This is a genomic window from Thalassotalea mangrovi (assembly GCF_005116735.1).
GTDB lineage: Bacteria > Pseudomonadota > Gammaproteobacteria > Enterobacterales > Alteromonadaceae > Thalassotalea_A > Thalassotalea_A mangrovi.
The window spans coordinates 1-57671 of sequence record NZ_SWDB01000017.1 but is presented as its reverse complement, the minus strand read 5'-3'; the positions used below and the strand labels follow the sequence as shown (position 1 = coordinate 57671).

Annotated in this window: 44 protein-coding genes; 12 read left to right on the top strand and 32 right to left on the bottom strand. The window is 44.9% G+C overall.

From position 1 onward, the window contains the following. Positions 1 to 136 precede the first annotated feature (136 nt). The 5 genes from E8M12_RS07775 to E8M12_RS07760 all read right to left on the bottom strand — a co-directional run bounded on the left by E8M12_RS07775 (position 137) and on the right by E8M12_RS07760 (position 4194). Entirely contained in the window at positions 137 to 565 is a 429-nt protein-coding gene (locus tag E8M12_RS07775; RefSeq protein WP_246034057.1) for a DoxX family protein, read from the bottom strand. A gap of 136 nt (positions 566 to 701) precedes the next feature. Next, positions 702 to 1565 (bottom strand): glucosaminidase domain-containing protein, encoded by an 864-nt coding sequence (locus E8M12_RS07770; RefSeq protein WP_246034056.1) that lies wholly within the window; start codon positions 1563 to 1565, stop codon positions 702 to 704. Between the two features lie 209 nt (positions 1566 to 1774). Continuing rightward, positions 1775 to 1987, bottom strand: coding sequence for a hypothetical protein (locus tag E8M12_RS16305; RefSeq protein WP_169303071.1), 213 nt, complete (start codon positions 1985 to 1987; stop codon positions 1775 to 1777). 230 nt (positions 1988 to 2217) lie between these two features. After that, positions 2218 to 3444: a hypothetical protein gene (locus E8M12_RS07765; RefSeq protein ID WP_136735522.1), complete on the bottom strand. Its 1227-nt coding sequence runs from the start codon at positions 3442 to 3444 to the stop codon at positions 2218 to 2220. A 177-nt stretch (positions 3445 to 3621) separates the two neighbouring features. Next, the gene (locus E8M12_RS07760) at positions 3622 to 4194 is read right to left on the bottom strand and encodes a MiaE family protein (RefSeq protein WP_136735521.1); all 573 of its coding nucleotides are present in this window, start codon (positions 4192 to 4194) and stop codon (positions 3622 to 3624) included. Positions 4195 to 4510: 316 nt separating this feature from the next. On the opposite strand from E8M12_RS07760, the gene E8M12_RS07755 reads away from it, so the two are divergent. Beyond that, positions 4511 to 5233 (top strand): SIR2 family NAD-dependent protein deacylase, encoded by a 723-nt coding sequence (locus E8M12_RS07755; protein ID WP_136735520.1) that lies wholly within the window; start codon positions 4511 to 4513, stop codon positions 5231 to 5233. 115 nt (positions 5234 to 5348) lie between these two features. Here the strand turns inward: E8M12_RS07755 and ligA are convergent, their stop codons facing one another. From ligA to smc, 3 genes are read right to left on the bottom strand one after another with little or no spacing between them, the layout of a single operon-like run. Further along, positions 5349 to 7385 carry an NAD-dependent DNA ligase LigA gene (ligA, locus tag E8M12_RS07750; protein ID WP_136735519.1) on the bottom strand — a complete coding sequence of 679 codons (2037 nt, stop codon included), beginning with the start codon at positions 7383 to 7385 and terminating at the stop codon, positions 5349 to 5351. A gap of 46 nt (positions 7386 to 7431) precedes the next feature. Next, a complete protein-coding gene (gene zipA, locus E8M12_RS07745) occupies positions 7432 to 8514 on the bottom strand; it encodes a cell division protein ZipA (protein ID WP_136735518.1) in 1083 nt (360 codons plus the stop codon). 12 nt (positions 8515 to 8526) lie between these two features. Then, complete coding sequence (smc, locus tag E8M12_RS07740) at positions 8527 to 12012, bottom strand: chromosome segregation protein SMC (RefSeq protein ID WP_136735517.1); 3486 nt, start codon at positions 12010 to 12012, stop codon at positions 8527 to 8529. A gap of 150 nt (positions 12013 to 12162) precedes the next feature. On the opposite strand from smc, the gene cysZ reads away from it, so the two are divergent. Beyond that, a complete protein-coding gene (gene cysZ, locus E8M12_RS07735) occupies positions 12163 to 12912 on the top strand; it encodes a sulfate transporter CysZ (RefSeq protein WP_136735516.1) in 750 nt (249 codons plus the stop codon). A 118-nt stretch (positions 12913 to 13030) separates the two neighbouring features. Here cysZ and E8M12_RS07730 read toward each other — a convergent pair whose 3' ends face one another. Beyond that, positions 13031 to 15523 carry a S9 family peptidase gene (locus E8M12_RS07730; protein WP_136735515.1) on the bottom strand — a complete coding sequence of 831 codons (2493 nt, stop codon included), beginning with the start codon at positions 15521 to 15523 and terminating at the stop codon, positions 13031 to 13033. A 282-nt stretch (positions 15524 to 15805) separates the two neighbouring features. On the opposite strand from E8M12_RS07730, the gene E8M12_RS07725 reads away from it, so the two are divergent. Continuing rightward, positions 15806 to 18034, top strand: a complete 2229-nt coding sequence (locus E8M12_RS07725) for a YgiQ family radical SAM protein (RefSeq protein WP_136735514.1) — start codon at positions 15806 to 15808, stop codon at positions 18032 to 18034. A gap of 36 nt (positions 18035 to 18070) precedes the next feature. Here E8M12_RS07725 and E8M12_RS07720 read toward each other — a convergent pair whose 3' ends face one another. Further along, on the bottom strand, positions 18071 to 18922 hold the full coding sequence (locus E8M12_RS07720) for a glycosyltransferase family 2 protein (RefSeq protein ID WP_136735513.1): 852 nt from the start codon (positions 18920 to 18922) through the stop codon (positions 18071 to 18073). Between the two features lie 531 nt (positions 18923 to 19453). Here E8M12_RS07720 and E8M12_RS07715 point away from each other — a divergent pair. Further along, positions 19454 to 20698, top strand: a complete 1245-nt coding sequence (locus E8M12_RS07715; protein WP_136735512.1) for a retropepsin-like aspartic protease — start codon at positions 19454 to 19456, stop codon at positions 20696 to 20698. 53 nt (positions 20699 to 20751) lie between these two features. On the opposite strand, the gene E8M12_RS07710 is transcribed toward E8M12_RS07715, so the two are convergent. Both E8M12_RS07710 and E8M12_RS07705 read right to left on the bottom strand, forming a co-directional pair. After that, positions 20752 to 21033: a hypothetical protein gene (locus E8M12_RS07710; protein WP_136735511.1), complete on the bottom strand. Its 282-nt coding sequence runs from the start codon at positions 21031 to 21033 to the stop codon at positions 20752 to 20754. A gap of 121 nt (positions 21034 to 21154) precedes the next feature. Then, entirely contained in the window at positions 21155 to 22048 is an 894-nt protein-coding gene (locus tag E8M12_RS07705; RefSeq protein WP_136735510.1) for a LysR substrate-binding domain-containing protein, read from the bottom strand. Positions 22049 to 22816: 768 nt separating this feature from the next. On the opposite strand from E8M12_RS07705, the gene E8M12_RS07700 reads away from it, so the two are divergent. From E8M12_RS07700 to E8M12_RS07690, 3 genes are all read left to right on the top strand, one after another. Next, complete coding sequence (locus E8M12_RS07700; protein ID WP_246034055.1) at positions 22817 to 23470, top strand: NAD(P)H-binding protein; 654 nt, start codon at positions 22817 to 22819, stop codon at positions 23468 to 23470. A gap of 82 nt (positions 23471 to 23552) precedes the next feature. Then, positions 23553 to 25280, top strand: coding sequence for a CRTAC1 family protein (locus tag E8M12_RS07695; protein WP_136735508.1), 1728 nt, complete (start codon positions 23553 to 23555; stop codon positions 25278 to 25280). Positions 25281 to 25518: 238 nt separating this feature from the next. After that, positions 25519 to 27606, top strand: a complete 2088-nt coding sequence (locus E8M12_RS07690) for a M13 family metallopeptidase (RefSeq protein ID WP_136735507.1) — start codon at positions 25519 to 25521, stop codon at positions 27604 to 27606. Positions 27607 to 27690: 84 nt separating this feature from the next. On the opposite strand, the gene E8M12_RS07685 is transcribed toward E8M12_RS07690, so the two are convergent. The 18 genes from E8M12_RS07685 to seqA all read right to left on the bottom strand — a co-directional run bounded on the left by E8M12_RS07685 (position 27691) and on the right by seqA (position 52294). Then, entirely contained in the window at positions 27691 to 29622 is a 1932-nt protein-coding gene (locus E8M12_RS07685) for a S9 family peptidase (protein ID WP_136735537.1), read from the bottom strand. A 451-nt stretch (positions 29623 to 30073) separates the two neighbouring features. Beyond that, on the bottom strand, positions 30074 to 30568 hold the full coding sequence (locus E8M12_RS07680) for a hypothetical protein (RefSeq protein WP_136735506.1): 495 nt from the start codon (positions 30566 to 30568) through the stop codon (positions 30074 to 30076). A gap of 597 nt (positions 30569 to 31165) precedes the next feature. Then, complete coding sequence (locus E8M12_RS07675; protein WP_246034054.1) at positions 31166 to 31615, bottom strand: HNH endonuclease; 450 nt, start codon at positions 31613 to 31615, stop codon at positions 31166 to 31168. Beyond that, positions 31615 to 32835: a phosphoenolpyruvate carboxylase gene (locus tag E8M12_RS07670; RefSeq protein WP_136735505.1), complete on the bottom strand. Its 1221-nt coding sequence runs from the start codon at positions 32833 to 32835 to the stop codon at positions 31615 to 31617. Before E8M12_RS07670 ends, E8M12_RS07675 begins: the two co-directional genes overlap by 1 nt. After that, a complete protein-coding gene (locus tag E8M12_RS16300; protein WP_169303070.1) occupies positions 32832 to 33467 on the bottom strand; it encodes a condensin complex protein MksE in 636 nt (211 codons plus the stop codon). Before E8M12_RS16300 ends, E8M12_RS07670 begins: the two co-directional genes overlap by 4 nt. Beyond that, positions 33464 to 37147, bottom strand: a complete 3684-nt coding sequence (locus E8M12_RS07660) for an ATP-binding protein (protein WP_136735504.1) — start codon at positions 37145 to 37147, stop codon at positions 33464 to 33466. The genes E8M12_RS16300 and E8M12_RS07660 overlap by 4 nt, the downstream gene beginning before the upstream one ends. Before the next feature lie 221 nt (positions 37148 to 37368). Further along, positions 37369 to 38163 carry a penicillin-binding transpeptidase domain-containing protein gene (locus E8M12_RS07655; RefSeq protein ID WP_136735503.1) on the bottom strand — a complete coding sequence of 265 codons (795 nt, stop codon included), beginning with the start codon at positions 38161 to 38163 and terminating at the stop codon, positions 37369 to 37371. A gap of 834 nt (positions 38164 to 38997) precedes the next feature. Beyond that, positions 38998 to 40581, bottom strand: coding sequence for a dihydrolipoyllysine-residue acetyltransferase (locus tag E8M12_RS07650; protein WP_136735535.1), 1584 nt, complete (start codon positions 40579 to 40581; stop codon positions 38998 to 39000). 9 nt (positions 40582 to 40590) lie between these two features. After that, positions 40591 to 41568: an alpha-ketoacid dehydrogenase subunit beta gene (locus tag E8M12_RS07645; RefSeq protein WP_136735502.1), complete on the bottom strand. Its 978-nt coding sequence runs from the start codon at positions 41566 to 41568 to the stop codon at positions 40591 to 40593. 3 nt (positions 41569 to 41571) lie between these two features. Next, the gene (locus tag E8M12_RS07640; protein ID WP_136735501.1) at positions 41572 to 42753 is read right to left on the bottom strand and encodes a thiamine pyrophosphate-dependent dehydrogenase E1 component subunit alpha; all 1182 of its coding nucleotides are present in this window, start codon (positions 42751 to 42753) and stop codon (positions 41572 to 41574) included. A 546-nt stretch (positions 42754 to 43299) separates the two neighbouring features. Then, on the bottom strand, positions 43300 to 44355 hold the full coding sequence (gene astE / locus E8M12_RS07635; RefSeq protein WP_136735500.1) for a succinylglutamate desuccinylase: 1056 nt from the start codon (positions 44353 to 44355) through the stop codon (positions 43300 to 43302). Between the two features lie 172 nt (positions 44356 to 44527). Next, positions 44528 to 46678: a peptidase domain-containing ABC transporter gene (locus E8M12_RS07630; RefSeq protein WP_136735499.1), complete on the bottom strand. Its 2151-nt coding sequence runs from the start codon at positions 46676 to 46678 to the stop codon at positions 44528 to 44530. Between the two features lie 215 nt (positions 46679 to 46893). Beyond that, positions 46894 to 47223 (bottom strand): hypothetical protein, encoded by a 330-nt coding sequence (locus E8M12_RS07625; RefSeq protein WP_136735498.1) that lies wholly within the window; start codon positions 47221 to 47223, stop codon positions 46894 to 46896. Between the two features lie 63 nt (positions 47224 to 47286). Next, the gene (locus E8M12_RS16295) at positions 47287 to 47463 is read right to left on the bottom strand and encodes a hypothetical protein (protein WP_169303069.1); all 177 of its coding nucleotides are present in this window, start codon (positions 47461 to 47463) and stop codon (positions 47287 to 47289) included. A gap of 152 nt (positions 47464 to 47615) precedes the next feature. Continuing rightward, entirely contained in the window at positions 47616 to 48881 is a 1266-nt protein-coding gene (locus tag E8M12_RS07620; protein ID WP_136735497.1) for a beta-barrel domain-containing protein, read from the bottom strand. A 263-nt stretch (positions 48882 to 49144) separates the two neighbouring features. Next, on the bottom strand, positions 49145 to 49942 hold the full coding sequence (murI, locus tag E8M12_RS07615) for a glutamate racemase (protein ID WP_136735496.1): 798 nt from the start codon (positions 49940 to 49942) through the stop codon (positions 49145 to 49147). Between the two features lie 65 nt (positions 49943 to 50007). Then, positions 50008 to 51654 (bottom strand): phosphoglucomutase (alpha-D-glucose-1,6-bisphosphate-dependent), encoded by a 1647-nt coding sequence (pgm, locus tag E8M12_RS07610; protein ID WP_136735495.1) that lies wholly within the window; start codon positions 51652 to 51654, stop codon positions 50008 to 50010. A 37-nt stretch (positions 51655 to 51691) separates the two neighbouring features. Further along, the gene (seqA, locus tag E8M12_RS07605; protein WP_136735494.1) at positions 51692 to 52294 is read right to left on the bottom strand and encodes a replication initiation negative regulator SeqA; all 603 of its coding nucleotides are present in this window, start codon (positions 52292 to 52294) and stop codon (positions 51692 to 51694) included. Between the two features lie 457 nt (positions 52295 to 52751). On the opposite strand from seqA, the gene E8M12_RS07600 reads away from it, so the two are divergent. The 5 genes from E8M12_RS07600 to fur all read left to right on the top strand — a co-directional run bounded on the left by E8M12_RS07600 (position 52752) and on the right by fur (position 55303). Continuing rightward, positions 52752 to 53528 (top strand): alpha/beta fold hydrolase, encoded by a 777-nt coding sequence (locus E8M12_RS07600; RefSeq protein ID WP_136735493.1) that lies wholly within the window; start codon positions 52752 to 52754, stop codon positions 53526 to 53528. A gap of 86 nt (positions 53529 to 53614) precedes the next feature. Beyond that, positions 53615 to 53836: a DUF2788 domain-containing protein gene (locus E8M12_RS07595; RefSeq protein ID WP_136735492.1), complete on the top strand. Its 222-nt coding sequence runs from the start codon at positions 53615 to 53617 to the stop codon at positions 53834 to 53836. 6 nt (positions 53837 to 53842) lie between these two features. Continuing rightward, a complete protein-coding gene (gene ybfE, locus E8M12_RS07590; protein WP_136735491.1) occupies positions 53843 to 54121 on the top strand; it encodes a LexA regulated protein in 279 nt (92 codons plus the stop codon). 39 nt (positions 54122 to 54160) lie between these two features. Continuing rightward, entirely contained in the window at positions 54161 to 54688 is a 528-nt protein-coding gene (gene fldA / locus E8M12_RS07585) for a flavodoxin FldA (RefSeq protein ID WP_136735490.1), read from the top strand. A 171-nt stretch (positions 54689 to 54859) separates the two neighbouring features. After that, on the top strand, positions 54860 to 55303 hold the full coding sequence (fur, locus tag E8M12_RS07580) for a ferric iron uptake transcriptional regulator (protein ID WP_136735489.1): 444 nt from the start codon (positions 54860 to 54862) through the stop codon (positions 55301 to 55303). An 82-nt stretch (positions 55304 to 55385) separates the two neighbouring features. Here fur and E8M12_RS07575 read toward each other — a convergent pair whose 3' ends face one another. Together E8M12_RS07575 and E8M12_RS07570 are read right to left on the bottom strand one after the other, a co-directional pair. Then, positions 55386 to 55988, bottom strand: coding sequence for a PEP-CTERM sorting domain-containing protein (locus E8M12_RS07575; RefSeq protein ID WP_136735488.1), 603 nt, complete (start codon positions 55986 to 55988; stop codon positions 55386 to 55388). A 515-nt stretch (positions 55989 to 56503) separates the two neighbouring features. Beyond that, complete coding sequence (locus tag E8M12_RS07570; RefSeq protein WP_136735487.1) at positions 56504 to 57361, bottom strand: phytanoyl-CoA dioxygenase family protein; 858 nt, start codon at positions 57359 to 57361, stop codon at positions 56504 to 56506. Positions 57362 to 57671 lie beyond the last annotated feature (310 nt).

Sequence of the window (57671 nt, the reverse complement as noted above, 5' to 3'; positions counted from 1 at the left end):
TTTGTGCTGATACCCAGATGATTTTGCTATTCCGGTTATTTAGAAAATCTAACCTGGGGAATGGGTCAGGTCTGCAAAATGCAAGGGTTGCAAGAACCAACACCTGACCATAAGACTCGTTGATTACCTTGTAAATTTATTGGCGATTGTCCAAAGAATATGCGCCGGCCCCCAGGGCAAATACCATTAATAAGCCGCCCATGACCGAAGTGTTTTTCATAAACAATAACATTTGCATCTGATCGGCGAAGTTAGCATGAAATAACACATTGGCGATCAGCGTAAATGCAAACAATGCTATTGCCACCAGTCGGGTTTTAAAGCCAATAATTAGCAACAGGGCGCCAACAACCTCTAAGGCAATCACCAATGGTAACAACAACCCGGGAACACCAACGCTCTCCATAAATGCCTGGGTTCCCTGATATTGGCCAATTTTATTTAACCCTGCCACTAAAAACATTAACGCCAGTAAAAATCGTCCTAACGGTGCGGCGAACTGAAACAGTGTACTGTCAGTTGCGGCATGTGCTGAATCGGTTGAAATGCTTGTGGTAGTCATCATCTTTCTCCTATGTGATATGCGTTATGCAGCAATAGGAGATATAATAAATCAATTTATTCGAACTAATATTAGTTAATTTCGACATTAACACTCTAAATAATAGAACGATTAGATTTTCACAAGCCTGGATGAAAAATTAACGACCGACCTGGGCAATACTGAACGCTACTGGCATATCGGCAAGATAAGCGCGATCGAAGTATTGTAGATCGTTATAAGAAATCAGGCCGCGAATGCTGAGGGTATAAGCTTCTCCCCGTTCAGAATATTCGGTCAGCGTATCAACCAGATCTAAACCGGTGATCGCCTGGCCCGTCTCTCTTAATTGCTGACGCAGTGCCCGAAACTCCTGATAGGCACCGACCGTATTTAAATTCAGCATATAGCCACGAACCGATGCCAACGGGCTGGTGAAACGTGCCAGTCCATAATTGCCCAGTTCGCTACGTTGTTGTTTGGGGATCATGCCATTGCCGGAAAAGTCCCACTGACCAAAATATGCATGCCCTTCCAGCGTAAACCTTGAGGTTGCCCAACCACTTTCCTCCGCGGCCTGGGCCAATGCTAATGAAGGCGGGATAATATCTACCCGGGTTAATAGTCGGGCTCTTAATTCCTCATTAAATTGCACCTTGTTATTGGCAATAATCTGGTATTTAACCGCCAGTTCCAGCAGTTTAGGATCGGTAAGCGCCGCAGATTCAACCAGCATCCGTTCTTGTAAAATGGCTTCATTAGACATCAAAATCAGGGGCATCATTAACTTATAAAACAGGGATTTTTTTACCGAAACCGGAAGTCTGCGGGTATCATCGACCCATGAAGGTGACAGGCTTGAAAAGGTGATTCGCGGCACGGCAAGGTTATTGTGATGCCAGTTTAACGGGTGATAATCCAGTAATTCATATAGAGCGAATAGATCATCAATAGAAGCGGTTTCAATAACAACGGAGTTTCGAGCCAGTGCCTGCTCACTGAGCACATCGGCCCGCTGTTGCATTGGGGTAAGCTGGGAACTGGCCTTTACGCTCGTAGCAAACGTAACTGACAATAGTACCAAATAAATGACAAAAGATAGTAGGCGCCCAATCTGGGGAAAGAAATAGCGTGATCCTTGCATTTGTTATTATCTCAATCAAAACGTGTGTTTTTTATTGAGTATAGACGGTATTTTAAAATCTACTGTCGATAAGAAATTCTCAGGTTGGCTTAAATGAGATCAAAATATTGATACCCTTGTCGATACAGATGACAAGCCATTAACAGATCACCTTCGAATTCCAGTCTTTTAGCCCTTTTAAAAAGCTCTCCAATAAACAACAAGTTACCTGCCCTAACCTGCTGAATGACCTGATTGTCATCAAATTGTTGCAGCCATTGGCTGTGCGATTGTCGTGTTACGCAATCTTGACTGGATCCCACAAATAATCTCCTTGTCTGACTGCCTGAAGATAACCTATCTAACAGCACAGATCCTGACAAAGCGAAAATGAAAAACGATCAATCCGGACAATATGAAACAGTTAATTCCAGTTAGCATAAATCATTCAATAATGTGCCTTACGTGGGCTGAATATGAAGTGAGTTAAGTTGTTCTCGGGAGGCGCGCTGGTTCAATAGGCGCTGGGCCTGATTACCCGAGAGACGGGGTGTTACTTATCTTCTGGATGTATTGAGAAAAAAGGATTATTCAGTGCTTCTGACAATGGCATATCTGGCAAACCATTATCGCGAAGTGCATGAATAAACTTTAATGTCTTGAAAGCATCGAACCAGACCATCAATTGCTTACTCACCTGTTGCGCAGAGCTCGACTGTAACTGCGGATTATTAATAAAGGTGAAAAAGCCAATGTCCGTCAATGACTGACGAGTTAGATCGCTAAAACTTTCCAATGCCTGTATCAGTTCAGTTAAATTGCCCTTGCAATGGCTTACCGCATCAAGGAGGCGCTTGAGCTCAACAAATACCTGCGGTTGATAATAAAAATACTCTTTGTTGTCGGTTTGCAGGGCGATGATTTTTTGTACCATGGGTCCGGTTCCAAATGGCACTCTATCTGATACTCGGGCATCGATTTTTATTTGTACAGACGGTTGACTGGTTATGTTACCGAGTTTGGCAACTTTATTGAGTAAGTAAAAGTCTTCACCCGCAGCGCGTTTCGGAAATCCCCGGGCTTTGACGTAAGCCTCGGCTGAGAATGCCAGAATACTGCCTATGGTGTAAAAACTGTATGGGCTACCGGCAAAACGCAATCCCGCCACATAATAGCGCATCGATTGTTCGTAAATCCGATTGGCGGCATCTTCCTGCGCATTATCGCTCTGATGAAAGAAATCAAAAATAATGGCGCTGCTATCAACGCAACTTTGAGGAAGTGCAGCAAAGTAATTATCAGGTAAATGCGCATCGGCATCGGTTGAACGGATCCATGGAGACAAAATCTGCCCGGTTGCAATCAACTGACAAGCGAGATCAGCACCGATTTTGCGAGCCAGCCCGACACCTTGTTTATGCGGAATAGCTTGATTGAAACGATCCACCAAAAGGACATAGCCGCCATTAGTGAGCTGCAAAAGAGAGAGATTATTGTTTTGCCAGAGACAGGTCGCAGAGGCTTTAATATCATCAGCAAGTTGTTGTTGCGGTTGTTTTACGCTGTCAGTATCCGGTTGATTAATCACTGCAATAAGCAAAGCCGTTTGTTCACCTGGGTTGAGCAAATTGAATCGAGTGACAAAATCCAGGCTTTCCTTATACGAGGGGACAACCACCACATGGCTAAATTGCAGTGATTCAGGGAAACCTGCCAACGAGGCTATTTCTGGCTCCGAAAAATTGGCTAAGTATTTGGCGAATAACTTGGTGTCTCGCAAATGATTTCCTTCAATTTTATGCTCTGGGATCATGGGTTATGGAGCTAAGCGATGGGGTCGGGTCTTTACCAGGTTACGGGGGTCAGGTCTTGTTGTAAACGATGGGGTCAGGTCTTGAATTGTGCATTTACTGCAAAATTCAAGACCTGACCCCATCGCCCACCAATTTAGTTACTTTTAATGCAATGCCGCTCGAAATGGTAATTTGGCACAAATTGCGGCCTCAAAATCCAGTACTTCCTCAAGGCGGGCAAATACAGTCTCTTTGTCGAAGTACTCAAGCGCTAATTCCACAAACAAGTTTTTGTGTTTCTCTTCGGATTTAGCGATGGCCACATAGAAATCTTTTTCTTTGCCTGCCGGCAACGCCTCGGCAATCAATGAAAAACGTTCGTGTCCACGTGCTTCGATAACCCCGGCAACCAGCAGTCGGTCAAGAAAGAACACGTCAGAACCGCGACGGAACAGAGTGCGAATTTCATTGATGTAAGGATCTTTTTGATCGTTACCAAGAGTAACATCTCGCTTTTGTAACAGCTTCAATACCTGCTTAAAGTGGATCATCTCTTCGATGGCTAGGTCGGTCATTGCCCGAACCAGATTTTTGCGATCCGGATAGTGAGATAACATCGACATTGCCATACCGGACGCCTTTTTCTCAGCGGCGGCATGATCCTGTAAAAATGCATCAAAGTCTTGCAGAGCGACCTCAGCCCACTCATTCGGTGTCTGGTATTTTAATTCAAACATGGATAATTTTATTAATTAAGGTTTTAAAAATTGCGCATATTCTATAGTGTCCGCCAATCTTGTTCCATAGCCGTAACAGAAAAGACAGATAAGGAGAGTAAGGTTATGATCATGGATGATCGGTATGCCGAAAATGCATGGAGCAATTGCCGAGAGCTTATTTCGGTTGAAGGTGGGAGGTGGAAGAGTAACATGTCAGGGTTGCTAAATTACCTTCCGAAACCTGAAGCCTGAGACCTGCAACCTGATAGGGGATTTGCTAAAGCTTGAGTTTTTGGGTAGTTTCCACGTTATCAACCGTTAACTGAATTAACCTATGGATAATACCTTATACATTACCGGTGCCGGGGTAAGCAGCGAAAGTGGTATTCCAACCTTTCGCGGCGAAGATGGATTATGGACCATCGGCAGTGAAAATTACACGCCACAGGAAATGGCAACACGAGCCATGTACCAAACCAATCCTGTTGAATTTTTATCCTGGTATTATCACCGTTTTGCCACCTACCGCCATCACGGTCCCAACGACGTACACCACTGGCTAGCCGATAAAAACCTGATCACCCAGAATATCGATGGCCTCGATGGCAAGGCTGGAAATCAGAATTATATTGCGATCCATGGCAGGCTCGATCAAATGACGTTATTTCACGAACAAGGACCGGTGGTAGAAAAATTTATGACTCCCTGGGAAGCGGTCGATGAGAACAATATTCAGGAATCTCTGCTGGACGTATTCCGTATCAACCCTTTTTCGAAAACGCCGCTGCTGGACTATTCCTATAAGCCGTTTGTGTTGTTGTTTGATGAATATTACACGGACCTGTATCAAATCGGTGAGGCTCAGCAACGTATGTACGATGCTGAGAGAATGGTCTTTATGGGTACCTCGTTTAGCGTAAACATCACCCAGATGGCACTGCGGGCCGCCATTCACAATGGCATTGAAATTGACATTGTCGACCCCAACCCGGTATCCATCGCTTACGATAAGGTTCGCTATTATCCGATGAAAGCCAGTGAGTACATTCAGCGGTAAAGGCTTCGGTCTTGGGTTTAGGAGCGCCCTGGGGTCAGGTCTTGAATTGTGCATTTACTGCAAAATTCAAGACCTGACCCCATTGCAAAATTCAAGACCTGACCCCATTGCGATGCTACTCGATGCCGTGTTCGCTTAATAATGCCAGTAACTGCTCTTCACTCAGCACTTCAACGCCCAGTTCTGTGGCCTTAGTCAGCTTGGAGCCGGCTTTTTCACCTGCGACCAGGAAATGGGTTTTGGCCGATACACTACCCGATACTTTGGCACCCAGTGATTGCAGGTGAGCTTTGGCTTCATTTCGCCCCATCTGACTTAGGGTACCGGTTAACACGAATGTCTGGTCTTTTAATGGCAATTCGCCATCCTGTTTTACTTCGATATCCGGCCAGGTAACGCCAACACCAAGCAATTGCACAATAACTTGCTGATTATGCTCTTCGCTGAAAAAGTGCAGGATATTATTCGCAACCACCTCACCGACATCAGCAACCGCCATCAACTGTTCCAGGTTTGCCGCCTGTACCGCCTCAAGTGTGCGAAAATGTTGAGCCAGGTTTGCCGCGGTGGCTTCCCCAACCTCGCGAATACCCAAGGCATAGATAAACTTAGCCAAGGTGGTGTGTTTCGCTTTTTGCAGCGCCGCAAGTATATTATCGGCGGATTTTACTCCCATCCGTTCCAGCGTACACAACTGGGTTTGATTCAGTGTAAACAAGTCCGCCGGAGTTTTGATCAGGCCTTCATCAACCAATTGTTCAACCAGTTTATCGCCAAGGCCATCGATATCTAACGCCTTACGGGATGCAAAGTGTTTGATTGCCTCTTTTCGTTGCGCCGCACAGAACAAACCTGCGGTACAACGCAATACCGCTTCGCCGACGGGTCGGTCGACCGCGGAATCACAAACCGGGCAGGTTTGTGGAAAAACAATATCGCGGGCATCGTCACCACGTTCAGCAATAACCACACTGACAATTTGCGGGATTACATCGCCGGCCCTGCGAACAATGACAGTGTCATTGATTTTCAATCCCAGGCGTTCGATTTCGTCCTGATTATGCAAGGTTGCGTTCGAGACGGTGACGCCGCCAACAAATACCGGCTGTAAACGCGCAACCGGAGTTATTGCCCCTGTGCGCCCTACCTGAAATTCTACGTCTGTCAGGCGGGTTAATTCTTCCTGGGCCGGAAACTTATATGCGGTTGCCCAACGCGGTGCCCGGGCGACAAAGCCCAATTGTTGTTGCTGGGCAATACTATCAACTTTAAGCACCACACCATCAATCTCGTAGCTCAGCTGGTCACGTCTTGACAGGATGTCCTGGTAAAAGGCAACACAATCTTCGGCAGCGTCAACGGCGCGGATTTCAGGACAAACCGGTAACCCTAACTCTTTTAAGCGCATCAGTCGCTGATAATGACTCGCAGGTAGCCAGTCATCACCATTTTCAACAAATCCCACGCCATAGGCATAAAATGCCAGATTGCGTTTGGCGGTAATTTTTGAGTCTAACTGACGCAGGGAACCGGCAGCGGCATTACGCGGATTGGCAAAGGTCTTTTCGCCCTTTTTTATCGCCTGTTCATTAAGCGCTTCAAAGCTCGCTTTCGGCATAAACACTTCACCGCGAACTTCAAACACCGCAGGAATGTCATCGCCGCGTAAACGAAGGGGAATAGAATTAATAGTGCGCACATTTTCAGTAATGTTTTCACCTACTGCGCCGTCACCACGAGTGGCCGCCTGCACCAAAATACCATTTTCATAACGCAAACTAACCGCCAGACCATCGAGCTTTGGTTCACAACAAAATGCCAAAGCTCCGGCAACGCCGAGGCGATCGCGGATACGAGAAATAAATCCTTGCCATTCTTTGTCATCAAACACATTATCCAGCGATAACATCGGGATTTGATGGGTAACCTGGCTAAACGATTTTAATGCCTCACCACCAACTTTCTGTGATGGCGAATCGGATTGTTTTAACTGCGGGTATTGCTGTTCAAGATCTTTGAGTTCGCGCATCAGCCTATCGTAGTGACTGTCCGGAACCGTTGGTGCATCCAATACGTAATATTGATAATTGTATTCGTGAAGCTGGCTAATAATGTCAGCCATCTGCTGTTCAATTTGAGATAGATCAGGCATATTTTTCGGTCACTAATAAAAAGCCTCCATTGGAGGCTTAATCAGGTTAAACGTTGGCAATTCGACTTTTTCGGTCAAACTCGCGAATTTTGGTTAGGTAATGTTGTTCCGTCTGTCGGGTCATCACACTGCGCTGACCATCAAGTACCTGGCCACCAAATTCACTGGCAAGCTGCTTCGCTGCTGATAGCATTAACTTAAATACTTTGGTCGGATCACCGGCATTTGGTAGCGTCATAAACAACGTCAGACCAGTGGTGGCAAAGTTTTCCATATGATCGAGGTCAAAGGTCCCAGGATTTATCATGTTTGCCAGGGAAAAGTGGATTGGCCCTTTACCGGAATTATCCTGATGGCGATGGAAAATGTTCATTTCACCATATTTCATTCCCAGGGTCAGCAGGCTAGGCAGTAAGGCCGCACCAGAAATTAACTGATTTTGTCCCGCGACAACACTGATCGCCAACACTTCCTGCTCAATCTCTGCCGATTGGTTTTGCTTTTCCTGATCAGCAAAATCGATTTCCATCTGGTCGCGACGAATTTCCGCTTTGGTCTTTTCGGTGCGGCGCTCAGCCTGGGAACTTTCAGCAAACACAGGTTCTTCCGCTAAAACGGGCTCTTCCTGTTGAGAAAAGTCCGGCTCCTGAAATTTAATTGCACTGCTGCTTTTAGGTTCCGCATAATTTTCGAAAATGCGCTCCATCTCTGCCATGGCAGGTTCGCTTGCGCTATTGTAATCGGCGTCGTAGCTGCCTTCATAGTCCTGTTGCACAGAGCTTGAGGTATGCTCGATATCCAGATCATCATATTTACCGGCAGTCGATTCCTGCTGTTGTTGTGTGGTTGCACGAACCGGAGTTTGAACGTCAGCATCGAAAGAGGCCGAGCTTTGCATCGGCTCGCTATGAGCATTGGATACCACCCGGGTGGCACCAACGCCATCCTGATCGAAGCCAGATTGATCAAACATCCGCTCATCTTTGTGATCGTTTGTCTCAGTCACAGAGCTTTTTAATTTATAGGGATTTTTGCGGTCTTTACGCAACGTGTACATACCGTGAATACACAATCCGGTAATCGCTGCCACACTGATTAATAGGAGAATAAGTCTTAAATTAAATTCCATGTTTAAGCCTTTTTATGATGCTTGAGCCATTGCCACGGCTTCTTCGATATCAACGGCAACCATCCGTGAAACACCCGGTTCATGCATAGTAACACCGGTTAAATGAGTCGCCATTTCCATCGCAATTTTATTGTGACTGATATAGATAAACTGTACCGTTTTCGACATTTCCTTGACCAACTTACAAAAGCGCTCAACGTTGGCGTCGTCTAACGGTGCATCGACCTCATCCAGCATACAAAATGGCGCTGGATTAAGGCGGAAAATTGCAAATACCAATGATAAAGCGGTTAGCGCTTTTTCACCACCAGAAAGTAAGTGAATCGTACTATTTTTTTTGCCTGGCGGTCTAGCCATGATGGTAACACCAGTGTCAAGCAAATCTTCCCCGGTCAGGTCCAGATAAGCGCTACCACCACCAAACACTTTTGGAAACAGACTCTTAAGGTCGTCATTGACCTGATCAAAGGTCTGTTTGAACTTGGCTCGACTTTCCCGGTCAATTTTATTGATGGCATTCTCTAACGTTGCCAGCGCATCTTCGAGATCGTCATTTTGTTTATCGAGGAAGCCCTTGCGTTGTTGCTGCAATTCATACTCTTCAATCGCCGCCAGGTTTATTGCCCCCAGACCATCAACGTCTTTGCTGATCCTGGCCAGTTTAATTTGCCATTGGTTTTCTTTGGCATCCAACGGTAACTGTTGCAATACGTCTTTCAGGGGTTGTTGTAATTCCTCTAGCTGTTCAATCGCCGTCGTTGCTTTTATTCGGTAGGTTTCACCATCGAGGGTGATTTTCGCCATTTTATCTTTTAGCTGGGCAATGTTATTGGTCAATACCTGCTGGCTTTGGTTAAACCTGAGAATTTCTTCATTGGCCTGGGCCTGGTGCTGATGCAACTGTTGCTGCTGTTGCTCCAGTTCAGAGCTTAATTGTAGCTTGTGCTGTAACTGTTCCTGGTCATCAAGCAGCGGCATTTCCAGCTCTTGTTGAGCCAGCTGTAATTCCTGCTGTTGTTCCGTAGAAAACTGAATTTGTTCTTCGATACGCTGGATCATCAGGGCTGAATTATTGATCGTCGATACCAGTTGCTCGCGTTTTACCAAGCGTTGTTGCAACTGCTGATTCAGGCTTTGCATCCGACTTTGCCACTGTTGCAGCTCCTGGGCACTGTTAGTGCGCTGTAACTCCAGGGAATCGCCTCCTTCAGCAAAGTCCAGCAACTGTTGCGCCAGTTCTTCCTCGCTAAACAGCAAGGTTTCCAATGCTTCGGACTGATCATCAAAACTGGCCTGTAATCCCGCCAATTCATCATTAATGCTGTCAGCCTGCTGTTGCATCATAGTCAGTTCCTGACTGACCAGCTGCAACTCATGTTGTTTCTGGTTGAGCGACTGCTGTACCTGGCGGCATTCCCCCTCAAGCGTTGCATGATCAGACTGCACCTGCTCTGCGGATACTTTTGCCTGGGCCACCTGGGTTTCGATTGTTTGCTCAATATGTCGCTGCTGGGTAAGGTCTTTATCCAGTTCCAGCAGTTTATTTTGCCGGGCCAGTTGGCCTGATTCCCCCTGCAATACGCCTTTTTGCAACCATTGTTTTGAAAACCATAAGCCCTCAGGACAGATCACAGATTGCCCTTCCTGCAAATCGGAGATTTTCATCCGCGCCTGTTGCTCGTTGTCGGCAATCAGGACGTTGGCAAGCATTACCCGAATCGGATGATCGTTGAGAATTTGCGCGCTTAACGTGCCGGGGACCGAATGACTTTGTTGGCAGTTATTGGAGTCCAAGTACAAAGCTCCCTGCTCTGGAGCGAAGCTTTCCGGCAATTGCGCTACGACATCGGCCTCCAGCCAATGGCCCAGGACCATTTCTACCGCCAACTCCCAGCCTTTTGCAACCGAAAACTGTTGCAATAATCGGGCGTTACTTGTTAGGCCTTGTTGCGACAAAAAGTTTTGCTGTTTTCGTTGCCAGTCATTACTGCCACTCGCCACTTGCTGCAAAGCCTCGATTTGCGATTCCAGGCGCGCGATCACTTGCTGGTGTTGTTGTAACTGAGTGCTAGCCTGCTGAAAATGTTCTTTTTTCGCCGATGCCTGCGCACTATGCGTCGATAAACCTGACTGTACCTTCCTAAGCTGATTCTCAAGGGCAGACACATGCTGGGTCAGCTCGCTTTTCCTGGTTATCAGGCTTGCTAAATCAACCTTGCCTTGTTGTTCGGTTAATTTATCGCGACGCTGGTTAAGTTGCGTCAGCTGTTGTCGATGCGACTCAATCTGCGATTTTACTACCTGATGTTTTTGCAGCAGTTGGTGTTTTTGTTGTTGATACTCCTGCCATTGATCCTGCCAGGATTGCTGTTGCTCACTGACTCGGTCCGCTTGTTCACGTGCTTGCTCAAGCTGCATTTCCAGCTCTTCAATTTCCGGTTCAAGCGCCGACAATTCCTCATCAAGCTGCACCCGGCGATCGCGTTCCTGTATTAATTGCTGTTGATTCTCCCGAGCCCGGATCTGCAGTTTATCCAAATCCTGCTGTAGCGATAACTTACGCTGCCTGGCATGCTTGATGGCTTCTTCCAGGCGGGTAATGTCAGTGCTCAAGGTTAACTTTTTCTGGTTCAGGGTATGCAGCTCACTGCTGCTTTGCTCCTGCGCCTGGCGGGCTTTGACAATACTTAAGTCGCGCTGGCTTTGCTCGGCATTGAGTTGCTCAAGTTGAACCTGGAGTTTTTGCTCGTCGGTTTTCAAAGCATCGAGTTTATTTTGACAATGCTGCCAGCGAATCGCGGCAATTTGCGCTTTTAACAGGCGCTCCTGCTGCTTCAATTCTTTATAGCGTATCGCCGCCTGTGACTGGCCATGCAGCTTTTCTAACTGGTTGTGCAATTCATGGCGAATATCGGTAAGCCGGGAAAGGTTTTCCCGGGTGGCGCGGATACGGTTTTCCGTTTCCCGCCGACGCTCTTTGTATTTAGACACGCCCGCCGCCTCTTCAATGAAGATACGCAGGTCCTGCGGTTTCGATTCGATCAGGCGCGATATCATGCCCTGCTCAATAATGGCATAACTGCGCGGACCTAAACCGGTGCCCAGGAAAATATCGGTAATATCTTTACGACGGCATTTACTGCCATTCAAATAGTAGGTGTTCTGGCTGTCGCGGTTAACAACCCGGCGAATGGATATTTCGGTACGGTCTGCCATCGAACCGCTGATGCGTTGTTGTTCATTGTCGAACACTAACTCGACGCTCGCCTGCCCGGTCGGTTTACGGGCGGTAGAACCGTTGAAGATGACATCGGTCATCGAGTCACCACGTAAATTTTTGGCTGAGCTTTCTCCAAGTACCCAGCGCACCGCATCAATAATATTGGACTTACCGCAGCCGTTTGGACCAACAATGGCAGTCATCTCCTGAGGGAATGGCACATTAGTGACATCCACAAAGGATTTAAAACCGGCTAATTTGATCTTTTTTAAGCGCATTTACTCTTATTATTGAAAAGCAGTCCAACTAGTTATCGATAATACCTGAATCCGGAAAATATTGAAGTGCTTTGTAACACTTATTAGGTTGCTAACACCCGGTGGTTTTGGTTTAAGATAATCATATTATTGAAGTATTCAGGAATAAACATGAATCAGGACCATATTCAACAATCGACCGCGCAAAGCGGTGCCGGTTATTTTATCCAGGGCTTTCGACTCATTAGAACCAAAGGCATTCGCCGTTATGTATTTGTCCCTTTGCTGGTGAACCTACTGCTGTTTGCCTTTGCTTTTTACCAGTTAAGTTTTTATATCGACGAATGGATTGTCCAGCTTGAGGCTTGGCTACCAAGGGCTTTGAGCTGGCTAATCGTTATTGTCGAACCGCTGATTTATATTGCCAGCATTATTGCCGCCTCATTTGTATTCTCTACGGTGGCAAACTGGCTGGCGGCTCCTTTCAATGGTTTGCTGTCAGAGAAAATTGAGCAGCACCTTACCGGCCAGCCCCTGTCTGATGGCGGATTTGTCGATATTATTAAAGATGTGCCAAGAACCCTGAGCCGAGAGTGGCGTAAGCTCATGTATTATATTCCCCGGGCTTTGGGATTTTTTCTGATATTCCTGTTTGTGCCCTTCGTCGGACAATTGATTTGGTTTGCGTTTATCGCCTGGATGATGGCGATTCAATACTGCGATTATCCCTTTGATAACCACAAAATTGATTTTCAGACCATGCGTTCAAGTCTGAGCGCACAACGTGGTAAGTGTTTTAGCTTTGGCCTGACGGTGTCTTTATTTGCCATCATTCCGGTACTGAACCTGGTGCTGATGCCGGTCGCCATCTGCGGTGCCACCGCCATGTGGGTCGACCATTTCCGCCGCGATTTTACCTAAACAATAAAACACCAATAAATACGCAAGGGTCAGGGATTGTCGATACAATCACCTGACCCTATTTATAAAAAATATAGACTAAGACAGTAACTAACAAACTGTCTTATTTATCTCTGCATTACAAGGTTTCTTCAAACAACTTAAAGATACGACGATATTCATTTAACCAGCTGCTAGGTTGCACAAAACCATGCGGTTCCACCGGATAAATAGCGGTTTCGAAGTCTTCTTTTTCCAGTTCAATTAATCGTTGCACCAAACGCACCGTATCCTGGAAGAACACGTTGTCGTCAATCATCGGGGCATTAATCAATAGTGGTTTTTCCAATCCTTCGGCAAAATAAATCGGCGAGCTACGCTCATAGGCAATGGCATCATCGCCCGGCATATTAAGAATATTTGAGGTATAGCCATGGTTGTAATAAGCCCAATCGGAAACCAGGCGCAGTGCCGAACCTGAAGCAAAAACTTCTGGCTCCTTGAACATCGCCATTAAGGTCAGGAAGCCACCGTAAGAGCCGCCATAGACGCCAACTTTGTTACGATCGACACCCGCATTTTCCACCAACCAGTCAACACCGCTCAGCATATCCTGAACTTCCGGCTCGCCCATATGGCGATAGATGGCGGTGCGCCAGTCGCGACCGTAACCTTTTGAGGCTCGATAATCCATGTCGATCACCGTGTAACCTTGCTGAACTAACATCGAATGGAACATAAACTCACGGAAATAGCCTGACCAGCCAAGGTGTGAGTTCTGCAGGTAGCCAGCCCCATGGACGAACATCACCGCTTTGTTTTCGCCACCTTGACCGTCAAGGGCATCGCCCTGGTATACGCGAGAAAAGACACCTTGCTTACTATGCTTTGAAGGCACTTCAACAATACTCGGCGCTACCCATGGCATCGCTTTAAACTCATCAGAAACCGTAAACGTTAGCTGTCGGGCTTTCTCTTGTGAGCCTAATTCCTTGATGTATAGCTCTGGCGGCATGGTCGTGGTTGAGTGCTCGACCAGCAATTTGCTTTGATCCGGTGACAAGGCATACTGGTTCATACCACCCAGGTCGGTCAATGCTTCGATATCACCTCCATTGCGCCCTACCCGGTAAATTTCATAGATACCCGGATGCTTAACATTGGCCTGGAAGTAAAAACTATCCTGATTTTTGCCAACCGTAACGTCACGCACTTCATACTTACCGGACGTTAACGCTGTGGCTTTACCATCAACCGGCTTAACGTATAAATGAGAATAACCCGACTCTTCCGACAAATAATAAAGGCTGGCTGAATCCTGCAACCAACCAAATTCATTGAATTCCCAATTGATCCAGGCGTCATCATGCAGTCGATGCTGATTAACCAGCTGCTTTTCTTCAAAGTCGATGGTGGCAATCCAGCGATCTTTGTTATCCCAGGCTTCCATCATCACAGCAACCTGCGAGCCGTCAGGATGCCACTTGATGCTGTCAGAGAAGCTCATTAAGTGAATATTACGCGGCGACTTTTTCGATTCGTAGGTCTTGCCTTCGCGGGCATAGTTTTCCTTGCGAACATCGGCAAGTACATCGTCTTCGAAGCCATCCAGGGTATCGTAACCCAGAAGGTACTGAGCATTATATTGCAGGTCGAGAAGGTACAGCTGTTCCGAGTACTGGCGGTTATCCGCTACCCTACGGCGCGCTGGTACCGAAGCAATATTGCCATCATCGGTGATGTAATTTGGCATGATATCCGATTCACTGCGCCAGTTTTCATCATCACTGGTACTTACTACCAGATATCGGGCATCCGGAGACAGTTTGGCCTGCACGATTCGCTTATCTTTACCAAAATAGAAAACCGCTTTATTGATGGTATCGTTTTCGGCGCGGAGATCATTGTTTTTCTGGTTTTGCAATGCCTTGTTGCGCTGTTGCAGGGCAACATAATCAATCAGTTTATTTTGTTCCTGAGCCAGGTAACTGCTGCTATCATCACCTGACTTTGGCGTATCCGTCATTTGCAGGTTGGCTAATTCAACCACCTGAAAACTGTTCAGGTCGAGTGCATAAAAACTGTTCCCGGAACGATAGGCAATACGATCGTCAGACAAAAACTGTACTGATGATTCCTTGTCCGTGGTGAACGTCAGTTGCTGAATCGATGCTTTTTGCAGATCTTTTAAGAATACGTTGCCTTCAAAAGTATACAGTTCCTTGTTACCGTCTTTTGACACTATAGCATTGCTATCCGCATACTTGTGCAACTCTGCCAGGCCTACAACCTGTCCCTGACGGTCATCAAGGCCATGAATATATAGGTCTCTAACCGGGTTGCCCTGGCGTTTTTGCAGGTACATTACCTGGTCACTATTATCACCCCAGTACCAGTTAGTTGGCGTGCGAGCAATCCAGTCAGGATCAGACATGATCTTTTCCATGGTGATCACATTGCTGTTGCCAGCCAGTTGGCTATTATCAGCCTGTACAATTGGAGTCAGCTCAACATTTTCAACCTGGCTGGCACCTGCAGTATTGGTTTGCGAGCTGGCACACGCTTGTAAACCAAGCACGATTGATGCAACCAGGGCAGTATGCCTGATGCTAAATCGGTTAACTTTTGTCATCGAATTCCCATTTATTAGAATTAATTAAGCTCTCATTTAACCAAAAACTTAGTTACAAGAGCAATGAGAACTTATTGATTTCGGTTAATTGCCAATATATACAGGATAAATCGCAGGTCAAATGCCTTGTCATACCAATCCCATTAAATTATTGCTCACTCAGTGAGAATTTAATGGGATTGGTATCAACTGCCTCAGGACATTGAACAAATGTAAAAACACAATACCCTGCGACCCGCGTTTGCTATAATGCCTCACTGTTTTTACCTCGACGCGAAAATTATGATCCCACAAGCTAACGTTGCACTATTTGACTATCCCAAATATTGGGCCGAATGTTATGGCACGGCCCCGTTTCTGCCAATGAGCCGCAAAGAAATGGATGACCTGGGTTGGGATAGTTGTGACATCATCCTGGTGACCGGCGATGCCTACGTGGACCACCCTAGTTTCGGTATGGCGGTGATCGGTCGGATGCTGGAATCTCAGGGCTTTCGCGTTGGCATTATTGCCCAGCCTGACTGGCATGCGAAAGAATCGTTTATGGCGTTGGGTAAGCCGAATTTATTTTTCGGAGTCACGGCTGGCAACATGGACTCGATGATTAACCGCTACACGGCGGAAAGACGCCTGCGCCATGACGATGCCTACAGCCCCGACAATGAAGGCGGAAAACGGCCGGATCGCGCCGTATTGGTTTACTCGCAACGTTGTAAAGAAGCCTACAAAGATGTGCCTGTCGTACTGGGTGGAATTGAAGCCAGCCTGCGTCGTATCGCTCATTATGATTACTGGTCAGATAAAGTGCGACGTAGCGTTATTTTTGATGCCAAGGCCGATTTACTGATTTATGGTAATGCTGAACGTCCGTTAGTAGAAGTCGCACATCGCATTGCCCGCGGTGAAGCGGTGAGCGAAATGACCGATGTCCGCGGTACCGCCTTTATTACCAAACAAGCTCTGCCCGGATGGCGTGGCGTTGACTCAAGAAGCATTGATCGACCAGGAAAAATCGATCCGATACCCAGCCCTTATCAGGATATGTCAGCGCCAACGTGCGCCAGTGATGAAAATACCAGCAATAGTGATTCAGCTGTACAGACGGTAGACGTGTCAAAAGAAGCGGTACCGATTCAAATCAGCGACTATCAGAACAAGAGCTGGGATAAACGCCACAAGCCGTGGGAAAACACCTACGTAAAACTGCCAAGCTTTGAACAGGTCAGTAATAACAAAGTGTTATATGCCCATGCGTCGCGAATTTTCCATCAGGAAGTAAATCCAGGTAGTGCCCGGGCGCTGTTGCAAAGCCATGGTGATCGTTCGATTTGGCTAAACCCTCCGGCCTACCCACTCAGTGAGTCGGAAATGGACGGTGTATTTGGCCTGCCTTATGCGCGTGTACCTCATCCAAGCTATGGCGATGCCAAAATTCCCGCCTACGATATGATTAAAACCTCAATCAATATTATGCGAGGCTGTTTTGGCGGCTGTTCATTTTGTTCAATCACCGAGCATGAAGGCCGAATCATCCAGTCTCGTTCGGAGCAATCCATTATCGATGAGATTGAAGATATCAAACAAAAAGTGCCGGGGTTTACCGGGGTGATTTCCGATTTAGGTGGCCCGACGGCAAACATGTATAAATTGCGCTGTAAAAGTCCGAAAGCGGAAGCGACCTGTCGCCGCCCATCCTGTGTATGGCCGGATATTTGTGGTCATATGGATACCGATCATACTCCAACAATAAACCTGTACCGTAAAGCGCGTAAGGTAAAAGGGATCAAAAAAGTCCTGATTGCCTCAGGCGTACGATACGATTTGGCAATTCAGGACCCGGAATATGTGAAGGAACTGGCCACCCACCATGTTGGTGGTTACCTGAAAATTGCGCCTGAACACACGGAAGATGGCCCGTTAGCGAAAATGATGAAACCCGGAATGGGCACCTATGATAAATTCAAGGAAATGTTCGACCATTACTCAAAACTGGCGGGCAAAAAACAGTATTTGATCCCCTACTTTATTTCGGCTCACCCAGGTACGACCGACGAAGACATGATCAACCTGGCCCTATGGTTGAAACGCCATAATTTTAAACTGGATCAGGTACAGAACTTTTACCCGTCGCCATTGGCGAATGCGACCACCTTGTATCATACCGAAATCGATTCACTGTCGAAGATTCGCAAAAATTCGGCGTCGGTACCGGTTGCTAAAGGTGGCCGACAACGTCGTCTGCACAAGGCAATATTGCGATATCACGATCCGGCGAACTGGCCGATCATTCGTGAAGCGCTGCAAAAGAAAGGATTGGCTCGTAAATTGATTGGTACCGGTCCGGAACACCTGGTACCTCCCGAGACACGAAAAGAGAAAAGCCTGCAATACCGACAGGGTAAAAACAACGCCAGTGGATTTAAAACCTCTCCAGGTCAGAATACCAGGCGCAAGAGCAAGCCAGGTCAGCAGGGATTAACGCGATTTAGCAAAAATCAGTTCAAGCGCTAAGCATTGCTACCGGGAAGGCAATCAATGACACCCGGTTCAGCCGACACGGTAGCGAAGTTTGCACTGATAATAGACCGCGAGCAGCGAATTCTTAGCTGCTCGCAACAAATATTCGGCGGCTTGTTTATATTCACCGCTGGTGGTTGATTGCCGGCTCAATACCATACATATTTGCCTTTTATACTGACTCAGCTGTATTTTTTTCATCTGGTTCTGAACCAGGTTCAAACACTCATTAACAAGCTGCAATAGCGCTAAATCATCGACGTCACCGTCAGTTCGCGCATCATTAGCACCTTCAGTGGTCATCATCGGTAACCCTGCAATCCGCCCATAGCTCAAACAATGAAAATACAACCTTGCTTTTGCACTTTGCCAGTTATTGCCAACCAAGCCTGCACTTTGTTTTACTACGTTGGTTTTAAATAGGGTTATAGCCAGCGGAAGTGGAGCGTATTCGCCAACCGACGAAAATGTGGCAAGCTGATAGTCAGAATCAGCCAGATTGAACTCAGTGAATTTATCTTTACCTGCAGCAATCTTACCAACGCAAGCGACCAATAACGGGTTACTTGACATTGCCTTATATTGGCAGGCAAGTTTCCCCGGATGCCAGAACTGCTCACATTGATGAAAAATAATGTACTCGGCGCTGGCCATATAGAGGCCGATGTTACAAAGCTCGCTTAGATGTCGAGTGTTGGCCTGGACATAGGTAATTTTATCCTGGTAGCAGTACAAAACTTCCTGGCATTCGGGCGAACCGGAGCCATCAATGACAATAATTTCAACATCCGAAAATGTTTGTTCCAGAACGGTATCAAGGGCGCTGATTATCGAGCCATGATGAGATTGAACAGGTAATACGATTGAAATTTTAGGTTCCATTGCGATTTAGTAATTGGTTGAGTTGATCTAATCCATACCTCACCTCTTCCTTTGGGGTTACCATAACGACACATCATTTGTTTTCGCCGTCACTGATTGCTACCTTTTAACAAGGTATTCCCCTCACTGCTTGTGTTACTACATGCGACACTGTTCAAAAACGGACCCTGCAAAAACGACAGGCAATGCAACCACACTTGGTTCGGTTACCGCATCAGCCTGGTGAAGTCGTTCTCAACAGCGCATGTAAATCCGTATAAAACCGCTTCCAATTAAACCTTATGACTTTATTAATATAGCAACATCACGCAATATAACAATGCGCTATTTACACATCGAAACCCGCAATGCAGTGCTAACTAAGGGGTCCGAGATGAAATGATTAAAGTTAGAGAAAACAATAAACTGGCACTATAATTGAGAAAAAGAATAACGAGCAAGTTGACAGGGTTATCTAAGTAAATAATGTAAATAATCTTGCCTGGTAGGCTGCGACCTTAGTTCACTTAGACTGTTAAACTGGATAATATCTTGAAAACTAAATTTACTTTTTATCTATCTATGTTGCTGGTGTTATCAGTGGCACTTAACACCTACCAGTTCTTCGCGGGCATCAGCAACTCCGCAGAATCACTCACCTCATTTGCTAACACACTAACCGATACAGGGCAGGATAAGTCCGCCGCTAACAGGCAAACGTCCGATTCCGGGGACGATCACGAAACGGATAATATTCGTGTATCTATGGTGGAAACGCCGGCAACACAGATAAGCGGCGATGATAATGTGCAACTTTTGGTGGAAACCGGCCAACAGTTCTTCAATGTCAGGCAATTTGATAATGCGGCCGAACTTCTCAATGAAATTGAATTGTTATCTGAAGCTTCTGCGACTCAGTTGAAAAGCCACTGGATTGCACAGGCCTATCAATGGATGGATCAGAAACAGTTTACACTCATTAGCAGCATGTTAGACAGCTTCCTTGCTTATAGCGGCAATGATGAGGACTGGATTGTGGTGAAGATAAATTACTATGAAGCCATCGATAAAAAACAGGCGGCAATTTTTTTGTATTATGAGTTAATTCGCAGCTCATTCGATTATGAAAAGGAAGAAATGTGGTTAAGTCAAATTCACCAAATCGCTGAAAAACAACGACGCATGTTTGCTCATAACGGCGCATGGCAAGAACAGATTGCGTTTTTTGAACCCTTACTAATGGAAGAACCTAACTACCCGCCCTATATTCTCGCGCTTAGTCAGGCCTTTATTCAGTTACAGGAATTTGAAATCGCTAGCTCCTACCTGGATAATATTTCCCATCTTACCGCCTACCAGGGGCAGGTAACCAAATTAAAAAGGCAGATGCATAGCAGTCAAAGTGAATTGCAGGCAATAAAACTGGAAAAGCTTAATGAGCATTTTCTAGTTAATGCCCGAATCAATAATCAATTTCGTACCAACTTGATGATAGATACGGGAGCCTCGATTACCGTGTTATCCGAGTCTTACTTCAACGCCTTAAAGCAAAATGGCAATATTCAGGTAAATCGACAACTTGAAATCAATACCGCCGCCGGCAATCAACAGGCGTATTCAGTGATAGTCGATAATTTCAATATTGGTGAACACCAGTTGGAAAACTTTGAAATTGTGGTAATGGAGTTGCCAGGGTTTCAGCATGCGGACGGCTTACTTGGCATGAACTTTCTGAAACAGTTCAAGTTTGAAATCGATCAGGAAAACTCATTGTTATTCTTATCCGAGCCCCGATAATACCTGGTGATTTAACAGCCATCCTTATTAACCTACCGTTTAAACGTCGCAACTTAAGCGGCGCGACGTTTACCAGTGCGGCGCGCTTTTCCCTGAAGTATTGGGAACGACATTAAGCGGAATTTAAGCTGTTTACCCTGCTCCAACACCATGATTCGGGCAAATTGATTATCGATGACCTTGGCAATAATCGCCAGTATCAGGCAAGTCATGGGAACGTAGATTAAAGATACAATAACATGCTCGAACCAAATAAGATCGATTAGCACCGGTAACATAACAATAACGGTCGCCGTAAAACGATACCACTGACGGGGAGTTGCTAACCTGTTCATGACCTACCTCACTAATATGTGAACACAGCTATAGAATAGAAAGGCTGGAGAAATCCGGCAAAAGGAAAATATTCACTCCATAGGTGAATAATATTCACCTGGGTATCATGGCCAATAAATATTAGGGTGACGTTTGATATAGCAATGTTGTTACCCAGGCAATAAATGTCTGAATTGCCTGGTTTTGTCGATCACTTTCCCGATATACCGCATAAAGCGACAAGGGAAATTTTGCGGTTCGTAGAAATGGATCGACCAGAATATTCGACTTCAGCAAGTAATTTTCGATCGGAGTCATTGCCAAGGCAACCCCCAATCCCTGCTCCGCCGCCTGTAATGCGGCATCATAATCATTGAAGGTCAATTTAGGCAGGACCTTTAATTTCTCATCACCAACTGCCTTGCTCCAGTTGCCCCAGATGTTTTCCATATCTGCCAAATCAATTAGTGGCACATCAGCAAGCTGCCGGATATCCGTTAGCTGATGACATTGTTGAAACTCTGGAGAACAAACGGCGATGATATTGACGTCTAATATCTTTTCTACAGCCACCATTTGCCAGTTGCCATCGCCAATACGGAATGCCAGGTCAATATCTTCGTAGCGCAAATCTAATAGATTCATTGACGTTTCAATGCGAATATCCAGATCCGGATTTTGTTGCTGAAAAGTCGAGAGGTTTGGCAGGATGATGTTTCTCGACAGCGACGGGAACGTTGAAATTTTTAATACATTAGACTGGAATTTAGTTTGTAACTGGCGAGTAGCAAATTCGAGCTTTTCTAACGATTGACTCACCGATTTCAGGTAAAACTGACCGGCATTATTCAGGCTGACCCCGCGCTTATCGCGGACAAACAACTCAAAACCAAGCAGTTCCTCGAGCGAACGTATTTGGTGGCTGACCGCCGACGGTGTGATGAATAATTCTTCGCTGGCTAGCTTAAAGCTTTGATGGCGCCCAGCAGCTTCAAACACAACCAATAAATGTGGCGGCGGTATTTTGCGAGCCATAGTTCCCCGGTTCAGTTCAGTTTGTGACTAACAATATAGCTGCATTTTTAGTTGCTCGTCATTTTTGTCCCGGCACGGTAACCTTATTCATCTTTGCATGTTGATAACTATTTCGGGCAAAAAACAACCAAAGCGAACATTAAGTGAACAAAAGGCCAAAACGGGGGGAGAATCTAATCCGTTTTTCCTTTCTTAATGCGGGATAACGGCACGCCATAATTGAACCAATTCACGATTAGACCCTGGATAAAAACATTTACAGCCAATATAAATCAAATAACCAACTGATATTAAGATGATTTTATTAACTCGAAAATTTTCCCTACAATAGCTGATCAGTGTGAGGAATTAGTTCTAAATTGAACTGATACCACAAGTTCCAATTTTTCTCCTCCTCCTGGACGACAAACTCTTCACGATACACAATCCAATAATTCACCACCCCAAACTGTGGATAACTTTGTTAGCAATTAAAAACTCCAATAAAATTAACGGCTACAAGCATGCATTGAGAATTAATCAAGTTTATTTTTTGTTCGTTTACAAAAAATTTGCAAATAACGGCAATTAAAATTGCCAGGTTATTAAGTTTTGCACAAAAACAGTGGATAACTTTTGCCGCCCCTTGCACAATCAGGGCTTTGCTTTTGCAAGCACTTTTTTTAATTTTTTTTAATTAATTTTTCGATAAAAAAAGCTTGCTAATCTGACAAGATTCAGGCTCGATGAATTCCAATATCTGACAATGAGAACATCTCTGGAATCACCATGAAAACCGCTTTAGTACTAGGAGCTACGGGTCTTACTGGATCTGTTCTACTGCAAAAACTCTTACAGGATGATAGATATCGACAGGTCATCTGTGTGGCTCGCAGGCCGATAGATATTGATAACAAAAAATTAGTATTTACAGAGCTTAGCGAGCAACAACTACAAGGTATTTATCAACAGTACAGCATTGACGACGTTTTTTGTTGTCTGGGAACGACGATTAAAAAAGCGAAAAGCAAAGATGCTTTTATCAAAGTGGATAAAGACCTGGTTGTGATGGCAGGAAAGCATGCGGCAAATGCTGGTGTGAATAAGTTTGTCGTCATCTCTGCGCTAGGTGCCCGAACCAATTCATTTAGCTTCTATAACCGTATTAAAGGTGAAATGGAAGCACAATTGCAGAATCGAGGTTTACAGCATTTGGTCATTGTCAGGCCAAGCCTGATTCTAGGGCCCAGGCAGGAGTCAAGAACCGGTGAAGACATCGCAAAACGTATCTACCATCTCGGTTCATTACTGATCGATCGGTTACTGCCAGCGTATCGACCGGTAGAGGCATCAAAAATTGCACAAATGATGATTAACCAGGCCAATCAGTCATCACCTGATTCGCTAACCGTTGTCGAGAACAAAGATATACATAATCTGTAGCGACCATAACCACGGCCTCAAATTAAGCAAAACATAGTGCCTTTGCTATGCTCTTATTATTCCAATAATTCAGCGCAAGCCTATGAAACTCATCACCAAACTCGCCACGTTAAGTGCTATCGTAATCGCCGTTAGCACCCTGGTTACGTTTTCCGATCGACTATACTCGAAAGCCTATCCGATTATGGCTGCGCTATCCAGTAACCCAACGGGTAACATACGGTTTGAGTTAGCTGACGATGATAAAAACCAAACCCGGGAAATCATTGCGCAGTGGTACGAGTTGGAAAAACATCGTCAGGGAGGAAAGTTTCAGTCTCATGGCTGGTGGCCCTGGGGAGTCGGCGGATTCGATTATGACAATGATGGAGATATTGACCTGTATCTCTCGCACCATGGTAAACCTGGAGGAAAGATACTGGTCAATCAATTACAACAATCGGGCACCCTGACCTTTACCGATTTGCAAACGCTCGCTCCTGACTTGCCGTTTTTGCCAGGTGCCGATGATAAACCCAAGTTTTTTGACTTCGATGGTGATGGATGGCTCGACATCGCTGGATTATCCGATGAAAGCAAACCCGATTATCTGTTCAATCAACAAGGAAGTAATTTCTCCGCAAGAGGCAAAGGATATACGTTACGGCCACTGTCAAAACCTGTCGATATTGCCGATATCAACCTTGACGGCTATCTCGATCTCGATGGTGGCCCAAAAGGAGTCTGGATATATGAGCCAGCCAACAAGTCATTTCGCCAGGATACCGCTATCACCGCGATCGAGCCTCCGGGGTTGCCAGAGAAATACCAAAATCTAACCGAAAAGCATAAAGCCAGTAACAAAAAAAACCGTTTCTTCCGGGCCAAGTACTATCAATACTTTCCTACTCATCAATATGGCCTGAGTGCGAATTTAATCGATCTGAATTTTGACGGGCTGGGCGATATGATCATTGCAGGCTCAGCAAGCTATGGTGGTGACAAAATGGGTCATTATTTACTGCGCACCGAACAAGGGAATTTCAAGGGGGCTAACCAACTGCTTGGATTGCCTGAAAATGCCGTTCCGATATATTACGGCGACATCAATAATGACCACCTTGATGACTTATTAGTGGTTGGCGATGAGCACAGTGGCTGGTACCTGAACTCCTTGCAAGGGTTTAAGTTTCATGAAACCGCGATGCAGGGCTTTTTGAAAAAGCGTGCACCGTACCTAATACGTGCCTATCCGGTAGACTTTGATGGTGATGGTGATCCGGATTTTGTCATGAATAACCCGCGAGGAAAAATCACCGAGGTATTCGAAAACCTGGGCAATGGCAAGTTTACCCGAATTCTATTTAGCAAATCCTGGGGCGCAAACCCAGTGTATATCGTCGATATCGACAATGATGGCGATCAGGATCTTATTTTGGGTGGCAACAACGTCGACAATGATACCCGCCTTTCAATCTTCCTCAATGAAACGCCAATAAACAGTAACTCAGTGACGATTTATCCGCGTTATAAAATCCCTAATATTTATGGCGTTGGGGCGATTATTAAATTATATCTTAGCGATTCTGAGAGCCAGAAAAAGCAAACCCTTATTGAAAAAGCTCGCTGGAATGGCGAACCGGTAACCTTTTTTATCGGTAGTGCTGAGCAGGTAAATGTCGAAATTACCTATCCGGATAATAAAAAGACCCGATTTGACGGGCTGTCTGCTAACCGGGTTTACACCCTGAATTATAATGGCCTGGTAGAAGGCGGATATCATGCCGCTACCTACAGCAAAGGCGCACAGTCGGAAAATGCGCGCCCGTGAATGTGCGAACGAGAAAGAGATTTATCATTATTCGGCGACAGCACAACATAAGACATAAGACCTACAACATAAGACACAAAGCTTAAGACCTAAGACCTAGGACGTAACAATTACCTTCTTTAACATACTAAACATTGTTGATTTAGTCTGTTATCTAACGACTTTTGCTATTGCGAAGTAACCTGAACAACGTAGAATTACCGGTGAGTTATAAAAGCAATAACGAAGAGAATTAATTATGAAAAAAACACTCATTGCATCGGCTTTAGCGGCGGCGTTTTTAGCTGGGTGTGGACAAGCTGAACAAAAAACAGAACAAAAAGCAGAACAAACACAAGAATCAAAACAGCCAGTAGCGCAACAAGGTCAGCCTGAGTTGGGCAGCTTTGGTGTCGATTTGAGTGCACGCAATGAAAGCGTAAAGCCAGGCGATGATTTCTTTATGTACGCCAGCGGTAACTGGTACGATAATTTTGAAATGCCAGCGGATAAAACCCGTTATGGCGCATTCTCTGTCTTGGCGGAGCGAAGTGACGACCAGGTTAAAGCCATTATCGATGAGATCGCCGTTCGTGATGACTTAAATGCTGAAGAACAGTTAATCGCTGATTTCTACAATGCATACATGGATGTCGAAACCCTTAATGCGTTAGGTATCAAGCCTATTGAGCCACTGCTTAATGACATTTCTGCCATTGAGAATACTGACCAGTTAACCAAAGTATTTGGTAGTTCCTGGCTTAATGGCGTAAGTGCTCCAATTGGTGGTGGTATGTGGTTTAACCGCCTTGATCCGAATGAGTACCAAATGTCAGTTGGTGCCAGTGGTTTAGGACTACCAGATCGTTCCTACTACCTGGAAGAATCTGAGCGTTTTGAGAAAACTCGTCAGGCTTATGTAGCTCACATCGCCGAAATGCTTGCATTTGCGGGTACAGACAAAGCTACTGAGCGCGCTGAAGCGATTCTTGCCCTGGAAACTAAAATTGCCGAAGGCCACTGGCCACGCGAAAAGCGTCGTGACCGCGACTTGACCTTGAACCAAATCGAACGTTCGGAGTTAGCCAAAGAATATCCTGGCTTTAACTGGGACGTTTTCTTTGCTGAAACTGGTTATCAGGTACCACACCTAAACGTAAGCCAACCTGAGCCAATTAAAGCGATGATTGAGCTAATTAACCATGAAGATTTGGCGGTTTGGAAAGATTATCTGACTTACCATGCCATTAGCGGTAACGCCTCGCTATTATCGGAAGATATTTATAACGCTAACTTCGCGTTTTATGGCAAGCATTTAAGTGGTCAGCAAGAGCCTCGAGATCGCTGGAAGCGTGCCGTTAGCCAGATGTCTGGTACAACGTCCCTTGGCTTTGCTATTGGTAAAGTTTATGTAGACCGTCATTTCCCAGAATCTTCCAAAGAGCAGATGTCAGAGCTAGTTGAAAACCTGCGCAAAGCCCTTGGTCAGCGTATCGACAACCTGGATTGGATGGGCGATGAAACCAAAGTTAATGCTCGCGCAAAACTAGCCGCGTTCGTTCCTAAAATTGGTTATCCAGATGTATGGCAGTCTTTTGACGGTCTTAAGCTGAATAAAGACGATTTGATCGGCAATGTTAGAAACCTGAGTGAATTCTTCCGCGCTGACAGTGTCGCAAAAGAGTTAGAAAAAACTGACCGCAATCGTTGGGGCATGACGCCACAGCGTGTAAATGCCTACTACAACGCGTCTTTCAATGAGATTGTGTTCCCTGCCGCGATTTTACAACCCCCATTCTTCGATCCAAATGCTGATCCAGCTGTTAACTATGGTGGTATTGGCGCGGTAATTGGCCACGAAATGGGGCATGGGTTTGACGACCAGGGTTCAAAATCTGACGCTAACGGTATCCAGCGTAACTGGTGGACTGAATCCGATCGCGCGGCATTTGAAGCGAAAGCCGATAAACTGGCTGAGCAATATAGCCAGTACGAGCCAATTCCAGGTAACTTTGTAAATGGCCGCAACAGCTTGGGCGAAAACATTGGTGATGTTGGTGGCCTGGCAATGGCTTACCATGCATATAAACTAAGCCTTAATGGCGAAGAAGCACCAATTATCGATGGCCTTACTGGTGATCAACGTTTCTTCTTAGCCTGGGCACAGGTATGGAAAGAAAAGCGCACCGAGCAAAGCATGCTGAACCAGCTTCGTGCCGGTACTCACGCTCCGGGTCGATACCGTTCATTAGCGCCCAGAAATCACGACGCCTGGTATGAAGCGTTTAATGTTCAGGAAGGCGACAAACTCTACCTTAAGCCAGAAGAGCGTGTTCGTATCTGGTAATCCATTGTCGCTTTAAACCAAAGGTTTAGATGCAAAAAAAAGGGTCAGTTTAGCGCTGACCCTTTTTATTTATACTTTTAGTTGTTAAAGCTGATTCGCGGAATTTTTCAGATGACGGTCAAGGAATCTTACATAGGCATTAGAGGCGGTGATCCGATTCGCTTTCTTTCTAAAACCATGTCCTTCGTCTTCAAATAACACGTATTCGACTGGTACATTATTCGCTTCAATAGCGGCAACCATTTCGTCACTTTCTACCTGTAAAACCCGCGGGTCATTAGCACCCTGCACCACCAGAACTGGTTTTTTAATATTTTTAGCGTGAAACAGCGGCGAAATGCGACGGTGACGTTCAGCGTCGGTTGCAGGATCGCCCATCTCATCGTAAAGCGCCTGCTTAAATGCTTCCCACCATGGTGGAATGCTGGTTAAGGTGCGAACCCAGTTGGTGACGCCGAAGATATTGATACCAACTTCAAATTCATCCGTAAACGCCATACCCGCCATCGTCATATAACCGCCGTAACTTCCGCCGATAATTCCGATACGAGTGCCATCAACCCAATCTAGGGTTTGCAGATGTTTTTTGCCATAGACAATATCCTGCAAGTCCCCTTCACCATGATTCTTGTCATCAAGATGATAAAACGTTTTTCCGTACCCTGAAGAGCCTCGGTTGTTGACGGCAAATATGGCATAACCATGATTCACCAAATGCTGAATTGCAGCACTATAGCCTTTACGTGATTGTCCTCCCGGTCCGCCATGAACCCATACAAGCGCCGGTACTTTGTTTTGCGCACTGGCTTGCAATGGTTTGTATAACAACCCCGGAATTTCCAGGCCATCGAAACTTTTAAACCTTACAACCGTGCTGCTTACCAAATCTTCAGGCGTCATAGCCGGATTTAATGTCTCCGTTAACTTAACTACCTTGTCGTCTGTGAAGGTATATACATAAAGATTTGACGGCGAATTATCAGCATTAATATAAAAGACCATCTTGTTAGAATCGTCTGAGAAGTTAATGCCACGTAAGTCTCCCGCAGGCAAGGTTGGCAATTCAACACTTTCCTTCGTTTCCGAATTCAGGATCTTAATATTATTCTGTGCATCCTCATTAATACCTACGACAGTGTATTTACCGTCTTTAGAAAAATAGACAAAACCGACATCCCAGTTAGTTTCGTAAAATAATTCCGATTCACCGGACTCAAGATCATAGGCCCAGGCCTGATTGAATTCACTATGTTCGTTAGTCGCAAAAATCAACTTGCCAGAGTCAGGCGTAAAACCATAACTAAAGTATTCAATATTTCCTTCATGGGGGGTTATGTGGATAGGATCCTTAGCCGACGCGTTCAGGTCTATCAGATATAAGTCGGAATCCGCTCCGGAGACCGCTTTGGTCAGGCTTAACCAACGGCCATCACGGGAAACGTCTCCGATTGATAACATTTCCTCATTTTCAAAAACCAATTCACGTTGATAGTCTTTTGACGAATACCGATAAACATCAAAAGCCTTAGGGTCACGTTCATTACTGATGGCAAAGAAGTCACCATTGTCACTCCAGCCTAAAAACCCTGCTTTCAGACTCTCACCCGGCGTCAAATCTTTGACACTGCCATCCAGTTCCTGAACATATAAATGGTTTAGCTCATTTCCACCTTGATCAGCGGTATAAATAAACCGGTTGTCATTGGGAAACCAACTGACACCATAAATCGTGTCTTTAACGGATGTGGTCAGTTGCTCAGGCTTCGAGCCATCGACCGGATAACGGTAAGCATTAAATACACCGGTCGCATCACTGGAAACCAGCACTGCGGTGCCGTCATGGTTGATTGACGAACCAAAAACGGTGGTCGTGGCAAAGAACTCCTCAGCACTAAAGGTTTTCACGCCCTGCTTTTCAGTTATCGGCGCCGAGACTGTCGGCTGGGATGTTTCAGGCGCTTCGTCGCAAGCTGTCAGTAATATAACGGACAGTATGCCGAAAACAGCGTTTTTCATAGACATATCATTCCCTTTTGTTTCATTTTTGTTTTTATTATTACTATGAGTTTTTCTACGGCTGAGCTGGAAAAACTTGCTGGTATTTTGCTCAACACCACTAACATATCCTGAAAACTCGTTGAAAAACAAGGGGACGGGCGTGAAAGGAACTGAGTACGTATCGTAAACGATACTCCGAGTACGTGGCAAAATGCGCCACTTCGAGTACACAATCAAAGATTGTTCCGGGTACGCGACAAAATACGTCACTTCGAGCACGCTGATGTCATCAGCTCCGAGTACACGCTGTTTCGAGTTGCCTATATGGACATAAGTATGTCGACAGCGTCTGGAACTGGCTGTCGACTTAAGCAAAACACCTTGCGTCATTCCCTGCCACGACAGGGAATCCAAGCTCAGGACGAATGTCTCAGCTATTTTTTTTATAAATCCCGATACATAAAAACGATTAAATACAGTAGGTTTTAAACAACGTGAAATCAGTTATTTCTTGTTTGGTGAGAAACAGCTCTAATTTGGAATCCAGCACCTTCATTAACTCTGAATTTCCAAAATTGATAAAGGTAATTACCACTCCGTGGCCTAACTGAGAGGGTTCAAACGGGTTAATCCCCTCATCCAAAAGGTACTTAGTCCAATCTTGGTTGTTTAAGATTACGGCTTTATTCAACAAAACTCTGCCGTAAGTTTTTATAACGTATTCTCGCTCTTGTTGTTTAGTTATTTCTTGGTTTATCAGTGCCTCTATGAGTTCAGTAGGTTTTCCATAATCCTCATAAAGTGCTTTCAGTAACTCATAATTAGAATTAAACGGTTGCCCATTTATATCTACTGCCGATTGAGAAGTCTCTGCAGAATGCCATGGCTCTGAAATATTATTGCATGCATTTGGGGATAATGGCGCCATGCCTAACATGAAAATTACACTACTTATCAAGCTCATCTGAATTTCCCAATAAGAAATAATGTATTAAGTCATGCGACTGTTATTCACTATTTAAAGACATTAACCTTTTCAGCAAGTTAACGTCAAACTAATATCCTTCTACCACGAAAGGTGACCCAGTGCTTCTTTGTATGACGCGAAAGATGTGTATATCGCATATTTTAGAGAAACTTTTTTGATGAAAACTTGATAAAGAAATACTGGCAGTAACCATATTAGAAATAAGAATACTTGAAGAAACACAGCCATGATCACGAACATGTTATTCATGCCATCAACCAAAAGCACAACTAACCCCCAAGATGTTGATAGTAGCAAACGCCCACATTGCCCAGCGTGCATCTTTGATCTGTTGTCGTATTTCAGATGTGTGATTTTTAGGCCCCATACTTTTCCATAACTTCTTAATACGAATTAACCGTTAACAATAAACCTAGATCGGCTGTAGATCGCTCACTACAGCTCCTGGCTGCTGCTCCAAAGTATCGGATTGGGTCTACAGACACAAATGTGAATATCAAGGGTCAGGGAGAGCTCTCTTTGGGGTTGATTGTTCCTTATGCTGGCAAATAACCCCTACCCTTAGCCAATTGCCTATGATTTTCGATTAAAGTGATTAGTTTTGGCGCTGTGGCATGGTTTACACAGGGTTTGTAAGTTTGACAATGTAAGAGCGAGTTCAGGGTAAAGGGCCCGCTCCTTGATATGATCAACTTCGAGCTTAACCTTATCTTCCTTTGGCGACGCACCGCAAAGCTGGCAGCAAAACCCATCGCGCTCTAACACTTGCCGTCGAAGCTCCAACCAGGCAGGGGACAGATAAAAATTCTCCTGCGATTGCTTTATTTCGATCGGCACTTCACCGCTATGGTGGAACTCTTCCCGGCCAATTTCAGGCCCTGACAATATGGCGAAGGCGGTGCGTTCCGCTTCTCGTTCACTTAAAAATTTATGAATGCTGCGATACGCGCCTTTTAACGTTTTGTAGCGCTTAGTTTTGGGATTAGGGTCAAGCTTTGAAATCAGCATTACGGAGAATTCCATTAGCGTAACCCTAACTCCACATCTTCAATAATAAAGTTACCGTCAAATGTCGGATGCGGATGGCCTTCCATGCCAATTTCAAAAAACTCCTGCTCATCCTGGTTCAGTCCACCAAAGCCATTGATAACACCATACACCCAGACTTCCCGGTCGAAATCAAGACTCAGCTGGCGATGATATTCCAGGGCTGACATCGGTTGCCCCGAATCAATTACCTGGCAGAAATAACTTTCCACGGCTTCTTTTAAGCCATCGGATTCGATATCGATAGATTCGATATCCTCCAGTGAAAATTCCTGGCCCTGGCGTAGCTTTTGGTTCAGCGATTGATTATGACGCACCTGTTTTAAATGAGCGACCAGATCGACATAAACCAGTTCATGCTCGACATTATTCACATCGATGCTCGCCGGTTGCATGATTGCCTTAGCCTGATTGAACAGGCCCGGTATTTTTGCCTGTTCACTGTAATCTTTAACTTTATAATCAGGCTTTTGCTGTTGATGTAAAACAAACCCTTTGAGCAGTTGCGAACGATGCAGGTATTCTCGAAATTTACCGAGCAAGTCAATCAGCTTCGCCTGCGCCAGGCTTAACTCCTGGCTAATCTCACTATGGCTGCGTTGCAGTTGCACCACCAATAGCCGACGAAGCTCCCTGGAACTACCAGCAAGTTTTGACAGCTCATCAAACTGGAACATTTCCAACTGTTGTCGCATTTGCGTCAGTTGACTCTGGGCCAGTTCATTTTCGCGGATTTTGGCACTGATTGAGGCAACGTAACCAAATTCATTATGGATACGGCGCCAAAGATTACGGACACTGGATTTTAAACTATCCACCAGGGTATATACCTGCTCTGCCAGATCTTCCAAATAAACTTCGGCATCACCATAGGCTTTATGATGCAGGCTTTCTTTATAGTGATTGGTAACGGTCTTAATCGCCGCCAGCTTGGTACCGATATTGGTATCCAGTTGGCGATTACGTTCATCGCGCAAACTATTCTCGAGCAGGGCCCTGACCGTTGAACGAAGACGCAAATCTTCACCCGGCTCCGGGCGCCACAACACACCAAGTTCAATCAGCTTTTCAATGACATTACTGTCGTATTCAAGATCATTGATATGACCCGACAGATACGCCTGCATTACAATATCCGCATGCTTGGATAAAGCCCTTAACAGGGTAAAACCAGCACGCTCTAGCTGGCTACTCAAAGCAAGTCTCCTTGCTTGATTGCAAGTTCAGCCTGTTGTTCAAGGCCAAGGTTTTCCGACTCGTCAATAAAACGAATCACGTCAAACAAATAGTCAATTTTGCCGGTCGCCAGATAGATCTGGTTATCCGGGTTTGGCCGCAGTAAATAGCCGGTCTCAACCAAGCGTTTAAAGATTTGTTTCAGCTGCGCATCGACCGCAGAACTGGTGGAGTTGAACAGACTATAGCGGGCAATTTTTGCCAGCTGCTCAACAAATGCAGGGGTATCTTCAATGACGCTTTGCAACTCAGCAAGGCGAATCACTTTGCCTTCAGTAAGCGGTGCATTGTCCCCACGGGTTTCCTGTACCAGCACCAGCCACTCTGCCAGCGGTAATAACGAGCTGGCAATATCACGAAACTGCACTGACAATTGTTTGCGCTCGTCCGTATCGATCGTCTGATAAGCACAAAAATACAAATTGCCATCATTTGCCGACGCCAGTGTTCGGTTCATGGTATTGAGCTGACGCTCCACCTCAGCCAGGTGTTCATGATTCTGCAAAAACTGAAAAGCCAACTCATCACTGGTTTTACAGATAAAACCACCGCTTAACAGGGTTTCCATCACCCTACCCTTTAGTGACATCATGCGGTCGCCTCCAGTTGTTGTTTTTGCTTAAGTCGCGCTGAAATCGGATTGACTTTCGGCTGTACCATGCGCAGCTTTTGCTTGCTGGCATTCTTATCAATCAGGTAACGGTTTTCAAAGAAGTGCAATACATCCGACTCAGGGTTTGGAAATGCCCCCAGAACGCTGATATTGTTAGCCCGGCAGGCATCAAATATTTTCTTCACATTCTTATTCGCCAGGGTACCAATTTCATCAATTGGCCAATGAATGGTGGCTTTCGAATGGCCTCTGAGCAAGCGGGTAAATGCCAGCAGGAACTTACATAAAATCAAATAGGCCATACCATGACTGGAAGATTCGTTTAATTGCCTGTCAGTGCGGATCACCAGGTTGGAGTTCCCTTCTTTCAGGTGCAATTCGATATCCAATAAATGCCCGACGCCGGCGCTCATCGTCGCCCGCCCAAGTACATCAAGAACTTCGCGGATGGTCAGCATATATTCTTCATCTGGCAATGACTCACTGTCGTCGGCTAACCAATCTTTGTGTAATTTATTAAAGCGCAGCAAGGTCGGCCAAAAATCAAATTCACTGACTTTTGAGCGAATTTTAACGCTGGACTCACTTACACCATCCAGGAACAGTTCCTGATCCACTTCTCGGGAAATACGCTTTGATTGCGACGAAATGCGCTTATCAATATCGGCCAGGATGTTGTAATACTGAGTCAAATCATTACCAAAGTTGAGACCGTTATTGCGCACCCCTTCAAGATGCTGGGGCACCATGACATTGAGCAAAATATCGAGTTCTTTGACCATTTTTCGGCAATCCAGCACTGGCAAGCCCTGGGCATTTTCAACCTGGCAGTCGCTACGGGCGCGTTCCCAGGCTTCGGTCAGGCTTATGCCGGATTTTTGTGCAATAGCATTGTCGAAGTAATGGACATATTCATCCACGTCGGCTACCGCCTTGCGATGGCGAGTCAATAAATCCTGACCTTCACTCACCCGCGCTGAAACGCTGGAATTGTCGGTGGGCTCCGCCACCGTCGGCAATTTTAGCAACGCAAATTGCTGTTTTAAGCTATTGATATTTGCGACCAGCTCGCGCTGCTCATTCAGGGCTTTTTCCAGTTGCTGCAATTGCTCGCTGATTTGTCCCTTTTGCTGCTTATAGGTGGACTGACTGTTTTCCAGGCTGCGTTGTGCTGACGATTTTTGCTCCTTGGCTTTTGAAAGCTGCTGCAAATGCATACTCTTTTGCCTGGAGAACACCACCTCATACCAGCGGTCATATTCCCTGACGCTGTCGCGATGCTTGTTGGTCAGTTCAATATCGTCTTTTAACTGAGCAATGCTCTGTTTCAGTTTGGCGATTAAGTCAACGTCGACTTCACGTTTCGCCAGCTCATCCTGATACCAGTTTTTCACCGATTTCAGTCCATCTTTTAATTGCTGCTTAGTTTGCGCAATTTGCTCGTTAATGCTGCTTAACTGTTGCTCGCTGTCACCAATAAGTTGTTGCCAATGTAGTTCATGTTCCATTTTTTCGTCATGACAAACATCCTTGTGCTCATCAATAGCGTTTTGTTTATTCAACTCCAGCTTTTCAAGGGCAGATTGCTCCGCCTTCAGGCGCTTTTGAATTTGTTGTTTGCGTTCCTGTAATGCCTGTTTGTGTTCGTTCTTTAACTGCTGCTTATCTTCCTGTGCCCGCACTCGAGTCTGTTGTTTGAACTGACATTGCGACTGCAAGGCAATGAAGTCCTGTTCGGTCTTTTTGACATTCTCATTCAGTCGTTGCAGCTCTGAAGCAATTGCGGCTTTTTCTTGCTGGCATTTGTGCAACTCTTCATTAGCCTGTTGTAACTGCTGCTCTAGTGCAGCCTGAGACTGGGCAATATCGCTTTCGGCGATAACGCTGGTATCCAGCAATAATCCAAACATCGAGTTTTGCGATGCTACATCATCAACCAGTGCCGGTGCTAAGTCAGAGCGAGACAATAATTCTGGCGCCAGCAATTTGCCGATATGTTGCTCCCAGCCAGGATGCTCATTGCGAAGAAACTGCAATAAGGTATTGTCCTTGGGATTTAACCAAGCATCGACTTGAGCAACAACCTGCTCTGCCTGCTTCTCTTTGCTCCGGGCTTTGTTTAACTTTTCATTGAGCGCAATTTGCTGATATTTAAATTGCTGCAGTTGCTCCTGGGCTTGCTGCAACTGGGCGCGCAAGCCATCTTCTTCAAGCTGCGCCTGTTCAACGCTCGCTTCCGCCAGCGCCATTTGCTGCTGTTCTTCCGGTAACGGACCACTTAGCTCCATCTGCGTCTTTAACGACTGCAATTGTAGACGGGCCTGTTGGATCTGAGTATCAAAATCAACCAGCAAGGCTTGCAAGCGTTGGTCCTGATCGGACATCAGAGCCTGAAGGGCAACCGATTCTTGTTTTTGCTTATCCCGTAATCGTGCAACAACCTTGTCTTTTTGCTCATCCAGTTGATTTAATTCCTTACCTTGTTTCTTTTCCAGCTCAGCCTGACGTTTATGATAAGCGGCCTCAACATCCTGATGTTCTTCCGTTAATAAAGCATGCTGTTCCGTCATCGACTGCAACTGCGATTGCCAGGCACCGATTTTATCCAGGTTGAGCTTATGCTGCTCGATATCTTTATCCTGCCATGCATTAAACTCTTCTTCGATTTTATCGAGGTGCTTTTCGCTGGTATCTATGTCTGCTTTTGCCTGGGAGATATCGCGATTTAACCGGTCCCGACTTTGCTCGAACTCACTCGTGAGTTCGTTAAGTTTGGATTTATACAATTGCTGATCGTTTTCTGCTTTAAGCAGGGATTCCGCCAACAACGAATAATCATTAGACAGCAGTGCCTTTAGCTCGGCCATGCGCTGTTCGGTTTGTTCCAACTGCGAATTGACTCGCTGCAGGTTGTCGTATTGCGGCATTAACTCATCAAACTGTTGTATCAATGAACATTCCTTGATCCAGTCCTCAACCTGAGCTTTAGATATCTTACTGGTTGGTGTCTGCACTCCGTCTTCTTCCAAAATCGCAGCAATCATCGCCTTGATGGTTTCCATCTTGCCTTCTTTGGAATGTACCGCCTTGATCAGTTTTTCTATATGGCGTAGCTTGGCATCACTTTCACATAAGCTGAACAAGCGGGCCGCATTGACCAGATCTCGTTTCGATGCAGTCGCATTCATCATCGCCCGATCATTCTGGATCACCGCCCGAAACTCTTTGGTGTTCAATCCCTTGGTCACCTGCACGCCCTGGCGTTTTGATGCTTTGGCAATTTCACTAATGGCAATCGAACGTTTGCCAGTCATATCATCGGCAATAAAGTCTTCTACCACAAAACCCTTATCAAAAAAGCGATAAACGACGCCGGTTGCGGATGAGGTCAGCACCGCCATACAGGTTTGCCCGTCAATGCGTTGGTATTCGTATATGATAAAACTGGATTCCCGGGGCAAATACCAGGTTTGAAAGTTATCCCGGGTCGCGGGTACCACTTTGTTAGGGGATTCACCAAAAAACACCGGAACAAGGCGTTGCAAGGTGGTTTTACCGGAGGCATTAGTACCACAGATATTAGTGTGGCCATTAACTTTTAGCTCGACCATGCCGGGTAAATGCGTATCGATCAGAATAATTCGTTGTAATCCAGACATACGAATGAAAGGTCCCTGTTATAATCGGTTTGCTTTAAGGGTAAGCTACCGTGAAATTGTTCCAAAACCGCCGGTATATATGACGGTATTGAATTTAGCGCTAACGGTTAGTGTATCGGTTAGCAGGGCCCGATTCAACGCGTTTTATCAGGCCTTTTCGGTGCAGAAAATTCAATCGCTCGAAGCTTGAACAGATGTGTATTCAACAGGTTTAAATTTTGTTAAATAATGCCCAATTTCTTTAATTCAGAGCGAACCGTGTTCACCCGGACTTTTTGGACATCGGCAAACGTTTTGGCATCCATATTAAAGGCAAAATAATAGATTTCGTTATCCTTAACCACATAACCTACATACCAACCAAGGGCTTTGCCTTTTTCTAACTGACCGCCGCCGGTTTTCGCATAAAGTTGATATTCGGATGTGCTTTCAACCAGCATGATTTGCTTGAATTTGACATATGTATCGGCCTTTAAATCCAATTCCTGGCGATACAGCTTTTGCAAAAACTCAATTTGCTCTTCAGCACTTATGGTAAGGCTTTCATTTAACCAAAAGGTGTCGATGCCTGATGAAATATCCTGATTGCCATAGGAGAACTGCTTAAGGTATTGACTCATAACCGGTGCCGATATCTCGGTGGCAATCTGTTGGTAAATAGGAACCGCTGAGTATTGAAACGCGTCGCGGATAACCAACGGCCTTTGGTACCAGTTTTCTGGCCACCAGCTTTGTACTGGATAAGCTTGCGTATCAAACGTTAATTTCTGTTCTAAATTCTTTACCACTGCGGTATCTAGTGCAATCAGGGTATTAGCAATTTTAAAACTGGAAAACGGCGTCATACGCTGCTTAGCCCGCGCCGGGTTGTGCGCTAGCATCGTCTTATTGTCGTCGGAAACAATCAACATGGTGCAGGATGATTGGCATTCCTGCAGTGAATAGGAAACCGTGGTTTGGGCATTAGCGGTATGAGCAACCCAAAAGATGATGTAAAGAGTGATAATATTGCGCATAAATTTCTTTTAAATTATTCAGATATTAAAATTTAATGAATCTCAGGGACGTTCAGGAGCGACCGGCCAGTCGTCAAATTCCAGTGCATTGGTAACCAGTGCAAATTTTTTTATACTTCAGAATATCTTTGTTAAACACATTGGTTACAACAAGTTAGCATCAAAATAATCAGGATTGAACAACAGAAATGGCGAGATAATGAAAATACGTACAAATAATGAGCGAAAAATTACATTTGGTTAACGGAATTGAAACCCATTTTTGATTATTATTATTACCGTTAACTTTTCATAGTTTTCTTCCTTAAAGTTCGGGCGCCTACATGGCGCCCTTTTTTTATTACATGGATGTATGTATGCCCGGTTAGCAGGATGCGGTACGGGTATATTACGTATATGGATGTATGTATGCCCGGTTAGCAGGATGCGGTACGGGTATATTACGTATATGGATGTATGTATGCCCGGTTAGCAGGATGCGGTACGGGTATATTACGTACATGGATGTATGCCCGGTTAGCAGGATGCGGTACGGGTATTTGCACAGACCAAATAATTAGATCACGACAAGCAGAATTCGCACAGAACATACAATTAGTTCACGATAAGCAGATATCGCACCGAACATTTAAATAACAATAAGCAGATATCGCACAGACCAAATAATGAGATCACCGATAGGCAGAATTCGCATCGAGCATGTAATTAAATCACTGACAACTGCCAGTTAATTCAAAGTACGATATAACTCCTCACCCCAAAGGCAGAACACCCACTCCCCAGCCAAATCCAGGCATAAAAAAGCCCGCTTTCGCGGGCTTCAAAATCGAAATATTAGCTCATATGCATCAGCATCAGAGTTGGATTTTCCAGGAACGACTTCCACAGATTATTGAATCGGGCAATGGTGCCACCATCAATAATTCGATGATCGCCAGACCAGCTCACCTGCATAATTGAACGTGCCTGAACCTCGCCTTTGTCATCAAAGCGAGGTAAGGTTTGTACTTTACCCAGTGCGACAATCGCAACTTCTGGCTTGTTAATGATAGGTGTAGCGACCGTACCGCCCAATGCGCCAATATTAGAAATACTAATCGTACCGCCTTTTAGATCCGTCGTCGCTACTCGTCCGTCACGAGCATCACTAGTTAAACGCATCACATCTTTTGCCACATCAACAATCGATTTATGTTGGACTTGCTTAACGTTTGGCACTAACAAGCCAACTTTGGAGTCGACCGCCATACCAATATTGTGATCATCAAAGTAAGTTAACTCAGTGCAATCTTCATTGGGTTGAGAGTTCATCACCGGAAACTCTTTAAGTGCCAACGACATCGCTTTAATGAAAAACGGCATCATGGTCAACTTAATATCCTGCTTGGCATATTCATCTTTAACCGATTTGCGCAGTGCAATTAGCTCAGTCAAATCGATTTCCTCACAATAGGTAAAATGAGGAATGGTGGATACGGATGCCGTCATGGCTTTTGCCATTGCAGCTTTGACACCGCGGATTGGTTCAACGCGAGTGTTACCGGCAGCTACGGATGTGCTCACTGCCGCATCTGTAACTTCAGCTTTGGATACCTGACCACCAGATTGTGCAAACTTAACCACGTCTTCTTTGAAAACGCGACCTTTAGGTCCGCTACCCGGCACTGCATGAATATCTACAGACATTTCACGAGCCACCCTGCGCACGGCAGGACTTGCCAAAGCTTTACCCTGAGCAACCTTACCATTTACAGTTTGTGCGGCAGGTGCTTCAACCTTAGGAGAAGTTACCGTAGATGGTGTTGCTTCAGCCGGTTGAGTATTCGCTGGTGTAACGGCCGCTCCCTGGTGTTCAATCGCAAATAATGGTTCATGCACTTTGGCGATATCGCCTTTGGCATAGTGAAGCTTGACCACTTTGCCGGCATATTTGGCAGGGATCTGCACCAGGGCTTTATCGGTCATAACATCGACAACCGCCTGGTCTTCTTCAATAATATCACCTTCGTTAACCAACCAATCGACGATCTCACATTCGACGATTCCTTCACCAATATCCGGCAGGATAAAGTCTTCGACTTGTGAACCTGCACTGGATTCACTGGCAATCACCGACTCAACGGCAGGAACATCACTGATATTGTCAGTAACCTTCTCGGCTTCGGCTTCTGCCGCGTCGTCTTCTCTAGTCATGGCAAACAATGGTTGATGTACCTTGGCAATTTCACCTTGCTTATAATACAACTTGTCAACCGTACCTGAGTACATGGCGGGAATCTGTACCAACGCCTTGTCGGTCATCACATCGGCAACTGGCTGATCTTCTTCAATGCGATCGCCTTCTTTTACCAGCCACTCAACCAGTTCACATTCAACAATGCCTTCGCCAATATCCGGTAGGATAAAATCAATACTCATCATAACCCCCTAGTAATTCACTGAGGCCATAATGGCTTCAAAGGTTTTTAATTCATCTGGCATGTATTCTTTTTCGTGAGCCAGAGGGAACGGAGTATCCAGGCCACACACACGGGATATTGGTGACTCAAGATGCAGAAAACATTCTGACTGGATTGTCGCGGCGATTTCGCCAGCAAAACCACCGGTTAATGGTGCTTCATGGTTGATAAGCAGTCGACCGGTCTTCATCACCGAGTTAGCAACCGTTTCTACATCCCATGGCAGAATTGAGCGCAAATCAATGATTTCACAGGAAACGCCCTGTTTTTCCGCCATTTTCGCGGCTTTTTCCAGGGTTTCCATCTGGGCGCCCCAACCTAACAGGCTGATATCCGTACCTTGTGAGACGACCTCGGCTTTACCCAGGGGAATCTGATAGTCCTCTTCTGGCACTTCACCTACCGATGCACGATAAAGCTTCTTCGGCTCGAAAAATACCACCGGATTATCATCGCGGATTGACGCCAGCAACAGACCTTTGGCCTGATAGGGGTTTCTTGGAACCACGATTTTTAACCCCGGTGTATGGGCAAAATACGCTTCCGGGGATTGACTGTGATATAAACCGCCAGCAATACCACCACCGTATGGTGTACGGATAGTTAACTTGCCAACATTAAATTCGTTACCACTACGATAACGGAACTTAGCACTCTCGTTTACGATTTGATCGAAAGCCGGGAAAATATAATCGGCGAACTGAATTTCCGCAATTGGCAAACTTCCCTGCGCTGCAAGGCCGTTCGCAAAACCGATAATCCCCTGTTCCGTTAAAGGCGTATTAAAACAACGCGCTTTACCATACTTTTCCTGAAGATTGCTGGTTGCCCGGAAAACGCCACCAAAGTGACCTACATCTTCCCCAAAACACACAGCCGAGTCGTTCTCCGCCATGGCGATATCCAGCGCATTATTGATCGCTTGTAATAAATTCATTTGCGCCATGCGTTAAAATCTCCCTGCGGTGTTTGGATAGGCGTCCGGATATTTACGAATATGCTCTTTTAACTCATCAAGTTGCTTTTCAAGCCCCGGTGTTGGTATGTCATAAACATCGCTGACAACGTCCTCAATACCTGGCTTAGCAATTTTTTCCGCAACTTTTACCGCTTTCAGTACTTCATCACGAAGCCCCTCGAACAACTCGTTCTCCTGATCTTCGTCCCACCACTTCTGGTTCAACATCCAGTTTTTCATGCGCAGGATTGGGTCATGCTCGGCCCATTTTGCTTCCTCTTCCCGGGTACGGTAACCGCTTGGATCATCCGAAGTTGAGTGGGCGCCAAGACGATAGGACATGGCTTCAATTAATACCGGCTGATTATTTTCCAAGGCATAAGCGCGAGCCATTTGCGTCGCCTTAAGTACGGCGAGAATATCATTACCGTCAATACGAATCGTTTTTATGCCGTAGCCAACACCGCGCGATGCGATGCCGTTACCAGCATACTGCTCATTAGACGGAGTAGAGATGGCGTAACCGTTATTTCGACAGAAGAAAATCACTGGCGCCTGATGCACCGCTGCCATATTCAGGCCTGCGTGAAAATCACCTTCAGATGCGGCACCCTCACCAAAATAACAAATGGTGCAGCGTTCTTTGCCCTGCAGTTTTTGTCCATAGGCATAACCTGCTGCCTGCGGGATTTGCGTACCCAGCGGAGAGGAAATGGTCATGTAGTGAAGCTCTTTGGAACCGTAGTGAATTGGCATTTGACGGCCTTTACCCAGTTCCAGCTCATTTGAGAACATTTGGTTCATGAACTGATCAAGGCGAAAACCGCGGAACATCAAAGCGCCCTGTTCACGGTACTGAGCCATGATCATATCTTCATCATGTAGACCTGCGGCGCTACCAACACTCGCCGCTTCTTCACCTAAGGCTGCCATGTAAAAACTAACACGACCCTGGCGCTGAGCCGCGATCATACGCTCATCCAGAACCCGGTGAAAAGCTAAGGTTTTATAAATTTTTGTAGCAAGCTCCTGGTCAATATCCGGTAACTCGGCACCTTTATAGACACTACCGTCTTGCTTAAGAATTTTGAGAATGGGGATATCGACGGAATGACCGTCAATGAAGTCGGCGGAATGCACTTCCCGACTCGATTTATAGATGTTTGTATCCATAAGCGTCTCTTGTTGTCTGGTAATAACCAGTTACTTTCATTTTTATGTAGGTTTTGAGCAGAGCGTATCCCTGCTCAATCAGCCATTTGTTTGACGGCTTAATTATTTTGTTTACCCGGGTCTGGATCTGCATTTGATGCTTAACGCACAGGAACAAATACTGGTTTGTATCCTTCACAACGCCGATGACTTTAGAGCTTTTATTCGACGCCAGACCGCATGGTTCCACCATTTAATACCAATTCCACTAAGTGTTTTCCCACTCAGTGAGAATTTAAAGGCTTTTAGGCAAGGCTTTGATTGCAGAGAATGGTCGCTCCATTGTCAAAATCAATAACGCCGGATAAAAGCCTTTAAAACTCACCCGTAGGGAGTTTATCAGAGGCCCATTTACTGCCCCAACTCTGAGTTGTGCAAAAACTTAATGGCATTGGTATAAGGATTGCCAGAACTTTATACTCCGCCAATTTTAGTTGCAATAAAGCGCCTGATTTAGGCGCCGAAAGACTCAGATAAGTGGCAATATTGGTTTACAGGGCTGAAAAATTAAGCGCTTAACTTTGCCGGGATAACGGTTAGTAGGGCCCGTTGTCCAAGCGCAACATCGGCATTTGGGAATATAATGGCTTCGCCCGGTTGGGTGATTTCGTGGGCGGTATCACCATCGTTGGCGAGCACGTAACCGACCGGAAAATCCGTAAAGTTTTGCACATCATCGGCAAAATTGAGCACAAAATTCTCTTCATGGCGATTGATGGTTTTATAAATTTCAAACAAATTCAGTTTATCCGGATCAAGTTCACCAAAGTCAGGCTCGTCTTCACTGATCAGGCGTCTTAACGTCTCATTTATCTGAACAAAGTCATCCGGATTATTTTCGCCAAAGGGCCTGACCTTGCCGAGTTCTACGGTAAAAGCGTGGGCACAGCATTCATTGACAGAAAAATAGCTAAAGGTTGTCGTCGGGCTATTTGACAGTAAAATTGTGTTAACACCGCTTGCATATAAAAACTGCAATTGTTGTCTATCCCTTGGTTTGCCATGATTAAACGGATAAACAGCAAATTTATCGTTTTTTGAGCCTCGAATTGCGGTGTGTAAATCGTAATGAAGTCGCTGTCGGTTATCGGCAATAGAACCACCCTGATCGAAAAATTCCCGCACGTAATCTTCCAAAGCTTTAGCGCGCTTGCGCTCCTGATTTGCCAGGCCGATATCATCACTATGAGCGCCGCTGAACAAGCGATTCAGGTTTTCCTCAACAAAGCGACTGCCAAGATTAATCGCCGGAGGATTGCCAAACAAAAATAACACGCGTTGTTTAAGCGTAAGTGTTCCTTGCAATAACTCTTTGATCAATTGTTGGCATATTTCAATCGGTGCCGTTTCGTTCCCGTGAACGCCACAGGATAAAACAATATCCCGATTAGTTTCCATGTCGACAGGTTCAAAGCAAATAACACCCGTGTCCAAAATACTTACCTGGGTTTGTTGATTGGAGTTGGTCAGGTAAAAAGTAAAGGATTCCTGTATGCCATCAGGGTTATTACGAGTAAAAGAAAGAAAGTCGCCGTTTTCTAATAGTTGTTGAGAGTAGTCCACCACAATTCTTTAAATCATCAATAAAATGTTAACCGCATTTTAGGTGAATTTGCCGCACCTTGCACCTTTTCAGGACCTATTTGCCGTTGCTGGCCAGCTTTTGTACAACAAACGTTTATAAATTAAAAAGTCCTGCAAAAGAATCATGAAAGTTTGCAGTTAATGCAACGGCCTATGACTGATTCACTCGTTGCTCCTGAACCTTAGGTTCACGCCTTAGCTGGCCATCGCTAAGATAATAAACAACATCCGCCGTGTTAAGTGTTTCCTGGCGATGAGCTATTATGATCCGGGTCATTTCCATACCTGAAACTTGACGCGAGATTTGCGCCTCGGTCTCCTTATCCAGGTGGCTAGTCGCTTCATCTAGAAACAAGATACAGGGTTGTCGATACAAAGCCCGCGCTAACAGCACTCGCTGCACCTGACCACCAGACAAACTGGTGCCCATATCCCCGACCAGGCTCTGGTAGCCCATCGTCATCTGCTCGATGTCGTGATGAATCGCCGCAACCTTTGCGCTTTGTTCGATTTTCAAAGGATTCGCAGGTGCCTCAAATGCGCAAATATTATCGGCGATGCTACCGGCCAGCAACGTATCATCCTGCAACACCGCGGCAATACACTGGCGATAGTTTAACAAGCCCAATTGAGTGATATCTCGACCATCAAGCAGTACCTTGCCGTGCGTCGGTTGAATGAGTCCGAGCATTATCTTCATCAGAGTCGACTTGCCCGTCCCGGAGGGTCCTGCAATGGCAATCGACTGTCCCGCGTCTATGGTCAGATTGATGCCATTGAGTATGGGCCGCTTTGCACTCGATTGTCCCTGGTAATCAAAACACACATCGATAAGTTGAATGTTTCCCTTAGGCTTTAGGACAGACGCATTGCCATGGCGATTGGCTTCAACATCATGCAAGGCGATATCGGCAACCCTGTCCAGATGTAATCGCATCATTTTAAATTGAATTAACTGCTCAATAAGATTCATCATCCGGGTGGTAAATTGATTCTTGTAAGCAATAAAGGCCAGCAACATGCCAACGGTAATGGATGCTGTCATCACCATTTTCGCAGCAAGATATATGATCAGGACATTTTCCAAACCAAACAATAATTTATTGCTAGTTTCAAAACTAATGGTTAAACGTCCCAGGCGAATTTCATTATTCATTATCTCAGCAAAGCGATGCTGCCAGGCACTCTGGCGTTGAGCCTCTTGCCCCAACAATTTGAGCGTTTGCATGCTGCGAGCGGTTTCCAGGAAGTGGCTTTGTTCATTTGCCGAACTTTGAATCAATTGTTGCGTCGCACTGTGCAATGGCCGATAGAGTAAAAAGCGGATGAGTGTATAGATCGCCACCACGGCCAACACAATAAAGGATAACTTAGGCGAATAGACAAACATCATGATGAGCAGCGCTATTGCCATTACACCGTCCACCAGGGTTTCAACAAAACCATGGGTTAATCGCTCGCGTATCTGAGCTAAACTGCCAAATCTTGATACCAGGTCGCCAATATGCCGGGACTCAAAAAAGGTCATTGGCAAACGCAGCAGATGTGAAAAAAGATTCAGGCCAACCTGTAAGTTCAATACACTGGATATTCTCACGATCAACCAGGAGCGCAGAGCATTAGTCAGCGCTGAAATTAACACCAGAAATGAAAACCCGATGGCCAGGATAACCAACAGAGCATGATCGAAACTCACCAGGACTTCATCGACGACCCATTGCATATAATAAGGCGCTATCAATACAAACAATTGCAGCATCAGTGAAAGTACAATTAGCTTGCTGACGCTGGTAATCATGCCTGTACATTTTGACCAAAGCTGAAAAAACTTCAGCCGAGTGTGTATATTTTGCTCTCGAAAGCTACCCGTCGGGGTTAACTCCAGGCAAATTCCCGTATAGTGCGATGCAAATTCCTGTTGTGTTATCACCCTGCTGCCACGCGCGGGATCATTAATATAATATCGTGCTCGGCTTCCCTTGCCTTTTATCTTTGACAGCACGATAAAGTGATTCATATCCCAATGTAAAATACATGGAAATCTAAGTTGACTAATATCGGCAATCGGGCATTGCAGGGCTCTCGGTGCCAGTTCTAACTGCTCAGCTACCGTCATCATTTGCTGTAATGTCATACCGTTAAGGCCTGCAGCCTGATACTTCCTGATGGCTGGCATATCGAGATTATGCCCATGATATCCGGCGACCATAGCCAGGCAGGCGAGTGCGCATTCCGCTATCTCATTTTGCAAAATAATCGGTACTTTTCGTTGCAACGAAAAGTTTAAGGGCGTGGCAGCCATATGACTCTCCTTAGTCAAGGTGACTGGTGAAGAAAAATGTACAAGTGACAGTGGAGCGCCAATCATTCTTACGGCCTACGTAATTGCCTGAATGCAAAACATTGCCGAACAACGAAACTACAGCCAATACTTTACTCCACGGGTTTCAGGCTTTTTGTTTAAAAATATTTTCGATCCTTGAAAATATTGGCTTTACACATCACGCATACCATCGTTCACTCTCTTTTACACGATAAATAACTGGCAATAATATTATTTATCGAAGATGTAATAATGGTAATTCTGATCGCCTGCAAAAAACTGTAAAGGCTTAAAACCGCAATCAGGCCTGAAGCGAATACATTACCGCGCATAACTAGTAATAATGTGGTTAATACCAGAACTAAAGCGACGTGTCGCAGTAAGCCATTTTTAATCGCATAACGGTCATCAAGCCTTTCGATAACGATATATTCTCGGGGAAAATGATTTACTTTGATCACGTCATCCTTTTCCAATGAGCAGTTGAACCCAGATTCATTCAATATCTTAAATAGGCGCCTCATCTGAACTTCCTTTTAAAAAAGGCATATAAAACATATGCCTTGGACTTAGTTATATTAATTCCATCATACTTCACTGATGTTATTAATAATAAACCCTCCCAGTATTAAGAAAGCACCAATTGTTGGGCCTGCAACAATTACTCCTGCCGTAGCTAGCATTGCTTCACCAACAATCTGACCTGCACTTTTCTCATGTCCGCCACTCACTGCGGCAATCTCGTTGACATCTAACTCTTTCATAATTTCTTTCTCCTTAATTAAAAAAAAATTGAAAATACTACTGCTCCGGCTCCTTCTGGAGTCCAATACCACTGTTTGTAAATACTTTTAACACAATGGTATTCCTGCACATTTCCATGTATTTGTGCAGAAGATTCATCGTTTCATCCGCGTCAAAGCGACCTTGTGGCACTAATTAAGGGCTCAAATAACCAGGCCATCAGGCTTCGCCGCTCCAAAATGATATCGGCTTCAAACATCATTCCACTGCGAAGTGAAAACGTCTTGCCTGACGCGAATATTTCCTGGGCATTGAGGGATGCCTTTAGACGGTAAACAGGCTCTCTTATACCCATTGGTGCTGCGACTTCTTCTGGGCGAATAATGGTTTGCTCAATCTGATCGATCTGGCCATCAATAAAACCAAATCGCTGATATGGGAAGGCATCAAATCGCAATTTCGTTAATTGGCCGTGCTCTATAAACCCGGCACTGCGCGTCGGTAAAAACAATTCGGCTAATAACTCGGTATTCTCTGGGATCAGGTACATCAAGACCGCGTCGCTCGAAAATGCCTCACCTTCAAAAAATTGCAGGCCGGTAACGACACCTGTTCGAGTCGCCGTTATGGTGAATTCCTGATTTGATCGAAGCTGGGCCAGCTGAGCTTCAACCTCTGTTTTTTGACGATCAATTGCGTTTATTTTTAACTGGTATTGTTGCGGAAGGCTCTTCTGATTGAATGCCACCTGGGTAAGTTCGCGCTGTTGTTGTAAGCTTTGCCGATGCAGCATTTGACGTTCACTTTGCAAGTCAAGAAATTGCTGCCGATGTAATTGACTTTCCCGTTCTGATATAAAACCTTGTTGCAACAAGTGTTCGGTATTATTCTGCCGTGACTTGAGAATTTGCAGTTGTTCATCGAGCAAGGTGGCCTGCTGCAAAATAGTACTTTTTTCCTGTTCCAGTACCGTCATCCTGGCACTGAGGCTCGCAGATTCCTGCTGACGTAATTGCTTTAGTTTATCGATTTCTTGCGACAGCAAAGCTAACTGAACCGTTAACTGCTCAGCCATTAATTCACTCAGATCATATTTACTATCACTTTTATCCATATCCTGATGATTGGTAAATTGCTTTTGCCGGGCAACGGTAATCAGTGGTTGTCCAACTTGAACACAATCCCCTTCAGCTACGTGCAAGGTTTTAATGAAACCAGATATCTGTCCATAAGTTTTGACAATTCCTTTGTCGGGTTTTAGGTAACCTCTTACCGTTTCTTTACGAGAGTATGATGCCAGGGAAAGAAACGCCGCTAACAATACAGTGACGATAACTAGCATAAGCACGGTAAAGGTTAGCGATAGGGGCTGAGTTAACACCACGCCACCCTGCAAACGTTGCTGCTTCGATAACACTTCCTTGCGAAATAATCCCATATGTCCCACGGTTAAATGTAAACCTATATAGGTTTAGGATGAGTTATCAAAAAAAATGTGCAAACAGAAAATAGCCGGCAGCAAAAAACATTATTTTTTACATTAAATTCATATGGTTAAATCACACAACCACTTTGTACAATGAAGTCACCGGATACTACACACACCCGATGTTTGCGATTAATCGTGGCGAGAACGAGTTATCTGTGCGTGACGTTTATCCCGTTTAATAGGTAGCCCGACAACGCGCAGGCTATTCGCACTCAGATGCATACCCGGCGAGTGCTTTGCAGATTCACGGTCCAACAGTTTTGAAGAGCAGAACTTGCTTGATCAGGGCAGCCACTACTGAAAAAGTGAAGCGAAGCATTTCGCTGTGAATGATTCAGCAGTTGGGCTTCTCCTAGACGACGTTCAACCTGTCTGGCCACAGCGTCGGCGGTATCTATAATTTCAGCGCGTCCCTGTACAAATCGTGAGATTGAATCTCTTAGAAAGGAAAAGTGGGTGCAGCCCAGTACCAGCTGATCGCAGTTTTTATCAAGCAAGGGTTGCACATAATGACGCACTGCAGCTTCAGTTTGCGGGGAATCAATCGCGCCTTGCTCAACAATACGGACAAAGTCAGGGCATGGTTGCGAGTACACTTCTATGTCCGCACAAATTCGATGTTTTAACCTGGCAAAGGATTCACTGGCGATTGTCTGGTTTGTTGCCAGTACACCTATTTTCCCGGTAACCGTAGCCTGCCGCGCTGGCTTAATACCGGGCTCCACCCCGATAACAGGCATTAACTGATTGCTACGAAGGTTTTCAATGGTATGCACAGTCGCCGTGTTGCAGGCAACCACTATCGCTTTGCACCCTTTTTCCTGAAAAAATGTCAGGATTTGCTGAGTACGATAGCGAAGAAAATCGTCCGACTTAGTACCGTAAGGCGAATGTTCGGTATCGGCAAAATACAGCATATCTTCTGTTGGCATCACATGGCGTATCGCCCGACAGATGGAGAGTCCACCAATGCCTGAATCAAAAACACCAATGGGAGCATGCTTATTCATTTTAAGTCGTTTTTAGGAAGGTTAACTACTAAGGGCCCTGATCCTATCAGAGCCCTTGTTATTTTCTACAGGCCAGCTTTTGCGAACGCGGCACTAACCAATACCTGTGCTTCAGCGATGATTGCCTCTAAATGTGTTTCAGAGATAAAGCTTTCCGCATAGATTTTGTAAATTTCCTCAGTTCCGGATGGCCGCGCAGCAAACCAACCATTGTTAGTCACTACTTTTAAGCCCCCAATCGCCGCGCCATTACCGGGCGCATGGGTAAGGATATCCGTGATCGCTTCACCAGCAAGTTCGGTTTGTTCAATGTCATCTTTGCTTAAAGAGATTAACACCTGTTTCTGTGCGGTACTGGCAACCGCTTCGACGCGACCATAACATGGCGTTCCCAGCTCTTCAGCCAATGCCAGATACCATTGATAGGGGTCTTTGCCCGTCACGGCCAATATTTCTGCCGCTAACAGCGCAAGAATAAAACCATCTTTATCCGTGGTCCAACAGCTACCGTCCAGTGCCAGGAACGAAGCCCCTGCACTCTCTTCTCCGCCAAAAGCGTAACTGCTGTCACTTAAGCCATCTACGAACCATTTAAAACCAACCGGCACTTCCGAAAGTGGGCGTTGTAATTTGTCTGCCAGTCGGTCAATTAACGAGCTGGATACTAAGGTTTTTCCAATTTTCGCATTCGCTGGCCACTCCCGGTGTGTCAGCAGATAATAAATTGCTACCGCCAGATAATGATTGGGATTCATCAAACCACCGGTTTTGGTAACGATGCCATGCCGGTCAAAATCCGGATCATTTCCAACCGCAATATCAAACTCATCCTTCATTGCAATAAGACCCGCCATCGCATAGGGGGATGAACAATCCATGCGAATTTTGCCATCTTTATCTAACGGCATAAATGCAAAGCTGGCATCAACGACAGGGTTTACAACGGTAATATCCAGGCCGTATTGCTCAGCAATTTTCGGCCAATAAGCGATGCCTGAACCACCTAACGGATCAACACCAATTTTCACACCAGCATCGGCGATCGCCTTAAGGTTTATAACCTTTGCTAGTTCTTCAACATAAAAGCCGATAAAGTCCTGGCGCTGCAGCAATGATGACTGCATCGCCTGTTGCAAGTCGATACGATTTATATCCTGCAGGTTGTTGGCAAGAATTTCATTGGCGCGTTGTTCAATCAGCTTAGTGATTTCACCTTCGGCAGGACCACCATGTGGCGGATTATATTTGATACCGCCATCGCCAGGAGGATTATGAGAGGGAGTAATGATTAATCCATCTGCCTTGTCAGTATGCTTTTTATTGTGGGCAATGATTAGTCGGGAGATAACTGGCGTCGGAGTGAACCCTTCATCCTGCTGAATAACAACAGGAACCTGATTGGCGATTAGTACGCTAATGGCATTGGCAAACGCTGGTTCTGATAAGGCATGAGTATCCTTTCCCAAATACAATGGACCGGCAAAACCCTGTTGATTTCGATATTCTGCAACGGCCTGACAAATCGCCAGAATGTGAGGCTCGTTAAAGCTGATTTTTGTGGCACTACCACGGTGGCCAGAGGTACCAAAGCTCACCCTTTGCTCAGCGACAGATACATCAGGTTTCAGAAGAAAGTAATCACTGGTCAAACGGCCAATATTGATTCTGTCCTCTGGACGGGCCGGCTTTCCTGCGTGGGGATGAAGACTCATGAGATTTCCTTAAAATGATGTTTTCGACTCAGTTAGCTTATAGAAAATCGCGGATACTTTCTGCCTGGTCATTGTTGTAACCCAGCACATGAGCAACATCGGTAAGCATTAATTTCTTCTTAGTCGTGTTTGAGTTGGTAATAACCCAGTAGTTAGAATCCGGAATTTGTTTAGGTTTTGAGGAGCTCCCCGTAGCTAACAATTCTTCTTCGCTTTCGGCAAAATACAGACGGTCACGCCCCCTGATGTCGAGAACGGCAGAAAACTGTTTTGGATGGACACGATGCAAGTTCCCTAAAATATTCAGAAAGCGCCCTACTGCCCCTCGTTCCATAGCCAGTTCTTCACGATTGATTAAATCAAAAATATTCTGACAACTCGTAAGATCCTTAGTTTCGGTCACCTGCTCTGCTGGTGCTGGCTGCTCGATAGTTGGAGAGGCTTCCTGTTCGCTTTCGACGGCATCATTCACCGGCATTTGTGCGCGTTTTTCTACAGGCTCAGATTTAACAGAAGGAGCTGACAGTTCAGCATTCGCTGTCAATAGACGGCGAAGAATATCTGAAGCACTTTCACCAATAAATTCCGTTTTACTTGCAATGTAATGATATAGTTCGTCATCAATCTCAATTGTTTTCATTTTAATACCACTGTTAAAATTGATTAGACTCAACCGCCCCAATATGGCTAAAAATCAAGCAATTAGCTTATTTTACAACCAGAGATGACCTGAGAGTCAGAGTTTCATTCTTATAATCTCAAAGATTATACTTGGCTTATAATCAACTCTCTACCCCGTAAAGAGTAATTCTTAAAGATAGTTAGAGCGTGTTTATCTTTGGGGGACAATTTTGCAGCGAATTGTTTGGGGGCTGGGCAAGGATTTTTCAATTTAGCGTACTTATTGTACGGTAAATTGAAAAAACGCGGGCCAGGTTCAAAACAAACGCTGTTCGCAGAATTCAATGGTGCGGTTTCATACATAATTGTGCTGTTAGTTCCAACAGTCTCAGAATTAACAGGCACTTATTGAACAAAATTCGGCCAGCAAAGGTCTACACGCACTACATAATTCAACAAAATTCGAAGTGAGAAATATGACAACCCTACTCAATTTTCAGCGAGCTGGCAGCGGCGCAACCGTATTATTAATTCATGGTTTGTTTGGCGCATTAGAAAACCTCAATGCCCTGGCCAAATCGTTACAGAAAGAATTTGATGTTATTCAGGTTGACGTTCGCAATCATGGTGACTCCTTCCACAACTCGTCAATGAGTTATAACGACCTGGCGAATGATATTTTTTATCTCCTGGACCACTTGAATATCAAAAAATGTCACTTTTTCGGTCATTCTATGGGTGGTAAGATTGCCATGCAATGTGCCCTCACTGACCCGGATCGTTGTTTGAGCTTAATTGTTGCTGACATTGCTCCGGTACAATATCCGCCGCACCACAATGAGATTTTAGCAGGATTAAATGCCGTAAAGCCGGAACAGTTAACACAACGCCGCGACGCTGATGAAATTTTATCCCGGTACGTATCCACTCCCGGCGTTCGACAATTCCTGTTGAAAAACCTGGTGAAAACCGATTCTGGTTATCGCTGGCGGGCAAGCATTGATAACATCTCAAAAAGCTACGACCAGATCAGTATGCCAGTGCGCCAGGATCGTAAATACCAAGGGCCGGTATTGTTTATCAAGGGCGAAAATTCCGATTACATTACCAGTGAACATCGCCCCACTATTGCTAAATTATTCCCTACCGCCAGAGCTCGGGTGATAACGGGCACCGGACACTGGCTTCACGCGGAGAAACCTCAGGAATTTAACCGTATCGTGTCGCAATTTATTGAAAAAAATCAGGATTAACTATCCCTCAAGATTTTTCGCCAGCCACTAATGTAATTTACACTAGGCATATGCTATAGTGCCGCTCTGATTTTTAAGGGCTCATTATGCTGGCAGAAAATATAGAATTAATTGAAACCATAGGTTTGAATTTATTTTTTCTCATTATTTTTTTCTTCATCGGAATGTCTATTCGAGACGTAATGAAAAATAACGATGTTCCGAAGAAAGGCCAATTCGTGGTGTATTTTGTTTTATTCCTGGGCTGTGCTGGATTTATTGCTAAAGGCATCATCCAAATCGTTTGGGAAAGTAAAGGGATCGGCTAGACTAATATGGCAAAAGAGGCATCGGATCTGACCACTATTGACCTGTTTGTTGATGAAAAACGCCCCGGGCGACCGAGAACCAACCCATTCCCTCGGGAAGTTCAGGTAAAAATTAATAAACGCAATCAGGTTAAGCGTGATAAAAATAAAGGTTTGAAACGAGTAGAATTCAAAGTCCATCACCAACTCTTTGAACAGTTGGACGATATGGCAAAAGACCAGGGCATTAGTCGCAGCGAGTTAATTGAAAAATTATTAACCGAAGCATTACAAGCTCCTGTTTAACCAGATTATTTGATTTTAAGTATTAAAGGGTTAGTTAACATGGCAACTGTTGGACTATTTTTCGGTAGTGATACAGGTAATACCGAAGCTGTCGCCAAAATGATCCAGAAGAAACTGGGTAAGAAAAACGTTGATGTTCGTGATATTGCAAAAAGCAGTAAAGAAGACATCGCAGCATTTGATTTATTAATCCTCGGTATTCCGACCTGGTACTACGGTGAAAATCAGTGTGACTGGGATGACTTCCTCCCAGAACTGGAAGAAATTGATTTCACTGACAAACTGGTTGCTATTTTTGGCCTTGGGGATCAGGAAGATTATGCGGAATATTTTGTAGACGCAATGGGTCCGCTACGCGACATCGTCGAAGCAAAAGGCGCTATTTTAGTTGGACACTGGTCAACCGAAGGCTACGAGTTTGAAGCATCAAAAGGCCTGGTTGATGACAATACTTTCATCGGTCTGGCTCTTGATGAAGATCGCCAACCAGAATTAACCGAAGAACGAGTTGATGCCTGGCTGGCACAACTAAACGATGAAATGGCCCTGTCTGAATTGCTCGATTAGACTCAGGCGATTAAAAATTTATCTTAAGACCCTGCTTATGCAGGGTTTTTATTTGTCTAAATTTCGACTACTCGGTTCCGGTGCTCGAATTATTTCCTGATTAGGGGTTTTAACCTCTCGTTAATCCCCCTATAATTTCCTATTAATTTCGTTTAACAAAGCAGGTTTTCCATGCCAGATCAAAATGAAGAACTAAAAAGGGCTGGATTAAAAGTAACGCTTCCGCGAGTAAAAATACTCGATATATTACAAAATCCGGATAATCAGCATATAAGTGCTGAAGATGTTTACAAAATCCTCCTCGAGCAACATGAAGAAATTGGCCTGGCAACCGTATACCGGGTGCTAAACCAGTTTGATGACGCAGGTATTGTTACCCGCCATCACTTTGAGGGTGGAAAATCCGTATTTGAATTGTCTCACAAAGCGCACCATGACCACTTGGTATGTCTTAAATGCGGTAAAGTTGTTGAATTTGAAGATGATGTCATCGAACAACGCCAGATTGATATCGCCAATAAAAATAAAATAAAACTGACAAACCACAGTTTGTATTTGTACGGTGAATGTGAAGATGAGGTTGAATGTGAAGCCTATCGGAAATCAAACCAATAATATAATTACTAATCAAACATGGTAAGTTAAAAGTCAGGCCGACTTCGAGCTTTGGCCTGACAGTTTTGTATTTTATAAGTGTCTATCTAAAAAGCTTCCTGCTACTTAATAACAACACTGATAGTCCCAATATCACATATGTCGCTGGTTCGGGCACAGAAGCGTTGATATTGTCGATTGAACTAAAACCGCCATTACTCTGAAAGGTAACAGTGTACACACCCAAATAACTTGTATCAAAATGGCCTATGCCTGTATAAGCGTCTTCATCAATTAATCCACCGAACTCATCGTAAGTTCTTACTGTCCAACTAGCATTATTCGTATCATTATCAAACCAGCCAATATCAAACCCCAACAAGTCGAATGGGATTTCTGATTTAGCGGTTAAGCTAAAAATTACGGTCGTATTCCAGGTTTCGAGAAAGCGATTAGACGCTCCCCAACCCGCCGCACCAGAACTTGTCGGGTAACCTGCATTGGGTTCTACGGTACTGAATACATTTGAACAATTAGTACAACTTGCGGAGATATTGAAGCCACCTTCATCATAAGATGGGAGATTTTGATATCTATAGTCCAGGGGAATATCATCTAGAGTGATGACATTAGCGAATACCGAAGTGTTGAACATGCATAACACTAACATACTAAAAATTGAATACATCAGCTTTGCTTTAACCATTTTTAACCCTTTTGCAAAATTTTAATGAAAATTCAATTAGCTTAAGCAATAACAACGCCAATCGTACTATTTCATTAAATTTCAGTTAATTATCAATGGTTCATAAGGTCTTTTGGTGATAGAGCTTTTGCTGATGTAAGGTTTTCAGACAGCTTCTTATAGAATGAATGTTAATGATAAATTAAAAGCCATCCACCTAAATTTTCACAGGTATAATTGCCTTGGAGGCGGAATTTGGATGAACACACCAGACCTCTTTGTAAAGAATCAATTAGCTGTACCGAAGAACATCAGGATAATGTGATGTATCCGATGTCGCTGTAATGATGGCAATATCTAACATTAGGTTAAGGCTTTGACATAGTGGCTAGCTATTTCATACCTCGTTGAATTTTGACTTGTAGCCTGAAGCCCCAGAACTTAACCAGTCTTAAAGGCGGATTGACTTAAGGTATATGTGATACCATGGTCCGCGCTTATGTTCGATTGAACGAGAAATTTGAGCCTGTTACGACTTAATTTCCACCATGCTCATGAATATGGTTTATGGCTCGATTGAACCATTGTGGATGTTCAATATATGGCAATTCCGATACGTTAGGCAAGTGCTTGCTATCAAGGTACTTAAGGGGTTTGGGATGAGGACTACCCACACACAAATCTAAAGCTAACCGCTTTGGTAGGCAGTAGTGTCCACGGTGAATCATATGCGCACTGAATACCAATGCATCGCCGGCATTAAGGGAAATCAATTGGCTTTCCGGCAGTGACTGATGATTTTCGTGGCCATTAAGCTCCAGGCGAACCTGATGTTCTCGTTCGTTATCCCAGCGCTTATGTGTTCCGGGAATTAATTCAATTCCTTTCTCGTCAATCAAAGGAATACGAACATGAAGACTTAACATCGAAGCCAAATCGGCCTTTTGTATCGCTTCGCTCTCGCCCTGGTATTGCATATCCCTGTGCCAATAAGGTGTTCTGCCATTTCTATATGGGTTGAAGAAAAGTTGGGTATTATGAAAGTACAAATCATTACCAAAAACCGAAGCCATTGTTGTTAGTAAAGATAAAGGTGCGAGCAAGTTAAAAAACTCTCCTCGCCTCTTTGCATCTGACTTTCCGTCTGTCCCCTGAAAGTAAACCGGATCAGTTAAGCCATGCATATTGATCATGGCGTATTTCTGATAGTCCTCGCGGTTCATTTGCAACCAGCAATTATGAATGCGTTGAACTTCAGCCTTTAATGCTTGCAATTCTATCTGAGGCAGGCATCCAGGAATGATAAAAAAACCATGTTCCTGATATTGCCTGCGATATAAGTCTACAGCACTAACATCAGTTGACGTATCTGACACTGTCATAACCTTTTGCATTGCGTTTTATCACCGGCATCTGAATTGATTGTTTTCATCATCCACTTATTCTAGCCCAGAGTCCAGACTAGCAATGCCAAACACCACCCGCATCAAGCCTTAAAAATCATTGCGCTTATCAAGACACCCATAAAAAACCGACTAGCAGTAACTCCGCTCTTAAATACTTATCAAAACACTTATCAAGACACCCATTAATTGACGCTGGTAAATCTGGTATGTGCCCTTAACAAGACACCCACACGAAAAGTAAGCAAATACGAAGTATCAATTGCTCAAATAGATTGAATACATGGGAGTCTTGATAACT

Coding starts and splice junctions, on each gene's coding strand:
- E8M12_RS07775 (WP_246034057.1), bottom strand. CDS start 565: ATGATGACTACCACAAGCATTTCAACCGATTCAGCACATGCCGCAACT.
- E8M12_RS07770 (WP_246034056.1), bottom strand. CDS start 1,565: ATGCAACAGCGGGCCGATGTGCTCAGTGAGCAGGCACTGGCTCGAAAC.
- E8M12_RS07760 (WP_136735521.1), bottom strand. CDS start 4,194: ATGTTTGAATTAAAATACCAGACACCGAATGAGTGGGCTGAGGTCGCT.
- E8M12_RS07755 (WP_136735520.1), top strand. CDS start 4,511: ATGGATAATACCTTATACATTACCGGTGCCGGGGTAAGCAGCGAAAGT.
- ligA (WP_136735519.1), bottom strand. CDS start 7,385: ATGCCTGATCTATCTCAAATTGAACAGCAGATGGCTGACATTATTAGC.
- zipA (WP_136735518.1), bottom strand. CDS start 8,514: ATGGAATTTAATTTAAGACTTATTCTCCTATTAATCAGTGTGGCAGCG.
- smc (WP_136735517.1), bottom strand. CDS start 12,012: ATGCGCTTAAAAAAGATCAAATTAGCCGGTTTTAAATCCTTTGTGGAT.
- cysZ (WP_136735516.1), top strand. CDS start 12,163: ATGAATCAGGACCATATTCAACAATCGACCGCGCAAAGCGGTGCCGGT.
- E8M12_RS07730 (WP_136735515.1), bottom strand. CDS start 15,523: ATGACAAAAGTTAACCGATTTAGCATCAGGCATACTGCCCTGGTTGCA.
- E8M12_RS07725 (WP_136735514.1), top strand. CDS start 15,806: ATGATCCCACAAGCTAACGTTGCACTATTTGACTATCCCAAATATTGG.
- E8M12_RS07720 (WP_136735513.1), bottom strand. CDS start 18,922: ATGGAACCTAAAATTTCAATCGTATTACCTGTTCAATCTCATCATGGC.
- E8M12_RS07710 (WP_136735511.1), bottom strand. CDS start 21,033: ATGAACAGGTTAGCAACTCCCCGTCAGTGGTATCGTTTTACGGCGACC.
- E8M12_RS07705 (WP_136735510.1), bottom strand. CDS start 22,048: ATGGCTCGCAAAATACCGCCGCCACATTTATTGGTTGTGTTTGAAGCT.
- E8M12_RS07700 (WP_246034055.1), top strand. CDS start 22,817: ATGAAAACCGCTTTAGTACTAGGAGCTACGGGTCTTACTGGATCTGTT.
- E8M12_RS07695 (WP_136735508.1), top strand. CDS start 23,553: ATGAAACTCATCACCAAACTCGCCACGTTAAGTGCTATCGTAATCGCC.
- E8M12_RS07690 (WP_136735507.1), top strand. CDS start 25,519: ATGAAAAAAACACTCATTGCATCGGCTTTAGCGGCGGCGTTTTTAGCT.
- E8M12_RS07685 (WP_136735537.1), bottom strand. CDS start 29,622: ATGAAAAACGCTGTTTTCGGCATACTGTCCGTTATATTACTGACAGCT.
- E8M12_RS07680 (WP_136735506.1), bottom strand. CDS start 30,568: ATGAGCTTGATAAGTAGTGTAATTTTCATGTTAGGCATGGCGCCATTA.
- E8M12_RS07675 (WP_246034054.1), bottom strand. CDS start 31,615: ATGGAATTCTCCGTAATGCTGATTTCAAAGCTTGACCCTAATCCCAAA.
- E8M12_RS16300 (WP_169303070.1), bottom strand. CDS start 33,467: ATGATGTCACTAAAGGGTAGGGTGATGGAAACCCTGTTAAGCGGTGGT.
- E8M12_RS07660 (WP_136735504.1), bottom strand. CDS start 37,147: ATGTCTGGATTACAACGAATTATTCTGATCGATACGCATTTACCCGGC.
- E8M12_RS07655 (WP_136735503.1), bottom strand. CDS start 38,163: ATGCGCAATATTATCACTCTTTACATCATCTTTTGGGTTGCTCATACC.
- E8M12_RS07650 (WP_136735535.1), bottom strand. CDS start 40,581: ATGAGTATTGATTTTATCCTACCGGATATTGGCGAAGGCATTGTTGAA.
- E8M12_RS07645 (WP_136735502.1), bottom strand. CDS start 41,568: ATGGCGCAAATGAATTTATTACAAGCGATCAATAATGCGCTGGATATC.
- E8M12_RS07640 (WP_136735501.1), bottom strand. CDS start 42,753: ATGGATACAAACATCTATAAATCGAGTCGGGAAGTGCATTCCGCCGAC.
- E8M12_RS07630 (WP_136735499.1), bottom strand. CDS start 46,678: ATGGCTGCCACGCCCTTAAACTTTTCGTTGCAACGAAAAGTACCGATT.
- E8M12_RS07625 (WP_136735498.1), bottom strand. CDS start 47,223: ATGAGGCGCCTATTTAAGATATTGAATGAATCTGGGTTCAACTGCTCA.
- E8M12_RS16295 (WP_169303069.1), bottom strand. CDS start 47,463: ATGAAAGAGTTAGATGTCAACGAGATTGCCGCAGTGAGTGGCGGACAT.
- E8M12_RS07620 (WP_136735497.1), bottom strand. CDS start 48,881: ATGGGATTATTTCGCAAGGAAGTGTTATCGAAGCAGCAACGTTTGCAG.
- murI (WP_136735496.1), bottom strand. CDS start 49,942: ATGAATAAGCATGCTCCCATTGGTGTTTTTGATTCAGGCATTGGTGGA.
- pgm (WP_136735495.1), bottom strand. CDS start 51,654: ATGAGTCTTCATCCCCACGCAGGAAAGCCGGCCCGTCCAGAGGACAGA.
- seqA (WP_136735494.1), bottom strand. CDS start 52,294: ATGAAAACAATTGAGATTGATGACGAACTATATCATTACATTGCAAGT.
- E8M12_RS07600 (WP_136735493.1), top strand. CDS start 52,752: ATGACAACCCTACTCAATTTTCAGCGAGCTGGCAGCGGCGCAACCGTA.
- E8M12_RS07595 (WP_136735492.1), top strand. CDS start 53,615: ATGCTGGCAGAAAATATAGAATTAATTGAAACCATAGGTTTGAATTTA.
- ybfE (WP_136735491.1), top strand. CDS start 53,843: ATGGCAAAAGAGGCATCGGATCTGACCACTATTGACCTGTTTGTTGAT.
- fldA (WP_136735490.1), top strand. CDS start 54,161: ATGGCAACTGTTGGACTATTTTTCGGTAGTGATACAGGTAATACCGAA.
- fur (WP_136735489.1), top strand. CDS start 54,860: ATGCCAGATCAAAATGAAGAACTAAAAAGGGCTGGATTAAAAGTAACG.
- E8M12_RS07575 (WP_136735488.1), bottom strand. CDS start 55,988: ATGGTTAAAGCAAAGCTGATGTATTCAATTTTTAGTATGTTAGTGTTA.
- E8M12_RS07570 (WP_136735487.1), bottom strand. CDS start 57,361: ATGCAAAAGGTTATGACAGTGTCAGATACGTCAACTGATGTTAGTGCT.